The sequence below is a fragment of the Mycobacterium neumannii genome (genome assembly GCF_048452905.1).
Classification (GTDB): domain Bacteria; phylum Actinomycetota; class Actinomycetes; order Mycobacteriales; family Mycobacteriaceae; genus Mycobacterium; species Mycobacterium neumannii_B.
Genome location: NZ_JBCGVF010000003.1, coordinates 618,917 through 675,018, shown reverse-complemented (window position 1 = coordinate 675,018; position 56,102 = coordinate 618,917). Strand labels below are relative to the sequence as shown.

The 56,102-nt window shown below is 65.9% G+C and carries 60 protein-coding genes, 1 other RNA gene and 1 pseudogene (1 of these 62 cut by a window edge); 26 read left to right on the top strand and 36 right to left on the bottom strand.

The window, feature by feature from the left end; translation table 11 throughout:
* The 8 genes from nuoE to AAHH99_RS09500 all read right to left on the bottom strand — a co-directional run.
* Positions 1-824, bottom strand: partial view of an NADH-quinone oxidoreductase subunit NuoE gene (nuoE, locus tag AAHH99_RS09535; RefSeq protein ID WP_418768432.1) — the 5' portion only. The gene continues 40 nt to the left of window position 1, outside the view; 824 of the gene's 864 nt are visible here — the first part of the coding sequence; it begins with the start codon at positions 822-824; its stop codon lies off the left edge, out of view.
* Positions 821-2,182 carry an NADH dehydrogenase (quinone) subunit D gene (gene nuoD, locus AAHH99_RS09530; protein ID WP_418768431.1) on the bottom strand — a complete coding sequence of 454 codons (1,362 nt, stop codon included), beginning with the start codon at positions 2,180-2,182 and terminating at the stop codon, positions 821-823. Before nuoD ends, nuoE begins: the two co-directional genes overlap by 4 nt.
* The gene (locus tag AAHH99_RS09525) at positions 2,182-2,898 is read right to left on the bottom strand and encodes an NADH-quinone oxidoreductase subunit C (protein WP_418768430.1); all 717 of its coding nucleotides are present in this window, start codon (positions 2,896-2,898) and stop codon (positions 2,182-2,184) included. The genes nuoD and AAHH99_RS09525 overlap by 1 nt, the downstream gene beginning before the upstream one ends.
* The gene (locus AAHH99_RS09520) at positions 2,895-3,449 is read right to left on the bottom strand and encodes a NuoB/complex I 20 kDa subunit family protein (protein ID WP_015305533.1); all 555 of its coding nucleotides are present in this window, start codon (positions 3,447-3,449) and stop codon (positions 2,895-2,897) included. The genes AAHH99_RS09525 and AAHH99_RS09520 overlap by 4 nt, the downstream gene beginning before the upstream one ends.
* On the bottom strand, positions 3,440-3,814 hold the full coding sequence (locus tag AAHH99_RS09515; protein WP_064402946.1) for an NADH-quinone oxidoreductase subunit A: 375 nt from the start codon (positions 3,812-3,814) through the stop codon (positions 3,440-3,442). Before AAHH99_RS09515 ends, AAHH99_RS09520 begins: the two co-directional genes overlap by 10 nt.
* Before the next feature lie 166 nt (positions 3,815-3,980).
* Positions 3,981-4,382, bottom strand: coding sequence for a response regulator transcription factor (locus tag AAHH99_RS09510; protein ID WP_064394377.1), 402 nt, complete (start codon positions 4,380-4,382; stop codon positions 3,981-3,983).
* A gap of 15 nt (positions 4,383-4,397) precedes the next feature.
* Positions 4,398-4,931: a YceI family protein gene (locus tag AAHH99_RS09505; RefSeq protein ID WP_418768429.1), complete on the bottom strand. Its 534-nt coding sequence runs from the start codon at positions 4,929-4,931 to the stop codon at positions 4,398-4,400.
* A 58-nt stretch (positions 4,932-4,989) separates the two neighbouring features.
* The gene (locus tag AAHH99_RS09500; protein WP_418768428.1) at positions 4,990-5,382 is read right to left on the bottom strand and encodes a nuclear transport factor 2 family protein; all 393 of its coding nucleotides are present in this window, start codon (positions 5,380-5,382) and stop codon (positions 4,990-4,992) included.
* A 48-nt stretch (positions 5,383-5,430) separates the two neighbouring features.
* On the opposite strand from AAHH99_RS09500, the gene AAHH99_RS09495 reads away from it, so the two are divergent.
* Positions 5,431-6,057, top strand: a complete 627-nt coding sequence (locus AAHH99_RS09495) for a class I SAM-dependent methyltransferase (RefSeq protein WP_418768427.1) — start codon at positions 5,431-5,433, stop codon at positions 6,055-6,057.
* A gap of 55 nt (positions 6,058-6,112) precedes the next feature.
* Here AAHH99_RS09495 and AAHH99_RS09490 read toward each other — a convergent pair whose 3' ends face one another.
* The 11 genes from AAHH99_RS09490 to AAHH99_RS09440 all read right to left on the bottom strand — a co-directional run bounded on the left by AAHH99_RS09490 (position 6,113) and on the right by AAHH99_RS09440 (position 16,065).
* Positions 6,113-6,466, bottom strand: coding sequence for a DUF6285 domain-containing protein (locus tag AAHH99_RS09490; RefSeq protein WP_418768426.1), 354 nt, complete (start codon positions 6,464-6,466; stop codon positions 6,113-6,115).
* Positions 6,463-7,434: a phosphotransferase family protein gene (locus AAHH99_RS09485; protein ID WP_418768425.1), complete on the bottom strand. Its 972-nt coding sequence runs from the start codon at positions 7,432-7,434 to the stop codon at positions 6,463-6,465. The genes AAHH99_RS09490 and AAHH99_RS09485 overlap by 4 nt, the downstream gene beginning before the upstream one ends.
* A complete protein-coding gene (locus tag AAHH99_RS09480; RefSeq protein WP_418768424.1) occupies positions 7,431-8,669 on the bottom strand; it encodes an acyl-CoA dehydrogenase family protein in 1,239 nt (412 codons plus the stop codon). Before AAHH99_RS09480 ends, AAHH99_RS09485 begins: the two co-directional genes overlap by 4 nt.
* Before the next feature lie 20 nt (positions 8,670-8,689).
* On the bottom strand, positions 8,690-9,310 hold the full coding sequence (locus tag AAHH99_RS09475) for a TetR/AcrR family transcriptional regulator (protein ID WP_418768423.1): 621 nt from the start codon (positions 9,308-9,310) through the stop codon (positions 8,690-8,692).
* Positions 9,311-9,316: 6 nt separating this feature from the next.
* On the bottom strand, positions 9,317-10,225 hold the full coding sequence (locus AAHH99_RS09470; protein WP_418768422.1) for a hydroxymethylglutaryl-CoA lyase: 909 nt from the start codon (positions 10,223-10,225) through the stop codon (positions 9,317-9,319).
* Positions 10,222-11,427, bottom strand: a complete 1,206-nt coding sequence (locus AAHH99_RS09465; protein WP_418768421.1) for a CaiB/BaiF CoA transferase family protein — start codon at positions 11,425-11,427, stop codon at positions 10,222-10,224. The genes AAHH99_RS09470 and AAHH99_RS09465 overlap by 4 nt, the downstream gene beginning before the upstream one ends.
* On the bottom strand, positions 11,424-12,617 hold the full coding sequence (locus AAHH99_RS09460; protein WP_418768420.1) for an alpha/beta hydrolase family protein: 1,194 nt from the start codon (positions 12,615-12,617) through the stop codon (positions 11,424-11,426). The genes AAHH99_RS09465 and AAHH99_RS09460 overlap by 4 nt, the downstream gene beginning before the upstream one ends.
* Positions 12,614-13,720 carry a homogentisate 1,2-dioxygenase gene (locus AAHH99_RS09455; RefSeq protein ID WP_418768419.1) on the bottom strand — a complete coding sequence of 369 codons (1,107 nt, stop codon included), beginning with the start codon at positions 13,718-13,720 and terminating at the stop codon, positions 12,614-12,616. Before AAHH99_RS09455 ends, AAHH99_RS09460 begins: the two co-directional genes overlap by 4 nt.
* Positions 13,721-13,809: 89 nt before the next feature.
* Positions 13,810-14,199: a nitroreductase/quinone reductase family protein gene (locus AAHH99_RS09450; RefSeq protein ID WP_418768418.1), complete on the bottom strand. Its 390-nt coding sequence runs from the start codon at positions 14,197-14,199 to the stop codon at positions 13,810-13,812.
* 12 nt (positions 14,200-14,211) lie between these two features.
* Positions 14,212-15,375 (bottom strand): acyl-CoA dehydrogenase, encoded by a 1,164-nt coding sequence (locus AAHH99_RS09445; RefSeq protein WP_418768417.1) that lies wholly within the window; start codon positions 15,373-15,375, stop codon positions 14,212-14,214.
* A 132-nt stretch (positions 15,376-15,507) separates the two neighbouring features.
* Complete coding sequence (locus tag AAHH99_RS09440) at positions 15,508-16,065, bottom strand: TetR/AcrR family transcriptional regulator (RefSeq protein ID WP_418768416.1); 558 nt, start codon at positions 16,063-16,065, stop codon at positions 15,508-15,510.
* Between the two features lie 309 nt (positions 16,066-16,374).
* Here AAHH99_RS09440 and AAHH99_RS09435 point away from each other — a divergent pair, with 309 nt between their 5' ends.
* Both AAHH99_RS09435 and AAHH99_RS09430 read left to right on the top strand, forming a co-directional pair.
* Positions 16,375-17,352: an esterase family protein gene (locus AAHH99_RS09435; RefSeq protein ID WP_418768415.1), complete on the top strand. Its 978-nt coding sequence runs from the start codon at positions 16,375-16,377 to the stop codon at positions 17,350-17,352.
* Between the two features lie 90 nt (positions 17,353-17,442).
* Positions 17,443-18,441, top strand: coding sequence for an acryloyl-CoA reductase (locus AAHH99_RS09430; protein ID WP_418768414.1), 999 nt, complete (start codon positions 17,443-17,445; stop codon positions 18,439-18,441).
* Positions 18,442-18,539: 98 nt separating this feature from the next.
* Here AAHH99_RS09430 and AAHH99_RS09425 read toward each other — a convergent pair whose 3' ends face one another.
* The 3 genes from AAHH99_RS09425 to hisN all read right to left on the bottom strand — a co-directional run bounded on the left by AAHH99_RS09425 (position 18,540) and on the right by hisN (position 22,072).
* The gene (locus AAHH99_RS09425; RefSeq protein ID WP_418768413.1) at positions 18,540-19,754 is read right to left on the bottom strand and encodes an acyl-CoA dehydrogenase family protein; all 1,215 of its coding nucleotides are present in this window, start codon (positions 19,752-19,754) and stop codon (positions 18,540-18,542) included.
* A 30-nt stretch (positions 19,755-19,784) separates the two neighbouring features.
* Positions 19,785-21,176, bottom strand: a complete 1,392-nt coding sequence (locus AAHH99_RS09420) for an acyl-CoA dehydrogenase family protein (protein ID WP_418768412.1) — start codon at positions 21,174-21,176, stop codon at positions 19,785-19,787.
* A gap of 110 nt (positions 21,177-21,286) precedes the next feature.
* Entirely contained in the window at positions 21,287-22,072 is a 786-nt protein-coding gene (gene hisN, locus AAHH99_RS09415; RefSeq protein ID WP_418768411.1) for a histidinol-phosphatase, read from the bottom strand.
* 35 nt (positions 22,073-22,107) lie between these two features.
* On the opposite strand from hisN, the gene AAHH99_RS09410 reads away from it, so the two are divergent.
* Positions 22,108-22,464 (top strand): hypothetical protein, encoded by a 357-nt coding sequence (locus AAHH99_RS09410; protein ID WP_418768410.1) that lies wholly within the window; start codon positions 22,108-22,110, stop codon positions 22,462-22,464.
* Positions 22,465-22,496: 32 nt separating this feature from the next.
* On the opposite strand, the gene AAHH99_RS09405 is transcribed toward AAHH99_RS09410, so the two are convergent.
* A complete protein-coding gene (locus AAHH99_RS09405; RefSeq protein WP_418768409.1) occupies positions 22,497-23,861 on the bottom strand; it encodes an FAD-dependent oxidoreductase in 1,365 nt (454 codons plus the stop codon).
* A 163-nt stretch (positions 23,862-24,024) separates the two neighbouring features.
* Here AAHH99_RS09405 and prfB point away from each other — a divergent pair, with 163 nt between their 5' ends.
* From prfB to AAHH99_RS09345, 12 genes are all read left to right on the top strand, one after another.
* On the top strand, positions 24,025-25,131 hold the full coding sequence (gene prfB / locus AAHH99_RS09400; protein WP_418768408.1) for a peptide chain release factor 2: 1,107 nt from the start codon (positions 24,025-24,027) through the stop codon (positions 25,129-25,131).
* A complete protein-coding gene (locus tag AAHH99_RS09395; RefSeq protein WP_418768407.1) occupies positions 25,124-26,101 on the top strand; it encodes a mechanosensitive ion channel family protein in 978 nt (325 codons plus the stop codon). The genes prfB and AAHH99_RS09395 overlap by 8 nt, the downstream gene beginning before the upstream one ends.
* Complete coding sequence (locus tag AAHH99_RS09390; protein WP_418768406.1) at positions 26,098-26,502, top strand: hypothetical protein; 405 nt, start codon at positions 26,098-26,100, stop codon at positions 26,500-26,502. Before AAHH99_RS09395 ends, AAHH99_RS09390 begins: the two co-directional genes overlap by 4 nt.
* A 36-nt stretch (positions 26,503-26,538) precedes the next feature.
* Complete coding sequence (gene ftsE / locus AAHH99_RS09385; protein ID WP_418769573.1) at positions 26,539-27,228, top strand: cell division ATP-binding protein FtsE; 690 nt, start codon at positions 26,539-26,541, stop codon at positions 27,226-27,228.
* The gene (gene ftsX / locus AAHH99_RS09380) at positions 27,228-28,124 is read left to right on the top strand and encodes a permease-like cell division protein FtsX (protein ID WP_418768405.1); all 897 of its coding nucleotides are present in this window, start codon (positions 27,228-27,230) and stop codon (positions 28,122-28,124) included. The genes ftsE and ftsX overlap by 1 nt, the downstream gene beginning before the upstream one ends.
* A 2-nt stretch (positions 28,125-28,126) precedes the next feature.
* Positions 28,127-28,633: an SsrA-binding protein SmpB gene (gene smpB, locus AAHH99_RS09375; RefSeq protein ID WP_064394403.1), complete on the top strand. Its 507-nt coding sequence runs from the start codon at positions 28,127-28,129 to the stop codon at positions 28,631-28,633.
* Positions 28,630-29,475, top strand: coding sequence for an EamA family transporter (locus AAHH99_RS09370; protein ID WP_418769572.1), 846 nt, complete (start codon positions 28,630-28,632; stop codon positions 29,473-29,475). Before smpB ends, AAHH99_RS09370 begins: the two co-directional genes overlap by 4 nt.
* A 118-nt stretch (positions 29,476-29,593) precedes the next feature.
* On the top strand, positions 29,594-31,858 hold the full coding sequence (locus AAHH99_RS09365) for a putative bifunctional diguanylate cyclase/phosphodiesterase (RefSeq protein WP_418768404.1): 2,265 nt from the start codon (positions 29,594-29,596) through the stop codon (positions 31,856-31,858).
* 34 nt (positions 31,859-31,892) lie between these two features.
* Positions 31,893-32,738, top strand: a complete 846-nt coding sequence (locus tag AAHH99_RS09360) for a maleylpyruvate isomerase family mycothiol-dependent enzyme (RefSeq protein ID WP_418768403.1) — start codon at positions 31,893-31,895, stop codon at positions 32,736-32,738.
* 112 nt (positions 32,739-32,850) lie between these two features.
* Positions 32,851-33,220, top strand: a transfer-messenger RNA (tmRNA) gene (gene ssrA / locus AAHH99_RS09355).
* Positions 33,221-33,393: 173 nt separating this feature from the next.
* Complete coding sequence (locus AAHH99_RS09350) at positions 33,394-34,032, top strand: TetR/AcrR family transcriptional regulator (RefSeq protein ID WP_418768402.1); 639 nt, start codon at positions 33,394-33,396, stop codon at positions 34,030-34,032.
* A gap of 8 nt (positions 34,033-34,040) precedes the next feature.
* A complete protein-coding gene (locus AAHH99_RS09345; protein ID WP_418768401.1) occupies positions 34,041-35,237 on the top strand; it encodes a cytochrome P450 in 1,197 nt (398 codons plus the stop codon).
* Between the two features lie 23 nt (positions 35,238-35,260).
* Here the strand turns inward: AAHH99_RS09345 and AAHH99_RS09340 are convergent, their stop codons facing one another.
* The 6 genes from AAHH99_RS09340 to AAHH99_RS09315 form a co-directional block, all read right to left on the bottom strand.
* Positions 35,261-36,085: a hypothetical protein gene (locus tag AAHH99_RS09340; protein WP_418769571.1), complete on the bottom strand. Its 825-nt coding sequence runs from the start codon at positions 36,083-36,085 to the stop codon at positions 35,261-35,263.
* Complete coding sequence (locus tag AAHH99_RS09335; protein WP_418768400.1) at positions 36,079-36,684, bottom strand: TetR/AcrR family transcriptional regulator; 606 nt, start codon at positions 36,682-36,684, stop codon at positions 36,079-36,081. Before AAHH99_RS09335 ends, AAHH99_RS09340 begins: the two co-directional genes overlap by 7 nt.
* Positions 36,685-36,765: 81 nt before the next feature.
* Positions 36,766-37,623 carry a mycofactocin-coupled SDR family oxidoreductase gene (locus tag AAHH99_RS09330; protein ID WP_067387167.1) on the bottom strand — a complete coding sequence of 286 codons (858 nt, stop codon included), beginning with the start codon at positions 37,621-37,623 and terminating at the stop codon, positions 36,766-36,768.
* Positions 37,624-37,789: 166 nt separating this feature from the next.
* Positions 37,790-39,070: a DUF427 domain-containing protein gene (locus AAHH99_RS09325; protein ID WP_418768399.1), complete on the bottom strand. Its 1,281-nt coding sequence runs from the start codon at positions 39,068-39,070 to the stop codon at positions 37,790-37,792.
* Positions 39,067-39,825 carry an SDR family oxidoreductase gene (locus AAHH99_RS09320; RefSeq protein WP_064412608.1) on the bottom strand — a complete coding sequence of 253 codons (759 nt, stop codon included), beginning with the start codon at positions 39,823-39,825 and terminating at the stop codon, positions 39,067-39,069. Before AAHH99_RS09320 ends, AAHH99_RS09325 begins: the two co-directional genes overlap by 4 nt.
* A gap of 86 nt (positions 39,826-39,911) precedes the next feature.
* Entirely contained in the window at positions 39,912-40,523 is a 612-nt protein-coding gene (locus AAHH99_RS09315; RefSeq protein WP_064412609.1) for a TetR/AcrR family transcriptional regulator, read from the bottom strand.
* Between the two features lie 194 nt (positions 40,524-40,717).
* On the opposite strand from AAHH99_RS09315, the gene AAHH99_RS09310 reads away from it, so the two are divergent.
* Positions 40,718-41,527 (top strand): SDR family NAD(P)-dependent oxidoreductase, encoded by an 810-nt coding sequence (locus tag AAHH99_RS09310; protein WP_418768398.1) that lies wholly within the window; start codon positions 40,718-40,720, stop codon positions 41,525-41,527.
* Here the strand turns inward: AAHH99_RS09310 and AAHH99_RS09305 are convergent.
* The 7 genes from AAHH99_RS09305 to AAHH99_RS09275 all read right to left on the bottom strand — a co-directional run bounded on the left by AAHH99_RS09305 (position 41,524) and on the right by AAHH99_RS09275 (position 47,994).
* A complete protein-coding gene (locus tag AAHH99_RS09305; protein WP_418768397.1) occupies positions 41,524-42,651 on the bottom strand; it encodes an acyl-CoA dehydrogenase family protein in 1,128 nt (375 codons plus the stop codon). The two genes, AAHH99_RS09310 and AAHH99_RS09305, sit on opposite strands and share 4 nt — an antisense overlap.
* Before the next feature lies 1 nt (position 42,652).
* Positions 42,653-43,303, bottom strand: coding sequence for a nuclear transport factor 2 family protein (locus AAHH99_RS09300; protein ID WP_418768396.1), 651 nt, complete (start codon positions 43,301-43,303; stop codon positions 42,653-42,655).
* Positions 43,300-44,949, bottom strand: coding sequence for a class I adenylate-forming enzyme family protein (locus tag AAHH99_RS09295; protein ID WP_418768395.1), 1,650 nt, complete (start codon positions 44,947-44,949; stop codon positions 43,300-43,302). Before AAHH99_RS09295 ends, AAHH99_RS09300 begins: the two co-directional genes overlap by 4 nt.
* Positions 44,946-45,713, bottom strand: a complete 768-nt coding sequence (locus AAHH99_RS09290) for an enoyl-CoA hydratase-related protein (protein WP_418768394.1) — start codon at positions 45,711-45,713, stop codon at positions 44,946-44,948. The genes AAHH99_RS09295 and AAHH99_RS09290 overlap by 4 nt, the downstream gene beginning before the upstream one ends.
* Positions 45,714-45,786: 73 nt before the next feature.
* Complete coding sequence (locus AAHH99_RS09285) at positions 45,787-46,536, bottom strand: SDR family NAD(P)-dependent oxidoreductase (RefSeq protein WP_418768393.1); 750 nt, start codon at positions 46,534-46,536, stop codon at positions 45,787-45,789.
* Positions 46,526-47,149, bottom strand: a complete 624-nt coding sequence (locus AAHH99_RS09280) for a TetR/AcrR family transcriptional regulator (protein ID WP_418768392.1) — start codon at positions 47,147-47,149, stop codon at positions 46,526-46,528. The genes AAHH99_RS09285 and AAHH99_RS09280 overlap by 11 nt, the downstream gene beginning before the upstream one ends.
* 2 nt (positions 47,150-47,151) lie before the next feature.
* Positions 47,152-47,994 (bottom strand): MaoC/PaaZ C-terminal domain-containing protein, encoded by an 843-nt coding sequence (locus tag AAHH99_RS09275; RefSeq protein WP_418768391.1) that lies wholly within the window; start codon positions 47,992-47,994, stop codon positions 47,152-47,154.
* Positions 47,995-48,088: 94 nt separating this feature from the next.
* Between AAHH99_RS09275 and AAHH99_RS09270 the strand changes: the two genes are divergently transcribed.
* The 9 genes and pseudogenes from AAHH99_RS09270 to AAHH99_RS09230 form a co-directional block, all read left to right on the top strand.
* Entirely contained in the window at positions 48,089-49,162 is a 1,074-nt protein-coding gene (locus tag AAHH99_RS09270; RefSeq protein WP_418768390.1) for an LLM class flavin-dependent oxidoreductase, read from the top strand.
* Complete coding sequence (locus AAHH99_RS09265) at positions 49,159-50,652, top strand: class I adenylate-forming enzyme family protein (protein WP_418768389.1); 1,494 nt, start codon at positions 49,159-49,161, stop codon at positions 50,650-50,652. The genes AAHH99_RS09270 and AAHH99_RS09265 overlap by 4 nt, the downstream gene beginning before the upstream one ends.
* Positions 50,649-51,818 (top strand): acetyl-CoA acetyltransferase, encoded by a 1,170-nt coding sequence (locus AAHH99_RS09260; RefSeq protein WP_418768388.1) that lies wholly within the window; start codon positions 50,649-50,651, stop codon positions 51,816-51,818. The genes AAHH99_RS09265 and AAHH99_RS09260 overlap by 4 nt, the downstream gene beginning before the upstream one ends.
* The gene (locus AAHH99_RS09255) at positions 51,815-52,213 is read left to right on the top strand and encodes a Zn-ribbon domain-containing OB-fold protein (RefSeq protein ID WP_418768387.1); all 399 of its coding nucleotides are present in this window, start codon (positions 51,815-51,817) and stop codon (positions 52,211-52,213) included. Before AAHH99_RS09260 ends, AAHH99_RS09255 begins: the two co-directional genes overlap by 4 nt.
* Positions 52,206-52,607 carry a nuclear transport factor 2 family protein gene (locus AAHH99_RS09250; RefSeq protein WP_418768386.1) on the top strand — a complete coding sequence of 134 codons (402 nt, stop codon included), beginning with the start codon at positions 52,206-52,208 and terminating at the stop codon, positions 52,605-52,607. Before AAHH99_RS09255 ends, AAHH99_RS09250 begins: the two co-directional genes overlap by 8 nt.
* Before the next feature lie 58 nt (positions 52,608-52,665).
* Positions 52,666-54,687: an alpha-ketoacid dehydrogenase subunit alpha/beta gene (locus tag AAHH99_RS09245; protein WP_418768385.1), complete on the top strand. Its 2,022-nt coding sequence runs from the start codon at positions 52,666-52,668 to the stop codon at positions 54,685-54,687.
* A gap of 11 nt (positions 54,688-54,698) precedes the next feature.
* Positions 54,699-54,911, top strand: a complete 213-nt coding sequence (locus AAHH99_RS09240) for a lipoyl domain-containing protein (RefSeq protein WP_276019572.1) — start codon at positions 54,699-54,701, stop codon at positions 54,909-54,911.
* Positions 54,908-55,762 (top strand): enoyl-CoA hydratase/isomerase family protein, encoded by an 855-nt coding sequence (locus AAHH99_RS09235; protein ID WP_418768384.1) that lies wholly within the window; start codon positions 54,908-54,910, stop codon positions 55,760-55,762. Before AAHH99_RS09240 ends, AAHH99_RS09235 begins: the two co-directional genes overlap by 4 nt.
* Before the next feature lie 6 nt (positions 55,763-55,768).
* Positions 55,769-56,102 (top strand): annotated as a pseudogene (locus tag AAHH99_RS09230) (NAD(P)H-dependent flavin oxidoreductase); the annotation flags it as partial.

The window sequence follows — 56,102 nt, the reverse complement described above, 5'->3', positions numbered from 1 at the left end:
GTGTTCGACTTCGGGGGGACGGTCGCCGACGGGCCGGGCGCGGACGCATTCTTGGTGGCCTCGACACCCGCCGTTTCGTCGTCGAGCGTCTCGGTGGAAGCGGCCGGGGCGTCGGCGTCGGGTGCCTGCATGCCGCGTTCACGCGCCACCCGCAGCCCCGCTAAAGTGGCATCGCCGACGTTGTTGCCACCCGAGCGTGGGTCGGGCAGACCCGCGAGTGTGCGCGCGGTCTCCCGGAACGTGCACAGCGTCGTTCCCCGCGTGGGTTCGGGAGGTTCACCCTCGCGCAGCGCGTCGACGAGGTCGCGCGCCGACGACGTCGTCTGGTTGTCGAAGAACTCCCAGTTGACCATCACCACCGGCGCGTAATCACACGCCGCGTTGCACTCGATGTGTTCGAGGGTGACGCGTCCGTCCGGCGTCGTCTCACCGGCATGGACGCCCAGATGTTCCTGCAGCGCTTCGAGAATCGCGTCGCCACCCATCACCGCGCACAGGGTGTTGGTGCACACGCCGACGAGGTACTCGCCGGTCGGCGTCCGCCGGTACATCGAGTAGAAGGTCGCCACCGCGGTGACCTCGGCGTCGGTCAGCCCCAACTGCTTGGCGCAGAACGTGATACCGGCGGGGGTCAGGCATCCGTCCTCCGACTGCACGAGGTGCAGCAACGGCAGCAGCGCCGAACGCGACTGGGGGTAGCGCGAGATGATCATCTCGGCGTCGGCGGTGAGCCGGGCCACGACGTCGTCTGAATATGACACCGGCCCGTTGATCGGCGGGCCGGGTTCCTCGGGTCGCTGACCGAGCTCGAGGAATACGCTCACCTGTCCACGCCTCCCATCACCGGGTCGATCGACGCCACCGCGGTGATCAGATCGGCGACCATGCCGCCTTCACACATCGCGGCGACGGCCTGCAGGTTGTTGAACGACGGGTCCCGGTAGTGCACCCGGTAGGGGCGGGTGCCGCCGTCTGAGACCATGTGCACGCCGAGTTCGCCTCGCGGAGACTCGACCGCGACATAGACCTGCCCTGGGGGCACCCGGATTCCCTCGGTGACGAGCTTGAAGTGGTGGATCAGCCCCTCCATCGAATGACCCATGATCCTGGCGATGTGCTCGGGCGAGTTACCCAGCCCGTCCGGGCCGACCTTCAGATCGGCCGGCCAACCCAGCTTCTTGTCCTCGATCATCACGGGCCCGGGCCGGAGTCGGTCCAGACACTGCTCGACGATCTTCAGCGACTCGTGCATCTCCTTGACCCGGATCAGATACCGGCCGTAGGAGTCACAGCCCTCGTCGGTGATCACGTCGAAGTCGTATGTCTCGTAACCGCAATACGGTTGGGTCTTGCGCAGGTCGTGCGGCAGCCCGGTGGAACGCAGACAAGGCCCGGTGATCCCGAGTGCCATGCACCCGGTCAGATCGAGATAACCGACGCCGACCGTGCGGCCCTTCCAGATGTAGTTCTCGTTGAGCAGGTCCTCGAGGTCCTTGAGCCGCTTGGGCATCAGGTCGAGCACCTCGCGGATCTGCGGCACTGCCTCGTCGGGAAGGTCCACCGCGACCCCGCCCGGACGAACGTACGCGCTGTTCATCCGCAGGCCCGTCACCGTCTCGAACACCGACAGGATCTGCTCGCGCTCACGGAATCCGTAGAACATCGCGCTCATCGCGCCCAGTTCCATCCCGCCGGTCGCCAGCGCGACAAGATGCGAGGAGATCCGGTTGAGCTCCATCATCATCACGCGGATGACGCTGGCGCGCTCGGGGATCGCGTCGGTGACGCCCAGCAGTTTCTCGACGCCCAGACAGTAGGCCGTCTCATTGAAGAACGGCGACAGATAGTCCATCCGCGTGACGAACGTGACGCCCTGCGTCCAGTTCCGGAACTCGAGGTTCTTCTCGATTCCGGTGTGCAGGTAGCCGATTCCGCAGCGGGCGGAGATGACCGTCTCACCCTCGATCTCGAGGACCAGCCGAAGCACACCGTGGGTGGAGGGGTGCTGCGGACCCATGTTCACGACGATGCGTTCGCCTGCGTGGGCCGCGGCCGCATCCTTGGCGGCCTGGACCACTTGGTCCCAATCCTGGCCGCCGACAACGATTACCGTCTCGTTGTTGTCCGACGCGGCCGAGGACGAAGCGCCGCCCTGCGTGGGCGGGACGTGCGAAATGCTCATCAGCTGTAGGCCCTCCGTTGATCGGGCGGAGGAATCTCGGCGCCGTGATACTCCACCGGGATGCCGCCCAACGGGTAGTCCTTGCGCTGCGGGTGCCCCACCCAGTCGTCCGGCATCTCGATCCGGGTCAGGGCGGGATGCCCGTCGAAGATGATGCCGAAGAAGTCGTAGGTCTCGCGTTCGTGCCAGTCGGTGGTGGGATAGACCTCGAACAGCGACGGGATGTGCGGGTCATCGTCGGGTGCGGCGACCTCGATCAGGATCCGCCGGTTGTGGGTGATGGACATCAGCGGATACACCGCGTGCAGTTCGCGCCCGACTTTGTCGGGGTAGTGCACCCCACTGACCCCGAGGCACAACTCGAAACGCAACTGCGGATCGTCTCGCAGTGCACGGGCCACGATAGGCAGCTGATCACGCTGCACCTCGAGGATCAGCTCGTCGCGGTAGACCACGACCCGCTCGATCGATGCCGCGTAACCGTCCTCGCCGAGCACCTCGGCGAGCCGATCGACGACCTCGTCGAAATAGCGGCCGTAGGGACGTGGTGAGCTGCCGGGCAGCGCGACGGGTCGCACCAGGCGCCCGTAGCCGGAGGTGTCGCCCGACCCCTTGGCCCCGAACATTCCGCGGCGGACACTGATGATCTTCGGTGCGCCCGCTTCGGCGCCGTTGCCGTTCGTCGCGTTCTGCTCTTCACCCGGGCCGCTGGTCATCGCAGCAGCCCCTTGAGCTCGATGGTCGGCGTGACGGCCAGCGCGGCCTGCTCGGCCTCGCGGATCGCCTCTTCGCGGTGCACACCGAGCGGCATCTCCTGAATCTTGTCGTGCAGCTTCAGGATCGCGTGCAGCAGCATCTCGGGGCGCGGCGGGCAACCGGGCAGGTAGATGTCCACCGGGACGACGTGATCGACACCCTGGACGATCGCGTAGTTGTTGAACATCCCGCCCGACGAGGCGCACACCCCCATCGCCAAAACCCACTTCGGCTCGGCCATCTGGTCGTAGATCTGCCGCAGCACCGGCGCCATCTTCTGGCTGACCCGCCCCGCGACGATCATCAGGTCGGCCTGGCGGGGCGTCGCCGAGAACCGCTCCATGCCGAACCGGGAGATGTCGAATCGCGGGCCTGCCGTGGCCATCATCTCGATCGCGCAGCACGCCAGCCCGAACGTCGCAGGCCACAGCGAGCCCTTGCGGATGTAGCCCGCCACCTTCTCGACCGTGGACAGCAGGATCCCGCCCGGCAGCTTCTCTTCTAGTCCCATGCCAGACCTCCCCGTCGCCACACGTAGGCGTAGGCCACGAACACCGTCGCCATGAACAGCAGCATCTCTACCAGCGCAAACAGTCCGAGATTGTCGAAAGCAACTGCCCACGGGTACAGGAAGACGATCTCGATGTCGAAGATGATGAACAACATCGCGGTCAGGTAGTACTTGATCGGAAACCGCTGGCCGGTCGGCTGACCGGACGCACCCCCGTGCGGCACCGGCTCGATGCCGCATTCGTAGGCCTCGAGCTTGGCCCTGTTGTAGCGACGGGGGCCGACCAGCAGAGCAATGGCAACCGAGCCGACCGCGAACGCCGCCGCAATAGCGCCAAGCACCAGGATTGGCGTGTACAAATCCATACCGAGCAAACGCTCCCTCGTGGGCTGTTCGATGTGAGCTTACCCACACCCTAGCGCCCTTTGGGATGCGCGCCACACCTTTTGGTTAGTATCGCTATTGGCAACACGTGGCTATGTCGTCGTGCCTCGAATAGGCAAGTGCGACACGGGTTTACGTGTTTTCTGACTATTGCACCAGGGTGCGCAGCAGCGAGGCCACGGCGTCGCCGAGCCGGATCGGATCGATCGGGTGGGGGACCGCGGCTTCCGCGCGCGACCAGCGGGCCAGCCACGCGTCATCGGGACGACCGGTGAGCACCAGGATCGGCGGGCAATCCTCGATCTCGTCCTTGAGTTGCTTGGCGATTCCCATTCCGCCAACGGGGGTAGCCTCTCCGTCGAGGATCACCAGATCGAACCCGCCTTCATCCATCTGGCGAATGACCATGGGGCCGGTCGCCACCTCGACGTAGGTCAGCTCTGGCAACTCCGGATGCACCCGTTTACCGAGCGCGAGTTGTACCTCTTCGCGGGTCCTGGGGTTGTCGCTGTAGACGAGGACCCGCAACGGACGCGATGACTCGGCCATGCCGTGATCGTACGGCTAGCGGGTGTGCCGGAACACCAAGTCGCCAGAGATCGTCGACTTGTCACCGATCATGCCGACCAGGTTGCCGTCGACCCCGAAGTCCCGCCGGCTGACGGTGGCCTCGGTGACCAGCCGCATCCCGCCGTCGCCGACCGGTGTGACCTTGGTCCGCAGCGTCAGGGGTTTGGTAGTGCCCTTGATAGTCAGTTCGGCACGCAGGTCGATGGTGTCGCCGTCGATCGCGTCGGCTCCCGTGATGATCACGCTGATCTCTGGGTGGCTCTCTGCGCCAAAGAAATCGGCGGAGTGCAGATGTTCGTCGCGCTTGCGGATACCGGTGCGCAGCGACGCGGCGTTGATCTCGATGTGCCCGGAAACCGTTTGCGGAGCCGACAATTGGCCGTCACCGCTGAACTCGGTGAATCGGCCCTTGACGGGTACGAGGCCCCACATCGACTTGCTGCGCACCGCGATCGTGGATTGAGCCGGGTCCAGCGTCCACGTTCCCGTCGAGGCGGGGTCGCTGAAAAGCTCGCTCAGGCTTACCATGTCGTCTCCTAGCTCGGTTTGTCGGATGGGCTTGTGGCCGGGCGGTCGGCCCGACGGGTCACGTGGTGGGATCGAGCAATGGCGCGATGTCCGATGGATCGAAGTACTCGTCGATCCGGCCGATCCGCCCGTCGGCGCTCAGCTTGATGATGATGCCGACGCGCATCGCGATGACGCCACCGTTGTGTCCGGTGGCGTGCAGGATGTGCTGCTGGACCAGCCCTCCGTCGAACAGCTGACGATCGATGACCTCGTATCGGCGTTGTGAGGTGGTGTCGATGAACCAGTGCAGGACTCGAAGCGCCCGGTCCTTGTCACGGTCGCGGTCGGCGACCTTCCAGACCACGATGTCGTCGTGCCACAGTCGCGAAATGGCGTCACGGTCACCGGCCTCGATCGCTGCGAACAAGCGATCCGCCACGTCGGTGACAACGTCGTGGGCAACGGTCACGTGATCCTCCTTGACCTCAACACCGATTGAGGTTGAACACTGGCGGGCATGGATGTGACACCTACTCTCTCGCTATTCGACGACGCCTACAAGAGCGGGACCGCGCCATGGGTGATCGGCGAGCCGCAGCCGGCGATCGTCGACCTGGAACGCGCGGGCCTGATCCGGGGCACGGTGCTCGACGTCGGCTGTGGCGCCGGTGAGCACACGATCCTGCTCGCCGGCCTCGGCTACGACGTGCTCGGCGTCGACTACGCGCCCTCGGCGGTCGAGCACGCCCGCAGAAACGCCGAGGCCAAGGGCGTCGACGCGCGCTTCGAGGTCGCCGATGCGATGGATCTCGGGGAGGCGGCCTACGACACCATCGTCGACAGCGCGCTGTTCCACATCTTCGACCAGTCCGACCGCGCCAGATACGTGCGCAGCCTGCACGCGGCGTGCCGGTCGGGCGGGCTGGTCCACGTGCTCGCGCTCTCCGACCGCGGCCGCGGATTCGGCCCCGAGGTCAGCGAATCCGACATCCGCGACGCGTTCGGCGACGGGTGGGTCCTCGAGTCCCTGGCGGAGACCACCTACCGCGGCATCGTTCAGTCCGCCCAGGCCGACGCGATCGGATCGGCGGCCGGAACTCTCGTCGACGAACCGGCGTGGCTGGCCCGAATCCGCCGCCCCTGATGTGATTTGTGCACGATCGGGAGCGCTCACCGCTCCTCGATGTGCACAAATCGCGTCAGTAGCCGGGGTGGTTGACGTCCAGGCGGTGCCGGACGATCGTCCGCAGCACCGGCAACAGCTCTGCGGCGAGGTCGTCGAGCTCGCCCGAGCGGATCGCCGCGGCCAGTTCCGGTTCGTCGTGGTAACCGATCTCGCGCAGGGCGTCGATGACCTCGCCGGACGACGTGTCGAGCAGTTCGCGTTCGACGATGCGCAACACATTGGCCGCGACGCGGGCGTGGAAGTTGACTTGGCCGGCGTCGGCCACCCCGCTGTCGGGGCCGGTGACGTTGCGGACGTCGTTCTCGAGGAAGCCGGCGACGGCTGCGACGAGTTCAGCCGCCGTCGGGCGACCGTAGAGCCAGGTCATCGCGGTCCCCCTCCTTCGAGCAGATCCAAAACGTCCCATTCGGTTTCGCTGACGCGCCGTCCGATCGCGGCCAGCTCGACTGACTCCGTCTGTCCCGACAGATGACGTTCGGCCTGGTACCGGCAGATGACGCCCCACCGCAGCGTCGCGACGGTCAACCACCACCGGAACGCCTCGCGGTCGAGCGTCAAGCTCGCGGCGGATTCGTAGGCGGCCAGGAAATCCTCGACGCTGCCCAACCCGCCGGCGCCGTGATGCTCCGGCGCGCCGAAACGCCATGCCCGGATGCAGAACCAGGCCAGGTCTTCGTAGACCTCGCCGATGTGCACGAGCTCCCAGTCCAGCACCGCGGCAAGACCGTTGTCGTCGACGATCAGGTTGCCCATCCGGAAGTCGCCGTGCACCAGCACGTGCGGGGACGGAGGCGGCCGGTTGGCCTCAAGCCAGCGGAAGGCCCACTCGAACGTCGCTGTGGTGTCGCCCATTTCGTCGAGCCGGACCCGCCACTCCGACAGTTGGTCCGACGGTGGCACGTCGATGCCCTGATGGTCCGCACGGTGAACGGCGGCCAGCGCCTCGGCGCACTGGTGCAGCAACCGTTCACGACCGGAGTCGTCCAACGAGCGATAGATCCTGCGCACGATCGTCTCGCCACCGATGGCGTCGCAGATCAGGTACGGATTGCCCAGTGCGGCAGGGGAGTTGTCGGCGGCGAGGATGTGGGGCACCGGCGCCCCCGCGGCGGCCGCTCGCTGCTGGACGGCGGCTTCCAGTTCCATGCTCGCGTGGACGTCGTCGGGCGGGCCCGTACGCAGGATCAGGGCACGACGGGTGTCGGTGACCGCATCGAACGCCCACGTCGTGCGACTCGCGCCGCCGGTCAGCGCGTGCAGATTCTCGACGGCGACGCCCTCGCCGAGCACCGGCCCGAGGACGTCGGTGAGGCCTTCGGCGAGTTCGCGGCTCAACGCTTGCCGAACCCGAACAGTCGCTGCGCCACCCGCCGGATCTGAATCTCCTCGGCTCCTTCGGTGATCCGGTAGCGCCGGTGATGCCGGTAGATGTGTTCGAACGGTTCGTGTCTGCTGTAGCCGACGCCGCCGAACACCTGCATCGCACGGTCGGCGGCTTCACAGACCAACCGGTTGGCGCGGTAGTTGGCCATCGACACCTTGTCCGAAACCTCCATGTGGTGGTTGCGGTCCAACTCGGTTGCCGCGTAATACACCAGCAGGCGCACCATCTGGGCCTCGGTCTGCAATTCCACCAGCGGCCACTGCACGGCCTGGTTCACCGCCAGCGGCTTGCCGAAGACCTTGCGGTCGTTCGCGTACTGCACGGCGCGGTCGATGCAGTACTGCGCGGCGCCGAGGCTGCTGGCGGCCTGGCGAATCCTGTTCTCGTGCAGGAACGTCTGACCCACCTCCAGGCCTCGGTCGATCTCACCGAGCACCGCGTCGGCGGGCACCCGGACGTCCTTCAGCTCGACCTCACCATGGTCGGTCGGCATGTTGAACGACCACCAGTAGTACGGCACGGTGAATCCGGGGGCGTCGGTGGGCACCAGGAATGCGGTGATGCCGCGGGCCTGGCCGGCTTCGCCGGAGGTGCGGGCGAACACCAGATCGTGGGTGGCGCGGTGCACGCCGGTGTTGAATCGTTTGGCGCCGTTGATGACCCACTCGTCACCGTCACGCACCGCGGTGGTCTCCATCCAGGTGGCGTCCGAACCGTGGGCGGGTTCGGTGAGGCCGAAGGCCATCGACCGGTTCCCGGTGATCAACGCCTCGGTCCATTCGGCCTTCTGCGCGTCGGTGCCGAACCGGTCCATCATGATGACCTGCGGGAAGTTGCCGACGATCGACGACTCGTTCTGCAGGTCGTTGTGCAGCCCGAGACCCTTGTGCGCGAGATGTTCACGGATGACGGCCATGTCGATGTTGCTGCCGTCGCGGCCACCGAACCGGGACGGCAGCCCATAGCGCAACCATCCCGCCGCGTCCGCGCGCCTGCGCATCTCGTCGAGCAGGTCCTCCCATTCCCGGCGGGGGATCCCGTCGTTGTCCCAGTCCGTACGGGCATGTTCGCGACGCTTGTCGAAGTACTGGATGTTCTCGCGTTCCAGCGGCTTGATCTCCGCCTCGATGAAGGCGTCCATCTCGGCGAGGAGTGAAGGCAGATGGTCGGGCAGGGCGAAATCCACGTTGATTTCCTTTCCGGGGTTCAAAAACCGTACAGCGTCTTCTTCCAGATCCTCGACAGCGTGGCGATCGCATCCTCGTCGGTCAGCTCGATGCAGAGGCCCGATGTTCCGACGAAGACGGTGGTGAAGTTCTCGAACAGCAGCGCGATGGCCGCCGCGGTGTGCTCGGGGTTGAGCTCGGCACTGTAGCCCTGCTCCTGCGCGCGCCGCACCGACGCGGCGACCACGTCCATCCCCAACCGACGAAACTCGTTCTGCACTGCGGCGAACCGCGGTTGGGTCGTGGCCAGTTGGGCGACGGCGATCATGATCCCGATGTTCTGTTTGAACATGTTCCAGTAGCCGGTGACCACGGTGCGGAAGAACGCGTCGTCATCCGGCGATTCGGGTAGGTCGAGTGCTCCGCCGGACGGCGCCACCACTTCGCGTAGGAACGACTGCGCGAGCACCGCCAACAGGTCTTCCTTGTCCGCGAAATAGCGGTAGAAGGATGCGGGTGACTTACCGGCCGCCGAAGTGATGTCACCGAGCGTCGTACCGTGGAAACCGCGTTCTGCGAACAGTTTCCGCGCGGCCTTCTCGATGGCCTCGCGGGTCTGGCGGCCCTTGGCGCTCAGTGCCGGCGACGGTCCGGTGGGCACGTCTGCTCAGTTCAGGATTCGGTCGCCGGCGCGCAACAGCGAACTCGGAAGATCGTGTCCGACCAGGCGCTGCGCCACGCCGGCCGCCTCGATCGCGGCATCCAGGTCCACGTCGACCCCGATCCCGCTGTCGCGCAACAGGTATACCAGGTCTTCGGTGGCGATGTTGCCGCTCGCACCGGGCGCGAACGGGCAGCCGCCCAGCCCGCCCACCGACGCGTCCAGCCGGGTGATGCCTGCCGCGACCGCCGCGTAGGCGCTGGCCAACCCGGCGCCGCGGGTGTTGTGGAAGTGGGCGCCCAGCGGGATCTCACCGACCAGCGGGCGCAGCGCCTCGATCGTCTCGGTCACCCGCCGGGGGGTGGCGGTGCCGATGGTGTCCGCGATCGCCAACCGGTCGACCTCGCTCGACAACGCGGTCGTCATCACATCGACGACGCGCTGATGGGGCGTCGGGCCGTCGAACGGGCAGTCCCACGTGGTGGCGACGATGACCTCGACGCTGGCCCCGCTGTCGTGCGCGATCGCGATGATCTCCGGAATCAACGCCGTCGCCTCTGCGGAGGTGCGGCCCACATTGGCCTGGCTGTGACCGTCGGCGGCCGACACCACGTACTCGATCGACGACAACCCCGCAGCGATCGCGCGTTTGGCCCCGTTCGGGCTGGCCACCAGCGCGGAGAACTCGATGCCGTGTGAGTCGCGGTACTCCTGCAGATGCGTGGCGAGGTCGGCGGCGTCGGCAAGCGCGGGCACCTTCGACGGCGAGACGAACGCCGTCGCCTCCATCTCGCGGACCCCGGTGGCGGCGACGGCGGCCAGCAGTTCGAGCTTGGCCGACAACGGAATCGGGTCCTCGATCTGCAGACCGTCACGCAGCGAAACATCCCGTATCTGCACGTGTTCCTGGTTCACAGCACTCCCTCTGCCCTCAACGCGTCGAGTTCGGCGGAGTTCCTGCCGAGCAGGCCGCAGTAGACCTCGTCGTTGTGTTGACCGGGTGCGGCGGGCCCGGCGTAGCGGACGGTCCCGGGCGTCTCCGAGAGCACCGGCACGACGCCGGGACCCAGGACGGACCGTCCGATCCGCTCGTCCCAGTGCTCGACCAACATCTCTCGGGCCCGAAGTTGCGGGTCTTCGACGACTTCGGCGACGGTGTTGATCGGCCCGGCGATCACGCCTGCGGCACTGAGGGTTTCGATGATGTCATCGGGTTGGCGTTCGGCGGCCCAATCACCGATGATCTTGTCCAGTTCGTCCTGGTTACGGCCGCGCGCAACGTGATTGGCGAACCGGTCGTCGGTGGCAAGTTCGGGGCGACCCATCGCCTCACACAGCCGTCGGAAAACGGTGTCCTGGTTGGCCGCGATCACCACCCAGCTGCCGTCGGCGCTGCGGTAGATGTTCGACGGGGCGATGCCCTCCAGTCGCGTCCCCGACGGGCCGCGCACCACACCACCGACGTCGTAGTCGGGGATGGTGGATTCCTGGACCGCCAGGCACGCCTCGGTGAGCGCCGCGTCGACGACCTGGCCGTCGCCGGTCACCGAGCGGCGGTACAGCGCCGCCAATGCGCCCTGCGCGGCGAACATGCCTGCGAGGCTGTCACCCAGCGACAGCGCCAGCCGAGGCGGCGGGCCGCCGGGAAAGCCGTTCATGTGCCGCAGGCCACTGGCCGCCTCGGCGACCGAGGCATAGCCGGCCTTGTGCGCCTCGGGTCCGGTCTGCCCGTAACCGGACACGCGGACCAGGATGATGCCCCGATTGCGTTCGCGCAGCACGTCGTAGCCCAGGTTCCACTTCTCCAGCGTGCCCGGCCGGAAGTTCTCGACGATGATGTCGGAGCGCTCCACGAGGTCGAGGAACAGGCCGCGGCCAGTTTCGGTCCGCAGGTTCAGCGTGACGGCTTTCTTGTTGCGCGCGTGCACGGTCCAGAAGAAGTGATGCCCGTCGAGCTCGGCCTGGCCCCACGTGCGCAGCGGATCCGGGGCGCCCGGCGGCTCGATCTTGATCACTTCGGCGCCCATGTCGCCGAGCAGGCGTCCTGCGAACGGCCCCGAGATCAGCGTGCCGACCTCGATGACGCGGATGCCGTCCAGCGGACCCGTCACGCTCATAGCGAGAAGCCGTGCCTGTGCAGCCAGTCGGTGACGACGCCGACGGCTTCGCGCAGCTTGTCGCGCTGGTCAGCGCCGGCGTAATAGTGGTTCGCGCCCGGAATCTCGTGCATCTCCTTGTCATGATGCCCGATCGCCTCGTACAGCCTGCGCGTGTGGCTCGGTGTGCATGCGTCGTCGGCGAGGTTGCCGATCACCAGGGTCGGCACCGCAATGTCCTGGCCGCAGGCCACGGCATCGCCGTTGGCGTCGTCGTAGCTCCACTGCGACAGCCAGCTGCGCAGTGTGCAGAACCTCGCGAGCCCGACGGGGCTGTTGTTCACCACCTGAGGGTCACCCAGGTAACAGGTTCCGGGGGTGCGTTCGTTCGGGTCGACGGCTGGGTCGAGCCAGCGGGGGTCGGCCATCGTGCCGTGCACGACGAACGCGAACTCGTCCTCGGGCCGCCCGGCGGCCTTCAGCTCGTCCAGTTTGTCCTTGACCCACTTGGTGATTCGGCGGTTGCGGTCGATCTGCGCCTTGCGGTAGCGATCGAGGAACTCTTGCGAGTAGGGCGGCTGGTTCGGATTGCCCGGGTTGTACAGATCCAGTTCCGGGTCGCGATTGGTGGGATCGGACTCGTCGAGGATCGACGCGTCGAGCCACTCGGTCAGGGTGCCGTGGCGGCTGATGTGGGCGGCCAGCAGCATCAACCCGTCGGCGGGGATGAGGCCGAGCTTGGTCAGATCCGGCCCGTCACCGGACGGGCTTGCGGTGATCGTGGGGTGCTGGGCCTGCTGCTGGTAGAACGCCGACAGGGAGCCACCGCCGCTCCATCCGGCCAGCACCACCTTTGAATAGCCCAAGCGGTTCTTGGCGTCCTTGATGCATTCGCCGAGGTCCTCGACGACCTTCTCCATCAGCAGCGCAGAGTCGGTGCCACGAAATCGGCTGTTGCAGTAGATGACATGGTGTCCCGCCCGTGCGAGCCCGTTCATCATCGGCAGGTAGGCGCCGCCGCCGATCGGATGCATGAACACCAGCACGGTATCGGAGGGTTTGTCCTTGGGCCGCAGCAGGTGGCTTTCGAGCACCACCAGTTCGGCCACTCCGCCGTAGACATCGCGCACACCCGAAGTGTTCTGGTAGGCAACGAGATAGGGAATGCGGTCGTATTCGTAGCGCACCGGCGCCTCGGTCGTCTGGGTCATGCGTGCTGGCCCAAATCATTGGCGAGAACCTCTGCCGACGGCGTCAGCCGCCTGGTCGTGTCGACGGAGATGACGTACCAACCGACGCGGTCCTGTTCGTCGAACTTGCGCCGCGCACGCTCACGGGCCTTCTCCGGTGCGCCGTGGTGCACACCCTGCGGGGCGTGGCTGACCAACCCGGGCGGCATCGGGATACCGAAGAGGTCGCCGCCGTGGAAGAAGGAGACCTCGTCGAAGTCGACGTTGCGGTGGTACCACGGCGGACGCTCGGTGCCGGGGACGCTCTCGGCGGGCCGGGGCAGGAAGTTCATCACCGCCACACCCGTCGCCTCCATGAACAGGTGCACGGTCGGCGGCAGGTGCACGCTCTCGCTGGCGATCACGTTGTAATCGGCGATGTTGAAGGTGAACGGGAAGTTGTCGCCGCGCCATCCTTCGACGTCGATCGGGTTGTGTTGGTAGAACAGCGATGTCGGCCCACCCTCGTGGACGAGGCGGACTTCGTATTCTCCGTCGATCTGTGGGCCGTCGCCGTCGTCGATCGGCTGCGGCTCGGGCACCGTCGTCTGTGACGGGTCGAACGGGAAGTGCCTGCCGAGCGGCCCGGGCGGTGGGATGCGGAACTCGGCGGTGGCCTCGATCATCAGCAGCGTCGTTTCCTCGTCGGGAACCTGGCGCCACGTCGTCGCCTTCGGCACGTAGACCCAGTCGCCCTCTCGGTAGCGCAGGGGTCCGAACTCCGTCTCGAGCCGACCAGAACCCCGGTGCACGAACGACAGCAGGTCGCCGTCGACGTGCCGCACGTAGAACGGCATCTCCTCGCTGCGCCGGCTCAGCGAGATCCGGCAGTCGGGGTTGCTGAACAACAGCAGCGGCGTGCCCGCGGCATCGGTGGCGTCGCTGGGCTTGAGCTCGCTGGTCATCACATCGACCGGCCGCAGCGGTCCCGACGCCCGGTATGCGGTGGGGTCGTGGCGGCGGTAGATGTTGGCGGTGCGGCCGACGAATCCGCCACGGCCGAGTTCGTCGTCCTTGAGGCCGTCGAGGTCGGCGTGCAGACGCTTGGGAGTGCGGCCTTTGCGCAGGTGGACAAACGATTCCATGATTCGCTCCATCGACGATGACGGCGAGGCGGGGGGAGCCGCCCGCGACCAAGAACTAAAACTGACTTTAGTTTTACTTACGCCGCGAGTCAATCCTCGAGATCGACCCGAATAGTAAGCAGATTCGTGCCGAAGGTCCGTACGCCGAAGCTGTTGAACTGCGGCAGCGAGCGCAACCGCTCACGGGCATCATCATCGGCCACGATATGTGCGGTTCCCTTGTGCCACTTGCCGTTCAAGCGAACGCGCACGGCGGGATCAGCCTGGATGTTCTTGACGTATTGCGAGCTCTCGCCGAACTCGGAGACGAACCAGAACTCGTTGCCCACGCGCCGCCCGCCCAGCGGAGTGCGACGAGGTTGGCCGCTCTTGCGACCCGTCGTCTCCAGCAACGTCTGGAACGGCAGGAGCCGCATCATCGGGTTCATGACGTTCTTCTGGAACATCTTGGTGACTTGGTCGCGCAAGTCCTCGGCCATGGGTCCCTCCGATCACACCATCGCGGTTCGTGACACTTTCATTCCCAATCTCAGGGCTCCTGCGAGCTCTCGGCTCGTGTCGTAGTCGAAGACCACGTGCCCGGCCACCACGTCGACGTCGCGCTTGATCCGTTGCAGCGGGTTGTCGACGAAATGCGCGCTGGCACCCGACGCCTCGAGCAACAGCCCGATCACGTGTCGTGACTCGTGGACGATGTGCGCCGCGGCCATGCGGGCCGCCCCGCGCACCGGTCTGGGTACCGCATCACCGGCGGCGACGATGGCCTCGATCTCTGCGATGGTGTCGGCCAGAAGGCCGCGCAGCGCCCGCAGGCGCACCTCCGCCTCTCCGAGGCGGGCCTGCGCGATCGGCTTGTCCTTCTGCATGACGCCCTCGTAGGCCAGCACCCGTTCCGACAACCTCTCGGCGTAGATCTCGGCGACACGTTCGGCGCCGCCCAGCGCCGGCATCGCCGCCAACAGCGCCAGGGCGGGCACCATCGGCCAGCGGTAGGTGTCGGCGTCGTGCAGCGCCGCGCCGGGCGCGGTACCGGTGTAGATGTCGACGACGCGGACCAGACGGTGTTCCGGGACGAACGCGTCGCTGATCACGACGTCGTTGGAGCCGGTGGCGCGCATCCCGTCGGTGTGCCACACGTCCTCGATCACGACGTCTTCGATGGGCAGCAGCGCAAGCGCCGGGAAGATCGCGTCGTCGGGGCCACACAGCGCCCCGACCATGATCCAGTTGCCGTGCATCACGCCGGTGGCCCACGACCAGCGCCCGCTTAGCCGTATGCCGCCGTCGGTGGGCAGCCCTCGACCCGTCGGCGCCAGGGGAGCGGGCGCGAGAAACGGACGGGCCGCGAACGCCTCTTCCTGGGCCTGCTCGTCGAACAACGCCAGGATCCAGTTGTGCAGGACATAGAAGCCGATGGTCCACGCGCTCGACGCGCAGCCGTGTGCCATTCGCCGGACCGGATCGAAGATCGCCGGCAGCGGTGCCTGCATGCCGCCGTATCGCGCGGGCACCAGCAGATCGGTGAGCCCCGATGCGGTCAGTTCGTCGACCGTCGCCTCCGGCAACTGGCGCAGCCGCTCGGCCTCCGGTGCCCGCTCGGCGAGCCGACCGACGAAATCGGCGTCGACAAGGGGGAGAGCCGGAGCGGTCGTCATGGCCCGAACGCTACCATACTTTTTTGTATGGAACGTCCCGTCGTAGAGCAGCCGAGCGGGCATGTCTGCACCCGAAACGCCGCCGAAACCCGACGTCATCTGCACGCTCGTCGCGCACCGAGCGTGCGCGAACTACCGCGTGAGCATGATGTCGAGAAACCGTTCCCGCCGCGCCGCAGCCTTGCTACTGGCTTTAGCGCCGGACAGATGCAGGAAGCCGATCCCCGCCGCGAAGGTGGCGTTCGCACGCAGATCGGCCTCCTCGGGGTCGAAGCCGTCCTCGATGAACGCCTGGCGCACCGCCTCGAGAACCCGCCGATCCGACGCCCGTACCCCCGCGGCGACCTCTTCGTCGGTTCGCGCCCACTCCCGCATCGCCCGTTCCAGCGTCCGATGCCGGGCGTCCACCAGCGCACTCATCATTAGCGAGAGCCGCTCGCGCGGCGGCAGGTCGCTCAGCGCCGCAAAATGGCGCCGATCGTCGTCGCGCACCTCGCCCCACGCCCGGACAAGCGCGGATCGATAGCCGGCCATATCGGGGAAATGCCAGTAGAAGCTGCCTTTGGTGGCGCCGACGCGCTCGCACAGCGCGTCCAGCTTGAGCGCCTTGATGCCCAGCTCGGCGAGAATCTCGTATCCGGCCTGAATCCAGTCGTCGACCGACAGTCGCGGCGTGCGGGCCGGTGCCATGACGGCAGCCTACGGGTGCCGCGATCGGCCCACCGATGCCCGGTCGAAGCCGTTTCCGACCGTCGTGTCAGTGGTAATTTGCTCGCAAAATCCGGCGCGCCACACGGCCCTGGGTTTCTCCTGCGCTGATCATCATGTTTTACTGCACACGCGACAACTGAAATTTCTCGGTCCGCTCGACGGCCCCGGGCTCAGTCGAGCGGGCATGACAACGCAGTGCACACATTGCTGCGGTGTCGATGGCGATCGCTCGATCGCAGACGGAACGGCCTCCAAAGTGGCAAACCGGAAGATGGATGGACTTGCAGTATGAGCTTGATTGACAAGATTCGCGGCCCATGGGCGCGGCGCTTCGCGGTGGCGGCCATCGCGGCGGCCCTGCTACCGGGATTCGTGAGCCTGGCCGGCCAGTCAGCCACCGCTGGGGCGTTCTCCCGGCCCGGCCTGCCCGTTGAGTACCTGATGGTGCCGTCGCCGTCGATGGGACGCGACATCAAGGTGCAGTTCCAGAAGGGCACCGGCTCCAAGGCGGTGTACCTGCTCGACGGACTGCGTGCTCGCGACGACTACAACGGCTGGGACCTGGAGACCCAGGCATTCGAGTGGTTCTACGAGACGCCGCTGTCGCTGGTCCTGCCGGTCGGCGGCCAGTCGAGCTTCTACTCCGACTGGTATGCGCCGGCGTGCGGTAAGGCCGGATGCCAGACCTACAAGTGGGAGACGTTCCTGACCAGCGAGCTGCCGCAATGGCTGTCCGCCAACAGGGGCGTGTCGACGACGGGCAACGCTGCGGTCGGCCTCTCGATGTCGGGTAACTCCGCGCTGATCCTGTCGGTGTACCACCCCGACCAGTTCATCTATGCCGGAGCACTGTCGGCGTTCCTCAACCCGTCCGAGGGCCAGTGGCCGTTCCTGATCAACATGGCCATGGGTGATGCGGGCGGTTTCGACGCCAACGACATGTGGGGCCGCACCGAGGACCCCAACAGCGCGTGGAAGCGCAACGACCCGATGGTGCAGATCCCACAGATCGTCGCCAACGGCACACGGATCTGGATCTACTGCGGTAACGGCACGCCCAACGAGCTCGGTGGCGCCAACCTGCCCGCCGAGTTCCTCGAGGGCCTGACCATCCGCACGAACATCACGTTCCGTGACAACTACATCGCCGCGGGCGGCACCAACGGTGTGTTCAACTTCCCGCCGTACGGCACGCACAGCTGGGAGTACTGGGGTGCTCAGTTGCAGGAGATGAAGCCTGACCTGATCTCGCATCTCGGTTCGTAAGACAACTCAGGAGTCCCCGGACGCGACACGCGTCCGGGGACTCTTGCGTTCCCCGGCTTTGCGCATGGGCCCAGGTGAACAATGGGCGTCATGAGCGCAGTCAACGCCTTGGTCGCACATCAGGACGCCGAAGGAGGAATCGCCCTCCGACACGAAATCGTCGACGACACTTTCCTGCCTGAGGGTGACGTCACGGTCTCCGTCGAGTACTCGGGGATCAACTACAAGGACGCCCTGGCCGTGACGCCCAAAGGCGGTGTGGCCCGGTCGTATCCGCTCATCCCGGGCATCGACGCGGCCGGCACGGTCACGGCGTCGTCATCATCGCAGTTTGCCGTCGGTGACCGGGTCGTCGCCCATGGGTACGACATCGGCACCGGCAGGCACGGCGGCTACGCCGACACCGCCCGGTTACCGGCCGACTACCTGGTCAAGCTCGACGGGTTGACGACGGGAGAGGCCGCCGCTATCGGCACAGCCGGCTTCACCGCGGCCATGAGCGTCAACGCAATTCGCGACCACGGTGTGCGACCGCAGGACGGGCCGGTACTGGTCACCGGTGCGACCGGAGGCGTCGGAAGCATCAGCGTCGACCTGCTGGCGGGTCTGGGCTATGAGGTGATCGCATCCACCGGGAAGGCCGAGGCGCACGACTATCTCATGGGCCTGGGCGCCTACCAGGTGATCGGACGCCTGCCCGAGCAGGGGGAGAAGGTCCGTCCGCTGGGTAAGTCGAAATGGGCCGGCGTCGTCGACAGCGTCGGGGGCGACACCCTCGCATACGCGCTGAGCACCCTCAATTACGCGGGTGTGGCGGCAATCTCGGGGTTGGCCAGGTCCGCCGACCTTCCCACGACCGTGATGCCGTTCATTCTGCGCGGCGTCACCCTGGCGGGCATCGACTCCGTACAGCTCGCGATCGGGCCGCGGCGCGAGATCTGGAAGCAGATCGAGGGCGAGCTCAAGCCGAAGCATCTCAACGAAATCACCAAGGACGTCCCGGTGCTCGAGGCGCCGCACACCTTGCGCACGATCATCGGCGGCGGCGTCACCGGCCGCACCCGTGTGGTCGTGCACGACGGGTTCTAGGGGGTTCGGCTGCCAGCGCTGCCACCAAATGTGAATCCCGCGACGCCTTTTCGGCGGCTTCCGTCGCCAGGTTCACAAACGACGGGTTCGAGAGGACGCTACTTAAGTTCGGCCGACGACAAGCCGAGCAGCCGGCGCGCCACCACCAACAGCTGAATCTGCTGGGTGCCCTCGAAGATGTCGAGGATCTTGCTGTCGCGGGCCCACTTCTCCAGCAGGGCGACCTCCGAGTACCCGACCGTGCCGGCCAGTTCGACCGCCTTCAGCGTGATGTCGCTGGCCACCCGGCCGGCCTTCGCCTTGCCCATCGACGCTTCCTTCGAGTTCGGAATGTCGTTGTCGGCCTGCCACGCCGAGCGGACCATCAGCAGATACGCCGCCTCCCAATCGGATTCCATTCGCAGGAATTCCGCCGCAGGTGCGCTCTGCGCGTGCGACGGTTTGTCGTAGGAGATCTCGATGCCGGCCTCGGTGAGGATCTTGCGCAGCTCCTCGAGGGCGGCGCGGGCAATGCCGACGGCCATCGCGGCGACCACGGGCCGAGTGTTGTCGAAGGTCTCCATGACCCCGGCAAAGCCCTTCTCCACGTGAATCTCCGGGCTACCCAACAAGTTGTCCTTGGGGATCCGGGCATTGTCGAACCGGATCACCGCGGTGTCGGAGGCCTTGATGCCGAGCTTGTCCTCGAGTCGCTCGACTGTCACCCCGGGATGTTCACGCGGAACGATGAACGACTTGATCGCCGCGCGGCCCAGCGACTTGTCGAGCGTCGCCCACACCACGATGTGGGTGGCGCGGGATCCGGCCGTGACAAAAATCTTCTCGCCGTTGATCACGTACTCGTCGCCGTCCAGCCTCGCCGTCGTCGACACCGCCGCTGAATCGGAGCCGAAGTCCGGTTCGGTGATCGCCATCGCGGCCCACACGTCCTTGCCCAACCGCTCCAGCTGTTCGGGCGTGGCCACGCTGGAGATCGCCGCGTTACCGAGCCCTTGGCGCGGCACCGACAGCATCAAAGCCACGTCGCCCCAACTGATCTCCATCACGTTGAGCACGGCCGACATGTTCGCGCCGTTGTGGTTGGCGTCCCTGGGCTCGTCGCCGCCCGCGAACGCCTCGGCGCCTGCGAACGCGAACGCCTTCGCGTCCTGGATGCCCTCGAACAGGGTGGCCAGGGTGTCCAGCTCCACCGGGTACTCGTGCTCGCGCAGATCCCACTTGCGAGAGATCGGACGCAGCATCTCCGCTGCCCCCTGATGGGCCTTCTCGATGACCGCCTCGAGCTTGCGCGGCAGCTCCAAATTGATTGCCATGATTCGACTTCCGCTCTAAGGGATAACGGCTTAAATAACTACAACACCCTCGGCGACGCCGATGGCGCGCAGATCGCGATACCACCGCTCGACGGGATGTTCCTTGGTGTAGCCGTGGCCGCCGAGCAGCTGCACACCGTCCAGGCCGATCTGCATGCCCTTGTCGGCGCCCAGCCGTTTGGCCAGCGCGGCCTCGCGGGCGAACGGCAGACCCTGATCGGCTCGCGACGCGCCGCGCCACGTGATCAAGCGCAGACCGTCGAACTCGATCGCGATGTTGGCGCACATGAACGCGACCGCCTGGCGGTGCGCGATCGGTTCACCGAACGCCTTCCGTTCCTTGACATACGGGACGACGTAGTCGAGCACCGCGTGGGCGGTGCCGACGGCGAGCGCCGCCCAGCCGAGCCGCGACAGCGCGAGCGCCTCCGAGTAGTCCTCGTCAGTTGCGCCGTCCTCGCCGAGGCGCGCCGACAGCGGCACCCTGACCCCGTCGAGTGCGACCTGGCCGATCGCGGCTCCGCGGATACCCATACCCGGGTCGGGCGTTATGCTCAAACCCTTCGACGACGACTCGACGATGAATAGCGCGGGCTTGCCGTTGAGTTGCGCTCCGACGATGAACAGTTCGGCATTGGCGGCGGCCGGCACAAGCGACTTGACGCCGTCGAGGCGATACCCGCTCGGGGTGCGGACCGCGGTGGTCTTCAACGCGGTGGGATCGAACAGCGCTCGCGGTTCGGCGATCGCCACGCAGGACTGCGGAACATTCTCGCCCGCAAACTCTTTCAGATAGATGGCCTGCTGATCGGCGCTGCCCCAGTGCGTGAGCGCCGACGCGACACCCGCGGGCGCCAGGATGGGCAACGCGAGGCCCATGTCGCCGTACGCCAGTGCCTCGGCGACCAACACATTGGTGACGGCTGCGCGGTGCGCGGCGATGCCCTCGAAGTCCTCGGGAACGTTGATCGCGGTGATGCCGAGTTCGGATGCCTTCGCCACGAGGTCGACGGGGTAGTCGGCGGACTCGTCGGCCTCGCGCGCCGCGGGACGGATGACCTCCTCGGCGAACTCACTGACCGTCTCGACGATCATCTGCTGTTCGTCGTCGGGGGTGAGGTCGAAGTAATCCGAACCGCTCTTCTTCAGTCGCGTCGGTCCGCTCTGGTTACCCGACACCCGCTTGAACTGCCTGCTGGCCGCGCCCGCGAACGAGAACACCTGCTTGACGCCGTACTTCAATCCTCGGTTGAGCGGATCGCGCAGGTTGTAGCGGTCCAGGAACTCCTGGCCGACCAGGGGAGTGACCAGCGCCAGACCGAGATCGGTCGCCGACCGCTTGTGCTTCTTCAGGCCGACTGCGCTTTCTTTGTCGCTTCGCTTCGACTTGGATCCGTTTTTCGACGGCAGGGCTCTACTCATTTCGACTGCCTCGCTTCGATTTGTTACGTCCGAACTCGTCGAACTGACTCCAGAGTAAGGTATCGGAACTGACTCATCGGTAAGTTGTTGTCGAACTCACAGCTCAGTTGTCACAAGCGGCGCAGCACCGCGTCGTGCAGCAGTCCGTTGGTCGCGACCGCGCTGCCGCCGTGCGGCCCCGCCGCACCTGCGAGGTTGGTGAAGCGGCCGCCGGCTTCGCGCACCAGCACGTCGAGCGGCGCCAGGTCCCACGTCGAGACTTCGGGCTCCAGCGCGATGTCGACGGCCCCCTCCGCGACCAGGCAGTAGTTGTAGAAGTCGCCGTAGCCGCGCACCCGCCACACCGCGTCGGTCAGCGCGACGAATCGGTCGCGGATACCGCGGTCGGCCCACCCCGACAGGCTGGAGAACGCCAGGCTCGCCGAGCCGAGGTCCTGAACCTTCGACACGCTCAGCCGTCGCTCCGGCTGCCCGGACACCTGCGCGTACGCACCCCGTCCGGACACCGCCCACCACCGTCGGTGCAGCGCGGGGGCGCTCACCACGCCGAGGACGGGTACGCCGTCGCGCAGCAACGCGATCAGCGTCGCCCACACCGGTACCCCGCGGACGAAGTTCTTGGTGCCGTCGATCGGGTCGACCACCCACTGCCTGCCCACGAACTCCTTCGTGCCGCCGAACTCCTCGCCGAACACCGAATCGGCCGGGCGCTGCTCGCCGAGTCGTTCCCGGATCATCGATTCGACTTCGAGGTCGGCATCGGTGGCCGGCGTCAGGTCGGGTTTGGTCTCGACGACGAGGTCGACCGCGCCGAAGCGGGCCATGGTCCGAGCATCGGCTTCGTCGGCAAGGGTAAGCGCCAGCGTCAGATCGTCGGCCTCGGAAGTTGCGCTCACCTCGGGATCCATGACTGTCGTCCTACCATGTCGGGATGTGGGAATTCGCGGTGATACTGCTGCTGGTCGGTGCGCTGGTGCTGCTGGCCCGACCGATGCTGATGCGCCGTCGCGGCACACCGACTGACTGGCCGTCGGGTCAACTGCTGGTCACCGGGGTCAGCCCGCGGCCAGCCGAGGTCACCGGGCCGCAGTACGTGACGATCACCGGCGTCATCAACGGCCCCACGGTCAACGAGCATGTCGTCTACCAACGGCTCGAGGTCGACGTCGACGACTGGCCGACGATGGGCCAACTGTTTCCCGTCGTCTACTCGCCGAAGAACCCGGACAACTGGCGATTCGCGCCGCAGGCCCCGCCACCCGAGGCGCCGCCACCGCCCTACTCCTGAGGTTTCAAGCGTGGTGTACGACGAGCCGATGCTCAGCCGTGCCCGATCCTCAACATCGCGGCCACGGTGGTCAGCTTCACGCGCGGGCGCCCGTGCGGTTCACCTGCTGACCGCTCGTACTCGTCGATCAGCCGCCAGTGGTCGTCAGTGATCACCTTCGGCTGCCGTTCGACCAGCCATTCGGCCAGCCGCCGCGAATGGTCCTCGGCGAAGTCGGCGAGTTGCGCAGCCGACAGGTCGGCGATCAGCGTATCCACGGTCTCCTGCGAATCGCTCTTGTTGCTGCCGATGACGCCCGTCGGGCCACGCTTGATCCAGCCGACGACGTATTCGTTGCGGCTGCCTTCGACGCGCCCGTGGTTGTGCGGGATCGTGCCGCTGCGCTCGTCGAACGGCAGGCCGGGCGTCGGAACACCGCGATAGCCGACGGCGCGCACCACGAGCTGGGCCGGCACCTCCTCGCGTTCACCGGTGTCCTTGGCCACGATGCGGCCGTTCTCCTCGACAAGCTCGTTGCGGCCGAGCACGATCGATTCGACGCGACCGTCTCCCTTGATCTCGATCGGGGAGGTGCGGAAACGGAAGATGATGCGACGCTTGGCGTTCTTCGGCGTCTGTTCCCCATAGCCGCGCAGCACCTTGATGTTGTTGCGCACGGTCTTGCCCGCCGCTTCGAGGTCGTCGTCGGTGATGTCGGCGAAGTCGGCGGGATCGATGATGACGTCGACGTCGCCGAGCCCCTCGAGGTGCCCGAGCTCGCGCAACTCCAACGTGGTGAACGGCGCCTGCAACGGCCCCCGTCTCCCGATGACGAGGACCTCCTCCACCCCACGGTCGTGCAGTGACTTCAACGCGTGGTCGGCAATGTCCGTCGCGGCCAGCACGTCGGGATCGGTGACGAGAATTCGCGCCACGTCCAAAGCGACGTTGCCGTTGCCGATCACGACGGCGCGACCGCTGGAGATGTCGGGTGCGATCTCCTCGAAATGCGGGTGGGCGTTGTACCAGCCCACGAAATCGACGGCGGCGACGCTGCCGGGCAGGTCCTCACCGGGAATCCCCAGCGCCCGGTCGGATTGGGCGCCGACGGCGTAGATCACCGCGTCGTACTGTTCGGACAACTCGGCGGGGTGCACGTGCTCGCCGACCGCGACGTTGCCGAAGAAGCGGAATCGCGGATCCAACGCGGTCTTCTCGAACTGGGCGCTGATCGACTTGATCTTCGGATGGTCGGGGGCCACGCCCGAGCGCACCAGACCCCACGGGGTCGGCAACATCTCGAGCATGTCGACGCGCACGTCGGAGTCGTCCTGGGAATCGGCGAACTTGAGTAACGACGCCGCGGCAAAGTAACCCGAAGGCCCTGAGCCGACGATCGCCACGTGATAGGGGCGCATGGACACCTTTTGTCGAAGCTTCCTTCTCGCTGCCCGGCCTCGCGCAAGGGGCTGTCGCGTCGGGGCCGGCTGGTTACGCATCCGATGCTAGAACGCGGACGGGCCTCGTTGCCGCCAGTCGCGAGAACCGGCGCGTGTCGGCTCACGGGTAACCTGAACTCCCGTGGATCCTGACCGTCAAGCCGACCTCGCTGCCCTCGACTCGACCCTGACCACGGTGGAGCGGGTACTCGACGTCGAAGGCCTGCGCGGTCGCATCGAGAAGCTCGAGCACGAGGCCTCCGACCCGAACCTGTGGGACGACCAGACGCGCGCTCAAAAGGTCACCAGTGAGCTGTCGCACACGCAGGGCGAGCTGCGGCGCGTCGAGGAACTCCGGCAGCGCCTCGACGACCTGCCGGTGATGTACGAACTGGCCACCGAAGACGGCAGCGAGGAAGAACTCGCGGAAGCCGACGCCGAGCGGGCCAAGCTGCGCGAGGACATCGAGGCGATGGAGGTTCGCACGCTGCTGTCCGGCGAGTACGACGAGCGCGAGGCCGTCGTCACGATCCGCTCGGGCGCTGGCGGGGTGGACGCCGCGGACTGGGCCGAGATGTTGATGCGCATGTACATCCGCTGGGCCGAACAGCACGACTATCCCGTGGAAGTCTTTGACATCTCGTACGCCGAAGAGGCGGGGATCAAGAGCGCGACGTTCGCGGTGCACGCGCCGTTCGCCTACGGCACCCTGTCGGTCGAGCAGGGCACCCACCGCCTGGTGCGCATCAGCCCGTTCGACAACCAGAGTCGCAGGCAGACGTCGTTCGCCGACGTCGAAGTGCTGCCGGTGGTGGAGACCACCGACCACATCGACATCCCGGAAAGCGATGTGCGCGTCGACGTCTACCGCTCCAGTGGCCCCGGTGGCCAGTCGGTCAACACCACCGACTCGGCGGTCCGGCTGACCCACATCCCGACAGGCATCGTGGTGACCTGTCAGAACGAGAAGTCGCAGTTGCAGAATAAGGTTTCCGCGATGCGGGTCTTGCAAGCAAAGTTGTTGGAACGCAAGCGTTTAGAAGAGCGCGCCGAGATGGATGCCCTCAAGGGCGACGGCGGCAGCTCGTGGGGCAACCAGATGCGGTCCTACGTGCTACACCCCTACCAGATGGTCAAGGATCTTCGCACCGAGTACGAGGTCGGCAACCCCGCCGCGGTACTGGACGGCGACCTCGACGGGTTCCTCGAGGCGGGCATTCGCTGGCGCAAGAGTCAAGATGATGAATGACAGTCTGATCGCTTTGTCCCTGGGGGAGCGCTGGGAAGGTTTCTGGAAGGGCAACATCGGCAACTGGATCCTCGACCGCGGTGTGACGATCGCGCTGCTGTTGATCGGCGGACTGCTCGCAGCGCGGTTCATCAACTGGGCGGCACAGCGGATCGTGAGCCGCATCGACGCCGAATACCTGGAAAGCGATCAGCTGGTGCGTTCCGAGAGCGCCAAGCACCGGCAGGCCGTCGCCTCGGTGATCTCGTGGGTCACGGTCGCCTTGTTGTTCATCATCGTGGCGGTGCAGATCACCGACACGCTCGCGATCCCGATCGGGTCGCTGGTCGCGCCCGCCGCGGTGCTGGGCGCCGCGCTGGGCTTCGGTGCGCAGAAAGTGGTCCAGGACCTGCTGGCCGGCTTCTTCATCATCACCGAAAAGCAGTACGGCTTCGGCGATCTGGTGCAGCTCAGCATGGTCGGTGCACCCGAGGAGTCGCTCGGAACGGTCGAAGAGGTGACGTTGCGGGTGACCAAACTGCGCACCGCCGAAGGTGAGATGTACACCATTCCCAACGGCAACATCGTTCGATCGCTCAACCTGTCGAAGGACTGGGCGCGCGCCGTCATCGACATTCCCGTGCCGACGGGGTCGGACCTCAACGAGGTCAACGAGCTGCTGCACACCGTCGCGCGCAACGCGACAGACGATCCGCAACTCAGCGCACTCATGCTCGACGCGCCCCAACTGATGGGTGTCGAGAGCATCGGGCTCGAGACGGTGAACCTGCGGATGGTCGCGCGCACACTTCCCGGTAAGCAGTTCGAAGTCGGCCGGCGCATCCGCGTGTTGGTGATCGCCGAGCTACGCCGCGCCGGGATCGTGTCACCGACCGACAGTGTGACACCGATGGTGGGCGCCATCGTCCACCCGGCGACAGACGGCGGCGCCGGGAATCAGACGCAGGGCTCGGCGGAGCAGAAGAAGTGAGGAACTGGCTGAGCGCCCGTTTCGGCCGGATGCGGTTGTCGACGGTGGTGCTCATCGCGGCGTTCGTGGCGCTGTTCTGGGTGAACCAGACGTTCGAGCCCAAGCCCCCCGAGCCGCCCCTGCCCGCTCCGGCAGTGGTCCCGCCGGGGTTTGTGCCGGACCCGAACTACACCTGGGTGCCGCGTACCAACGTGCGTCGGACCACCCCGACCATCACGACCACCACGGCGACTCCGCCGACGACCACGACGACGAGCCCGACCGAGACCACGCCGACCAGCCCGACGACGCCGACGACGCCGGTGATCGGGCCCGAGGAGGCACCCACAACGACGGATACGCCGCTGGTGCCCCCGGTTCCGCAATTGCTGCCACCACCGACGACGACTCCGCCCAGCTAGGGCGGCACTGTTTCACCGCTACACTGGCGACCCGTGATGATCACCCTCAACAACGTGACCAAGCAGTACAAGACGTCAGCGCGGCCCGCGCTCGACAACGTCTCGGTCAAGATCGACAAGGGTGAGTTCGTCTTCCTCATCGGCCCGTCGGGTTCGGGCAAGTCGACGTTCATGCGACTGCTCCTGGCCGAGGAGACTCCGACCCACGGCGACATCCAGGTGTCGAAGTTCCACGTCAACAAGCTGCCGGGGCGCCACATCCCCAGCCTGCGCCAGGTGATCGGCTGCGTGTTCCAGGACTTCCGGTTGCTGCAGCAGAAGACCGTCTTCGAGAACGTCGCATTCGCCCTCGAGGTCATCGGCAAACGCGCCGAGACCATCAACCGGGTGGTGCCCGACGTGCTGGAAATGGTCGGCCTGTCGGGCAAGGCCAACCGGTTGCCCGCCGAACTGTCCGGTGGCGAACAGCAGCGCGTCGCGATCGCCCGCGCATTCGTCAACCGGCCGCTGGTGCTGCTCGCCGACGAGCCCACCGGCAACCTGGACCCGGAGACCAGCAAGGACATCATGGATCTGCTCGAGCGGATCAACCGCACCGGGACCACGGTGTTGATGGCCACCCACGACCACCACATCGTCGACTCCATGCGCCAGCGGGTCGTCGAACTCGAACTCGGCCGGCTGATTCGCGACGAGCAGCGCGGCGTCTACGGAATGGATCGCTAGTGCGCTTCGGCTTCCTGATCAACGAGGTCCTCACCGGATTTCGTCGCAACGTCACCATGACCGTGGCGATGATCCTGACAACCGCCATCTCGATCGGCCTGTTCGGCGGCGGCCTTCTCGTCGTCCGGCTGGCCGATCAGTCCCGCAACATCTACCTGGACCGCGTCGAAAGCCAGGTCTTCTTGACCAACGACGTCTCGGCCAACGACCCGTCGTGTGACGCCGATCCGTGCAAGGCGCTGCGCCAGCAGATCGAGGACCGCGACGACGTGCGCTCGGTGCGGTTCCTCAACCGCGACGAAGCCTACGAGGACGCGATCACGAAGTTCCCGCAATACAAGGACGTCGCGGGCCGTGACGCGTTTCCGGCATCGTTCATCGTCAAGCTCGATGACCCCGAGCAGCACAAGGAATTCGACGAGGCGATGGTCGGGCAGCCCGGCGTACTCAACGTGCTCAACCAGAAGGAGCTGATCGACCGACTGTTTGCGGTCCTCGACGGCATCAGCAACGCCGCGTTCGCGGTCGCGTTGGTTCAGGCGGTCGGCGCGGTCCTGTTGATAGCCAACATGGTCCAAGTCGCGGCGTACACCAGACGCACCGAGATCGGAATCATGCGCCTGGTCGGGGCCAGCCGCTGGTACACCCAGTTGCCATTCCTCGTGGAGGCGATGCTTGCGGCCTTGATCGGTGTGGTCATCGCGATCGTCGGGTTGATAGTGGTGCGGGCGCTGTTCTTGGAGAACGCGTTGAACCAGTTCTATCAAGCGAATCTGATCGCCAAGGTCGACTACGCCGACGTGTTGTACTTCAGCGCTCCGCTGATGCTGTTCTTGGGGTTGGCGATGTCGGGTATCACCGCTTACGTGACACTGCGGCTTTACATACGAAGGTAGCCATGGCAAAACAGGGCGCCAAGAAAGCCGACCCGTCCCGGTCCAGTAACAACAAGGTCGTCGCGACCAATCGCAAAGCACGACACAACTATTCGATCCTGGAGACGTTCGAGGCGGGTATCCAGCTCGTCGGCACGGAGGTGAAGAGCCTGCGCGATGGACAGGCGTCGCTGGCCGACGCCTTCGCCACCGTCGACGACGGCGAGGTGTGGCTGCGCAACCTGCACATCCCCGAGTATCACCACGGCAGCTGGACCAATCACGTGCCGCGGCGCAACCGGAAACTGTTGTTGCACCGCAAACAGATCGATCAATTGATCGGCCGCATCCGCGACGGCAACCTCACGCTCGTGCCGTTGTCCCTGTACTTCACCGACGGGAAGGTGAAGGTGGAACTGGCGCTCGCCCGCGGTAAGGAGGCCCGCGACAAGCGGCAGGACCTGGCGCGTCGTGACGCGCAGCGCGAGATCACCCGCGAGCTGGGGCGCCGCGCCAAGGGCATGACCTGATCGGAGTCGCGCTCGCGCTGGCGTCGGCGCTGGGCTATGGCATCAGCGACTTCGTCGGCGGGCTGGCCTCGCGCCGCGTCGCCGCGTTGCGCGTGGTGCTGGTCTCCTATCCGATCGCGTTGGTGGTGCTTGCGGTACTGGCGGTTCCGATCGGCGGGGACGTCTCGCAGGGCGCAGTGGTCTGGGGCCTGTTGTGCGGGGTCGCGCAGGCGTTCGGCGTGTGGTGGTTCTACGCCGCCTTGGGTTCGGGTCCGATCTCGGTGGTCTCCCCGCTGACCGCGATCCTGGTGGCCGGCATCCCGGTGGGTGTCGGGCTGGCGCTGGGGGAGCGGCCCGGGCTGATCGCCGGCGTGGGCGTGGTGCTGGCGTTGGTGGCAGTGGTGCTGGTCAGCCGGGAGGCGTCCGACGAGGACGTCACGGAGCACAGGTTCACCCCGACGGTGGCGTGGTTGACGGTCGGCTCGGGCGTGGCGTTCGGGTTGAATTTCGTGCTGATCGATCAGGCTCCGGTGGACGCAAAGTTGTGGCCGCTGGTGTTCGCCCGCGCATCGGCGACGGCGCTGGTGATCCTCGTCGCGCTGCTGGGCCGTAACCTGCGACCGCCGTCGGGCACACCGCTGAGGTTGGCGGTGCTCGCGGCATTCATCGACGTCGGCGCGAACATCGCGATGCTGCTGGCGCTTCAGGCGGCGCTGCTGTCGCTGGCGGGCGTGCTGATGTCGCTGTACCCGGCAGCGACGGTGTTGCTCGCGATCGTGGTGCTGCGCGAGCGGGTGACACGCTGGCAGGCGCTCGGCATGGTGTTGGCGCTGGCTGCGGTGGCCATGATCGCCGCAGGCTGAAAGACGCGCGTATTTGGGCCGAGCCGACATAAGCACTTCGTTGAATAAGGCATCATGACGTCGGAAAGGCGGGGAAGGCGTGTTGCTCAGGGGTCATCGTTGGCGTTACGGCGTCGTCGTGGCCCTGCTTCTCTTAGTCGCGGTGAATGCGCTGGCGCCGTGGGGATACGAGCGCGCCGAGGCGGGGATGATCGCGGTGCAGGCGATCCTCGGTGCCGTGATCGTTGTCCGCGGCTTCGTGGTTGCTCGGAAGGTCGACGGCACAGCTCGATGGTGGCGGGTCCTTATCGCAGCCTCGTGCTTGAGCTGGCTCATCGGTGAGCTGCTGTGGTGGACGGGCGGAGGCTCCGACGACGGTCGAGTGGCCGGTGGGAGGGAGACCGTGGCGTATCTACTCCCCGCGGTGCTCATCTTCTCGGCAGTGGTCGTGTTGGGGCGGGTGGGCCTCGGGCGCACCAACACCCCCGACCCGGTGCACCAGTACTCGCTCGTCGCCTCCGTGCTCGACGCGATCGTGGCGGCCATCTCGTTTTCGCTGCTGTCCTACATGGCCGGATATGGTGCACTGGCCGCAGCGGCGTTCCCTCGGTCGGACAATCCGCCCATCCTGGTCACGTATTCGCTGCTCCAGTTGTGCGCGGTGGTGGCGGGGGTCTTCTTCGCCAGTCTCTATCGGCCAGGCCGGCCATATCGAGCGGACTGCCTGCTGTTGACCGGCGGTGTCATGTTGCTCGCGTCCGCCGACCGGATGGTGGCCTACTTCCGGACCGTCGGCGTGCAGAACGGTGACTTGTGGGGCGGCGGCGCGTTCATCATCGGGCTAATACTCGTGATCTACGCGCTCGCCACACCGACGCCGCAGTCAGAAGCCGCAGCGCAAAGCAGCGATCGGGTTATGGACTGGGTGCAGTTGATCTTGCCGTTCGCCGGATTCGCTGGAATCGCAATGCTTTACGGCTACCACGTGATGATCGGCGAAGAGCTCGACGGGGTGCTGGTCGTCGGAGCGGTGGTGATGGTGCTGCTCGTCGCCACGCGCCAGGTCTTCGCGATGCGCGCGCAGCACCGGTTGACGCTGCGGCTGTTCGACGCCCAGCACCGGCTCGCGCACCAGGTCCATCACGACGCGTTGACAGGGCTGCCGAACAGGCTGCTGTTCGGCAAGGAACTCGAAACCGCCGCAACCAGAGGCGGTTTCGTGCTGATCTTCGTCGACCTCGACGACTTCAAGGTCGTCAACGACCGGTTCGGCCACGCGGGCGGTGACGAGCTGCTGCGTGCCGTGGGCGAACGCCTCCGTCGATGCGTGCGAGATACGGACACCCTGGCACGCATCGGCGGTGACGAGTTCGCGATTCTGATCAACAGCGACGTGGCCGCGCCTGAAGTCGTCGCCGACCGCGTTCGGGCGGCGCTTCGGGAGCCGTTCGCGGTGCACGGCTCGAGCGTGCGGGTCCGCGCGAGTATGGGCCTGGTGCGGCCGCATGCCGGTGACGACAGCCAGACCCCGGACGACCTGCTGCGTAAGGCCGACCACTCGATGTATGAGGGCAAACGCCTAGGAAAGGACATCGCCGTCGTCTACCCGTCGATGATCGGCCGGGCAGTGGACTTTCCCACCGCGTTACGTCACGCCGACGGCGATCCGCCGGCCGGGTTCAGCCTCGTCTATCAACCCATCGTTCGGCTACCGGAGGAGGCTCCGGTCGCCATCGAGGCGCTGGCGAGGTGGACCGCACCCGACGGCACGCAGATACCGCCCGAGACGTTCGTGGCCGCCGCCGAGGCCGCGGGGCTCGGCGATGCCTTCGACGCGATGGTGCTCGACCAGAGTTGCCGGGAAGTCACCGCGGCCGGTTCGGGTATCGATTTGCAGGTCAACATCGGGGCGGGACGCTTGCGCGACGGCGGATTCCGCGACGTGGTGGCCGGGACGCTGGCGCGCTACGGCATGGAACCCAGCCGGCTGACGTTGGAGATCACCGAGACCGTGCCGGTCGTCGATCTCGACGAGGCGGCCGCTCAAATACGGCGGCTCAGGGCTATTGGCGTCAAGGTGGCCCTGGACGATTTCGGTGCCGGGTACAACTCGCTGACCTATCTGCACGCGTTACCCATCCAGATCGTCAAACTGGACCGCAGCCTGTTGGCCGGACCCGAACCCGCTCAGGCCGCCACGCTGTACCGATCCGTGATCGCGGTGTGCGATCCGTTGGGCCTGGAAGTGATCGCCGAGGGCATCGAGACGGTCGAGCAGGCCGAGATGGTGTTCCTCGCGGGCTGCTCGCTGGCTCAGGGGTATCTGTTCGGGTCGCCCACCGCGATCACCGATCTGCCGCCGAACCTCATGCCGCCGACACACCGTAGCGTCGCGGGTTCCTAGCACGGTCGTCGGTGACGAGCGGTACGGTCGGGCGGTGAGCAGCCCCTCGCGTCCGGTCACCAAGCTCGACAAGACTGCGGTCCTCGATGCCTTGTTCGCCGAATGGCACACGATCGGTGACCTGTTGGCGGGCCTGGGCGAATCCGACTGGGGAACCGCGACGTCGCTGCCCGGGTGGACGGTGCACGACGTGACGGCGCACATGGTCGGCACGGAGTCGATGTTGGCGGGCATGGACATGCCGCAGCCGGATGTGGACGTGTCGCTGTTCGAGCACGTGCGCAACGACATCGGTGTGCTCAACGAGCGGTGGGTGCTCGAGTTGCGGACGATCAGCGGTGCAGAGTTGAGGGACCGTTTCCAGGCCATCACCGCCGAGCGTCGTGCGGCGCTGACCGCGATGGGTGACGACGAGTGGAACCAGGTGACCGCGACGCCGGCCGGCCCGGACAGCTACGGCCGGTTCATGCGGGTCCGGATTTTCGATTGCTGGATGCACGAGCACGACATCCGCGATGCGCTGGGGCGGCCGACGTCCGACCCGACCGGCGCGCCCGCGGTGTTAGCGCTCGACGAGATGGCGGCCAGTATGGGCTTTGTGGTCGGCAAGCTGGGAGGGGCGCCCGGCGGGTCTCGGGTGTCGATCGTGCTGACGGGACCGCTGGGCAGGACGATCAACGTCGCGGTCGAGGGCCGCGGCAAGGTCGTCGAGGACTTCGGCGACGAGGAACCGACGGCGACGATCACGCTCGATGCGCTGCTGTTCGCGCGGCTGACCGGTGGGCGGGTCGCGTTGGCCCAGCATGCCGGCGACATCGCCTTCGGCGGCGACGAGGAGGTCGGCAAGCGTGTCGTCGATCACCTCAACTACGTGATCTGACCAGCGTTAACGGGTGACCGCGGGCATAAATACGTGGTGTCGGGTGTTGTAGGTCGCGTAAGATGAAATGTCCTGCCGTAGATCGGCGGGCGCGTTGTTAGACAACTACACAGGGGCTGAACGGTTTCGACTTCGAGTGTCGAATCAAGGGAAGCGTGCCGGTGCAGGCAAGAGACCACCGTTAAGCGTCGTTGCAACCAATTAAGCGCCGATTCCAATCAGCGCGACTACGCTCTCGCTGCCTAAGCGACAGCTAGTCTGTCAGCCCGGGAGAGCCCTCGACCCGGTGTCTGGCATCAGCTAGAGGGATAAACCGGTGAGTTCGGTCGCGGGACTCATCGGGACATCAAACAGCGACTGGGATCGTCATCCTGACTTGTTCGCGTGATCAGGAGATCCGAGTAGAGGCATAGCGAACTGCGCACGGAGAAGCCTTGAGGGAACGCCGTAGGACCCGGGTTCGATTCCCGGCAGCTCCACTTCGAGAATGGAAGGGCCAGAGCGTATTTCGCTCTGGCCTCTTTCGTTGCGGCCGCATTTTGCCGCCACACCCCCAAGAAACGCGCCCAGATCGCCGGCGTCGACGTGTCGTAGAAGCCAGTTCCATAATTACGGAACGCTTGATTTCCGGAACCATCTGGTTCAGTATCTAGTGATGGCAATCACCGCCGCGTCGGCGCACGTGCGGGCCGTTCGCCGAGCGCCTCGGCGCGGACGCCCGCGCGACGACCGGTTGGACGCCGTGATCGTCGAGGCCACGATCGCCGAGGTCGGAGCCAAGGGGTGGGCAGGCGCAACAGTCGAGGGAATCGCAGCACGTGCAGGAGTCGGTCGAGGCTCGATCTACCGCCGGTGGGCCAGCAAGCAGGAGCTCTTCCAACACGCCGCAGCAGCGGTCACGCGCCCTTCCGAAGACGTGGACACCGGCTCGTTCGCCGACGATCTTCTCACCGCCGCGCTGCGGATGGCGGACACTCTGACCCAACCGGAGATCGCGGCACTCCTTCCCCCTCTTCTCGCGGAGGCCGCGAACGACGGCGCCATTCGTGAGACATTGAAGTCCTTTGTCGCACAATCGCGTCGGCAGGCGATCGGCGCGGTCGAACGAGCACGTCAGCGCGGGGAAATCCTGAGGTCGACAGACGCTGAGATGCTCGTCGACATGCTCGCAGGTGCGCTCGTCTACCGAAGGCTGCTTCTCGGCGCGACCACAGACGCGGCGGACATACGCGCGCTGGTCCGCCAAGTCGTCCGGAGCTGCTCAGCACGCACCAGCACCGAGGAGGATGCATGACCCGGACATTGGACGTCGACCTCACCGATCCGCTGCTGTACACGAACGGATTTCCGCACGACGTCTTCACCGAGTTGCGCCGTCACGGGCCGGTCCACCTTCACCCCGCAGCGGAGGGACGCCCAGGCATACCTCCGATCCCGTTCTGGTCAATCGTCACGCACCCAGAGATCCAACAAGCCAATCGCGACTGGAAGACGTTCGCGGCCACCGACGGCCCGCTCCTGGGACCCGATCCGTTGATGCCGACCGGGCGCACCCTGCTCAGCTCGGATCCGCCCGAACAGACCGAGATGCGCAAGATCATCTCGGCGGAATTCACGCCGCGCATGATCGGCAGACTCGAGCAGCGCATAGGCGAGCGCGCTGCCCAGATACTTAATGCAGTGGCAGATGGCACGTGCGACTTCGTGCATGATGTCGCGTATCAGGTGCCGATGCACTTGGTCGCAGACATCGTCGGCATCCCAGAATCCGATCGCTCATGGGTGTTCGAGCGCACCGATCATCTCCTCAAGTCGGGTAATCCGTACAGCGAGTACTCCGCAGACGATCGTGCCGGGTACCTGACGGAATTATTTGACTACGCGCAGCGCATCACCAAGGACAAGCGTGCGAACCCGGCGGACGATGTGTGGACCAAGCTGGCCGCCCGGCTCGACGGGTTCGAGTTGGAGATGTTCTTTCTCATCCTGTCCTTCGCGGGGAGCGAGACGACCCGCAACGCGCTGTCATTGGGACTCATCGCACTATTTCAAAACCCAGATCAGATGTTGGAGTTGCGATCGAATCAGAGTCTGCTCGGCACTGCCGCCGACGAAGTTCTACGTTGGTCGAGCCCGGTGCTGATCTTCGGCCGGACCGCAACCACAGACGTCACCATCGGTGGCCAGAATGTGAAGGCGGGCGACCGCGTGGTGTTCTGGCACCCGTCGGGGAACAGAGACGAAACCGTTTTCGACGATCCCTTCCGGTTCGACATTCACCGATCTCCCAACCCGCACTTGGCCTTTGGCGGGGGAGGCGTGCACTATTGCATGGGCGCGAACCTCGCCCATAAGGAGATCGAGGTGGTGCTCTGGTCTCTGGCGGCCGGCTACGACATCGAGTTGGCAGGTCCGCCGGTGTGGACCGGGGCGGGACCGGTCCACAATGTTGGAATCGGGATCGACTCGCTCCCAGTGAAAATCACGGCACGCGATTGATACCGGTCGCCTCAGCGGCCGCGTTACGGGTGTGCAGCGAGGAACGTTCTGTGCGGCAGGCCGGCCGAGAGCGCCTCGACGTCGAACGGCCGGTCCAGCAGGGCGTGCAATTGCTCGCGGTCGACGAGCTGACTGATCTCAGCGGTCTGGTGGGCGAAGAGCCGGCCCAGGTAGGGATAGAGCCGACGCATGATCGCTCGTTCGGCGGCGGTGCAGGTGGCGGCGCAGTAACCGACGTGCCCGATTTCGTCGGTCAGGATCTCGCGGTACAGGGAGTCAATGCGTGCCGCTACGGCCGGTTCGTCGGCGAACAGTTCGACTCCCACGCGCCGCAATTGATCGAACATCACGCACCCGGCCATCTCACCGGCGCCGACGGCCGCTACCCCCAGTCGCTCGGGCGTGAACACGTTGAGCTTGACGAACTGTCGCATCACAAGCGGAGGCGGCGCCACCTGGAATTGCAGTCCGAAGATGTCGAGAACATACGCGAGAAGCCTGGTGTGGTAGTGCTCCTCGAGTTCGATGTACACGCGCTCGAGCGGCCGGTCCTTCCCGCTGTTGATCCCGTAGGCCTCGCCGAGGCTGACCCCGAAACGCTCGGTCTGATTGAGCTTCGCGGTGGCCAGGACGAAGAGCATCTCCTGGCTGAGGCCGCGTTCCGGCCGACGCCGTTTGAGGTTGGCGTTGAACACATCCGGGTCGATGTGGCGGTTCGACCGAACGGGATTGTTTTCGATGTCGGCGAAGTACTCCTCGCGGTTGGAGAGGCGCCGGTTGAGGGCGTCGGCTTCGCCGTCCCGCTCGATGAGGTAATCCATATATCCGTCGATACCTGTCCTCACAATGCCTCCATTCCGGTCACCATCGTCTTCACGTATTGGTCCAGCAGCTTTCTGCGGGTGCCGGCGGACGCCGCGAGGGTCGTCAGAAGGGCGAACATCCCGTTGAGAAAGATGACGGTCATATCCCGCGGTTGCGCGGATGCTGACAACGCACCCTCATGTTGTGCGCGTGTCAGGACCCCGAGGACATAGTCGGCGAGTGGGTGCTCATCGAGCTGCGCTTCAGCGGGTCGCGTCGAGGAGAACACGAGTCCCAACATCTCGCGAAAGATCGTTTCGCCGAGCCGTCGCTCCGCAACCAAAACCTCGGCGACCGCGTCGGAAAGGGCTGACTCCAGACTCGGTGGAGACGAACGCTTTTCGAGCTCTGCGACGATTCTGGCTTCTTCGCTGTGCTGCAGTTCGGCGAGGACGTGCTCCTTGGTCGGAAAGTGGAAGTAGAACGTCCCCCGCGCGACACCGACTGCGCGCGCGATCGCGCTCACATCAGCGCCTCCCAGCCCCGTCCGACCGATCTCGGCGACCGCGGCGTCGAACAACCGTGCTCGTGTTTCGAGTCGCCGCGCTTCACGCGTACTGACTGCAGCTGCGACGGGCGGCATGGCGATACGATATTCCTGTCACTGACGATCGTCAATGACAGGTGTCAACCAATTTGTACTCGGTTCGCCGATTGGCCCGCGTCAGATACCCAGCTTGAGGCTGGCGCCGGCATCGACAAACAATTGCTGCCCCGTCACATAACGCGATTCGTCCGAGGCGAGGTAGACCACGGCATGCGAGATGTCTTCGGGCTCGACATAGGGGATGGGCATCGCCTGCAGAACGGGAAAGACGAGTTCGGCATCCTCGCGCGACGGGTCCGTCAGATCCGGTCGGAACGTCCGGTACATCGGCAGGTTGTGCAGCATGTCGGTGTTCACGTTGGTCGGGTGGACCGTGTTGATCCGAACCCCGTGTGGCGCCATCGTGAGTGCGAGCGCTTTCGTGTATTCGCGGATCATCTTCTTGGCCATGCCGTACCCCGCACCGCCGGGTCCCTGCGGTCCACCGCCGGTGGCGAGATCCTTCTGCTCGACCAGGCCCGCGATCGATCCGGTGACGATCACGGACCCGCCCGGCCCGAGATGCTCGAGCCCGAGGTGAACCGTATTGACCACGCCCACGAAGTCCACGTCGAACGCGTCGATGAAGCCGCGGTACGGAATGTGGCTGCCCTGTGGGCAGATTCCGGCATTGGCGACGACGATGTGCAAGCCACCGAGTTCGGCGACGGCGTCGTCGAGCACCTTCTTCAGGGTAGGTCGGTCGCGGACATCCACCGCTGCCGTGACGACGCGCCGCCCCGCCTTTTCGACCAGCGTCGCTGTCTCGTCGAGGTCGGCCGGGGTGGCCAACGGATACTCGTTGGAGGGGATGTCTGCGCATATGTCCAGGGCGATGATGTCGGCGCCCTCATCGGCCATGTGTACGGCGTGGCTGCGCCCCTGGCCCCGCGCTGCGCCGGTGATCACTGCCACCTTGCCTGTGAGACGGTTCATTCAGCTCTCCCATGCGCTAGGACGTCGGTCCACCACGCTGGATGATAGAACACAAACTGTAAATCTGTCATACAGCCGACAGGCCTCGCCGTCGAACGGGCGTCAGGGCGCACACCGATGAGAAGGTCGGTACAGCAGTTTTTTTCGCGACCATCGGCACCCAACCTCACATAACGGTCCGTTCGTCGTGGCCCATGGCTTCCGGCCGGGTATGGAATTCACGGACCATCGCCTGGATCGTGTAGGACGCCACCAACCGCCCGCCCTCCGTGAACACGTGGCCGTCACCTTGGACCAGTCCGCGTCCGGCCCAGAACGCGCGGTTGGTATACAGCAGCCAGTCTGTGACGTCCGCATCTTCGTGGAATGCGATTGTGGCCTTCATGATCCCGGTGGACAAGGTGCGATGTGCAAGGACCTCGCCAAACCCTGTGTGCGGCAACATGCCCGCGGCGATCGTCCAATGAGTGCTGGACTGAGCCAACAAGGCGGAATGAAGGTAGGGCCGGTCGGGTGCGTCCCGGAACCGAACCCACGCATTGATCTCCGGCGGTCCCACCCGATCGGGGTTCGAGTCGTACGCGCCGTCTACCACCCGGATCTCGCGACCGGGCATACCGAAGCCTTCGAACGGCTCGGCGTCCGAAGGCTTCGGGACGTCCGGCATCGCCATCGCGTGACCGATGACGTCGCCGGACCCCGAATCGCTAAGCAGAATGGCTGCGCCGCGAAGGGTGTCGTGCTGCGTGGCACGAACTTCGGCGGTCGAGAACGTGCGGCCCTTACGCAGCAGGTCAACGGACAGCTCGACCGGCGCGGTGAAGGAAGCTGCCTTGAGGAAGACCATCGATGCTGATGTGACCCGTTGCTCGGGAAGGGTTTTGGACACCGCGACGATGGCTTCGGCAAGCAGCTGTCCGCCTTCGACGACGTCGCGCTGCGTCGGGCCGTGCGCAGGGCCGACGAAGTGGTTGTCACCGCGCGGTTCCACGTCGATGAGCCGCACCAGCTCGGCGGCATCGCCCCACAGCGGGAATCTCGTGGACACCAACGCCCCGTCGGGCCAGGGCTCCAGGACGACGATGCGCAACCGGTCGTCGTAAAACGAGACGTGGTCGGCGATTCCCGCAACTTCGGGCAGCGGCGTCGGGTAGGCCCACGCGACGTTGTCGATCGATTCGCCAGCGGCCGACAGGCTCCAGTAGGTGGCGCGGCCCTTGAATGGACAAACGGTCGTGTGCGCGCTGGGCTCGAGCAGTTCCCAGCGCACGTCCGCCTCCGGGAAGTACAGCCGGTCGACGTGATCGCTTTCGGTGACCACAAGGCACTTTTCGCTCTCGGCGACGAGCAGGTTCCCGAGCCACACCTGCCCGGTGAAGGGGCTGCGCTCGATGCCGATCCGGTAGTCGGGGTGCGCCGGCCAAGCCGACTCGACTTGTTCGGTCATGAGCGCATCGGCCCCGTCGGTGATTTGAGAACGAGGGACTCCAGGCCGACATCGGGATTGTCGATGGCGCTGGCGAAAGTGCCTGCGAGAACGTCTGCGACAGCGTCGGGCGTCATTCGGCTCTCTTGGACGAGTCCGCGCGCGAGCCATTCGGTGAGCGCTGTGCCGAGCAGGTCGGGGTCGAACTGTGAGGTGAAGTCCGTCGGGACGGTGCCGCTGATCTCCACGCAGCTGAACCGGTATCCCGGCTTCTCCAGACGCCACGAGACCAGGCAGCGCTCCATCGCCGCCTTGCTCGAGGAGTAGGCGCCGAGCGCCGTGTGCGGATGGCGCACCGAATCCGACGACAGCGCAGCGACGATCGCCGTCGGGTCGAGTATAGGAAGATGGGCTCGGATGAGTTCGTGTACGCCGATCACGTTGGTTTCAAACACATCTCGCCAGTCCTCTGCGCCGGTGTCGGAAAACATCTTCAGAGGTGCGTATCCCGACGAGATCAGCAGGATGTCGACTTTGCCCAGCGCCTCACCTGCCACCTCGGCGAGTCGTGCGCAATCGGCAGGGTTGCGCACGTCGACCGCCACCGTCACTCCACGGCCCGCCTCCGCAACCACCTCATCGAGCTTGTCGACGCGGCGCGCGGCGAGGACCACCTCGGCGCCGTCTTTGCCCGCCCGTACGGCGAAGGAGCGCCCGATGCCGGCGGATGCGCCCACCACGACCACCCTCTTGCCGGCTAGCGACAGCTCACCCATGCCACCTCTGCTTTCATGCTCCCGAAGCCTACGGCCCGAAATAGAACATTATTACAGAGTATGTATCACTGTTCGCGATTGAAGGATCAGCGCAGGCCGTTGACGGCGAACTTCTCGACGTAACGACGCACAGTGGTGGGCTTGGACATGTCGAAGGTCTGAGCTTTGTTCACCGTCGAGAATGAGTAGATGATCCTGGCAAGCCATTCACTGGCGGCTTTGACGTCGATGTTCGCCCCGACCTCGCCACGCTCCTGGGCCTCCCGCACGTAGGGTACGAGAAACTCGGTCGTGCGCCGTACAGCCGAATCGCCGTCGGCGATCATGTGCCGCATCAATTCGGCGTCGTCAGCCATCAGGCGGTTCCGCGTCCGATGATCGAGCAGGATTCTGGCGTGGGTTTCTGCCATGGCGCCAAGCTTCTCGGCCAGCGTGGACTTCTTCGCCATCGCTGCCGCGACTTCCTGGTAGAACTTCTGGGCGCCGTACTCGATGGCCGCCTCGATGAGAATCGTGCGGTCCTCGAAGTAGCGGTACACCGTGCCCCGCGACACGTTCGCAACCCGGGCGACATCCTGCACGCTCGTGCGTTGGATCCCCAGTTGCGAGAAGCACAAGTTCGCCGCTTCGAGGATCTGGTCTCGGCGGTCGGACTCCTGCTGCTCGTCGAGCTCGGCCGTGGCCCGCTCAGTCGCCATGTCGCTCCCTCGTCGCTGGGATCAAGCAGTTTTGAACCCTTCTATGCTACGTGACAGCTCGTGTTCAGGCGTTCCGGCGCACCGTCCCGGTGGCAGGCGGAGACGCTCGGCGGATGCTGATCATAGTGACACATCACGTTCAATTGTTACACTCCGTGGGCGCGGGTGTCGCGAGATGACGAGGGAGGTTTGTCGTGGACCTCGGGTTGAGGGGCCGCAACTTCGTCATCGTCGGAGGAACGACCGGCATGGGGTTTGCCGCTGCCGAACAACTTGCCCACGACGGTGCCAACGTGGCGCTACTGGCGCGCGACGGTGAGCGTGCCGTCGAGAAGGCGTCTCTGTTGTCCAGCCGACATGGCGTCCGTGCGGTAGGGATCAGCGTCGACGCCGCGGTCCCCGGCGACGGTGTTGCGCACGCCGTCGATGAAGCCGCCGACAGGCTCGGCGATCTGCGGGGATTGGCAGTGACGGCGGGCCCGATGAAGCAGCAGGGGCCGTTCCTCGAGCACACCGACGAATCGTGGGACTGGTACTACCAGATGATCTTGATGGCGACTGTGCGCTCCTGCCGCGCGATCATTCCGCACCTGCAACGCACCGGCGGTGGCACGGTGGTGACGACGGCCGCGTATTCGGTGCGCGCACCGAAAGTCCTGATACCGCCGTACAACGCGCTCAAGGCCGCCGTCCTGACAATGTCGAAGATTCTCGCGAAAACGCATGGGCCCGATAACATCCGGGTGAACACCGTCTGTCCTGGATTGTTCGACACCGAGGTGAACGACTTCATCCGCGCCCAGCGGGCAGCGGAGTACAACGTGCCGGAGGAAGACGCGATCTACACCCACCTGTCCAGCAATCCCGCCTGGAACATGCGGGTGGCCCTCGACCGCGGAGGCCGCCCGAATGAGGCGGGGGAGTTGATCGCTTTCCTATTGAGCGATCGGGCGGCGTACATGACCGGCGCAGCGATCAACATCGACGGCGGGACCGACTTCTAGATCCCGACCCGGTCGGCGAGCAGGCCGCGATGGTAGGCGGGATCGCCCAGAAGATGCTCCGACGATTTCGCCCGCTTGAAGTACATGTGGGCGGGGTGCTCCCAGGTGAAGCCGATTCCGCCGTGGATCTGAATGTTCGCCGCGGCCGCTTTGGTGTAGACGTCCGAGCAGTAGGCCTTGGCCAGCGAGGCGGCGGCGGGAAGTTCGTCCAGTCGCTGCGCAGCGGTGTGCACCGCGTATTGCGCCGCGCCTCGAGCGCACTCGATCTCGAGCATCAAATCGGCACACTTGTGCCGGACCGCCTGGAAAGACCCGATCGGCCTGCCGAATTGACGGCGCGTCTTCGCGTAGTCGACGGCGATTTCCAGGCACCGCTGTGCGCCCCCGACCTGTTCGGCCGCAAGACAGGCGGCCGCGATGTCGAGCGCCTGCGACAACGCCGGCCAGGCCTGCCCCTCAGAGCCGATCAACTCGGCCGGGGCGTCGTCGAAGTCGATACGGGCCTGGCGCCGCGTCGCGTCAAGCGTCGAGAGCATCCGGCGCGACAGTCCCTCGGTGTCATCCACCGCGAACAGTGAGACACCGGAGTCCGTCCGGGCTACGACCAGCAGCAGGTCGGCAATATGACCGTCCAAGACGAACGTCTTGCTGCCATCGATGAACCACCGTGTTCCGCGGCGACGCGCGCTGGTGTGGATCGTCTCCGCACTCCACCGGCCAGACTGCTCGGTCAGGGCCAGCGCGGCGATGGTCTCGCCCATCGCGATGCGTGGAAGGTATCGAGACTGGGCGCCCTCGTCGTCGCAGCACATCAAGGCGCTACCCGCCATCACGACGGAGCCGAAGAACGGGCCGGGCAACAGGGCGCGCCCCGACTCCTCGACGACCACGCCCAATTCGGCGTAGCCATAACCGCTTCCACCGAACTCCTCACCAATGGCCAACCCGTGGAGCCCGAGTTGGTCGGCCATCTGGCGCCACACCTCGCGGTCGTAGCCTTCGGGAGTCTCCATGACGCGGCGAACTTTGTGCTCGGGTGACTTCAGCTCGAAGAATGCGCGGACTGTCCGGCGCAACTCTTTCTGCTCGCCGGTCGCCGCGAAACCATCTGTGATGCCGGACAACTCAACGGCTCCCTGCTTCGCGTCCGGTCGGGTCGACACGAGGATCGGGGCTGTCGCGGCGAAGGGCGCGCAGCCACGCCCCGACAGGTGCGGGCGCGCGAACCGGCGTACCGCGGCGACCGGGATCGGCGTCCCAGAAGGCCCGCCACGATGGGAACGCGTCGTGCAGGTTTCCGTCGTGCCGGGGTCGGCCCGGCCACCGCATCTTCTGCGCGCCCACCGGTGGGTCGGTGATATCGGACTCGTACCAGAACAGGGGTGTGCGCCTGAGGAAGTACCAGTGACCTTCCCGGCGCTCGTAGCTGTCCAAATAAGCGAGCATCTCGATCACCCACACCGACTCCGTCTCGAGGTCGTTGCGGGAGTAGACGAGTCCGGAGGCGGTGAGGGTGTCATGGATGTCGATGACGTGTCCGAGCACCCCGTGCGCACTGCCCAGCAGGTTGTGGCGGAGTTCGGTGTCATACCAGTCGCGCAATGCGGCACGGCCGTGCAGTTTTCCGGGCACTTTCACGTCAGCGACGAAGAGATTGACCAGCGCGTCGAGGTCCCGCATGTCCAATGCGACCGCGTATTTCGCCGCGAGTTGGCGGATTTCATCGAGTGCTTCGAGGCGTTCGATTCGCGCCTCGAGATCGGTCAGGGACGTCACGAGAGTTCTCCGGCCGCCATCAACGCCGTCAATCGCGCCTTGTCGATCTTGTTCGTGGTGGTGTAAGGGAGGAGGCTCGGATCGTCAAGGATCACCCAGTTCTTCGGCACCTTGTATGCCGCAAGCCGTTTTCGGCATTCGGTCACCAGATCGGCCGCCGACGCCGTGTACCCCTCGTTGAGCACTACCGCGGCACCGACGATCGCGCCCTTGTCGGCGTCGGGAACTCCGATGACGTAGGCGATGCGCACCGCGTCGATTCGCCCCAGTGCGGCCTCGACCTCCATGGGCGCGACGTTGGTGCCCGAGGTCTTGATCATCTCGTCGAGGCGGCCCGCGAAATACAAGTGACCCTCGTCGTCACGGTAGCCGGCGTCCTTGGTGTGCAGCCAGCCGTCGCGGTCGACCACCTCGTGCCACTGCTTGCCCACCATTCCGCGCATCATCGCCGTACCACGCACACAGATTTCGCCGGTGACGCCGTTGGGTACCTCCTTACCGGCATCGTCGACGATCTTGTGCTCAAAGCCCGGCGCGGCGACGCCCAGCGAGCCCCGTTTGGATTCGGGCAGTTGCTCGTGCGGCGGCCACCAGGTGTGAGAACTGCAGGTCTCGGTCATCCCGAGTTGTGCCACGCGCAGCGACGGGTCCGTGGTGCGTCGTCCGGGTGCCAGCAGCACCTGTTGGTAGCCCTCACGCAGGGTGGACAGGTCGGTCGACGCGAAGTCGCGATGATTGCTCAGCGCCGGACCGATATGCGGGAATCCCGTTGTATAGGTTGCCTTTTCACTTTCCAGAAGACGCAATACCATCCCCGCGTCGAACTTGTGCTCCGTGAGAATCGTGGCGCCCACCTGCATGGGGCCGAGAAATCCGAAGACCAGTCCGGCGACCCAGAAGAACACCATGGGCACGTAGATGCGGTCGCTGGCGTCCCAGTCGTGGGCGGTGGCGATGAATCGGGAATGGGTGATCGCCGTGCCGTGGGTGTGGATTATGCCCTTCGGATTCGACGTGCTGCCTGACGTGTAGATGACGAGCAGGTCGTCGGCGGCCCGCACCGTCGCCTCGCATGTTTCGCGGAAGCTCGGTGGGACGGGGTCGGGCCATCCGGCCGGCCAGCTGCGAGTTGTCTCACCGAGGGGAAAGACGTTGCGCAACTGGGGGAGTCGCTCGGTGCGCAGTTGTCCGTTGACCACCTGCCACTCGCCGGTAGCGGTCTCGATCCGGTCGAGCACATCTCGTCCGAGCAGCGTCTCCACCGCGAGCAGGGTGTGGATGTCGGCGTCGCGTAGCACCCAGTGCAACTCGGCGTGCTGGAAGAAGGTGTTGATCGGTACCGCGACGGCCCCGATGCGGGTGATCGCCAGGAAAGCCGTGACGAAATCGGTGCCGTTGGGTGCCAGTACGCCGACGCGGACGCCCTTGGTGACGCCGCTGGCGAGCAGTCGGGCCGCCATGTCGGCCGAACGGGTCTGCGCCTCGGCGTAGGTGATCCGTTCCACGGCGCCGTCGGCGGTGGCGGTCACCACGAGATCGTTGGAGCCGTAGGCACCGACGACGGCCGACAGCATGGCCGGTAGTACCGCGTCGTAAGGGAGCGGTTCGTATCGGAACACCGGTGTCGTCAGTGGCATCGACGTCATTCGACCACCCAGCGGGGTTCCCGCTTCTCGGCGAACGCGGCCATCCCCTCGTGATAGTCGGGGTGAGTCATCTGGTGCTGCAGGACGTAGCGGTAGGCCACGTCGTTAGCGGCGTGCAGGCCGACGTCCAGGCTGGCCCACATCGCCTTGACAGACGCCTGTACGGTCGCCGGCGACAGCTTGGCGATCGACAAGGCGATCTCGCGGGCACGTTTCTGGAGTCGCTGCGCCGGCACCACCTCGTTGATCAGGCCGATCTCATGCCCCCGCTGCGCGGTGATGCGGCCGTCTCTGCTCATCAGTCCGAGTTGCATCACCATCGACAACGGCATGCGCCGCAGCAGCACCGCCGGCTCGAGCGCGAACACGTTGCCGACCTGTAGATGGGTGTCGATCAGTTCGGCATGCTCGGCGGCGATGATGAGGTCGGCATCGGCTACCTGATGCAACGCCCCACCGACCGCCATACCGTTGAGCGCGCAGATCACGGGCTTCCACACGTTGTGGTGCAGCCGGGATCCAGGGACCTTGTTGCGAATTCCGCCTTCGGCGGTGGCGCGGATGTCCTGTCCGGCGCAGAACGCCCGGTCGCCTGCACCGGTGATGATCGCCACCCGGATGTCGGAGTCATCGCGTACCCGACCCCAAGCCCAACCGAGTTCCGTGCGTGCCAGATCGTCGGTGGCATTCAGCCGCTCGGGACGGTTGATGGTGATCGTCGCGACGTGGTCGCTGACGTCGAACAGAATCCTCTTCAGATCCATCGAATCCCCTGGGCTCGAACCGCATGCGGTGATGAACAGACTATCAGTGCATGTTCCATCGTTCTGTGAGTTACTACGGCATCCACTGGCCACCCGAGACCGAGATGAGCTGTCCGGTGAGGTGTTTGGCCGCCGGTGAGCACAGAAACGCGACCGTGCGCGCGACGTCCTGCGGTTCGCCGAGACGTCCCATCAGTGTCGATCCGCGCATATCGTCGAGCTCGTCGTCGGTCTTTCGCGACAGCAGCCACGGCGTTTCCGTGGTTCCCACCACCACCGTGTTCACCCTGACGCCGAACGGTCCCAACTGCACCGCCATCAGGCGGCTGAGACCCTCCACACCCGCTTTCGCGGCCGCGTACGCCGGCGGGCCGGTCCGGACGCCGTGCGCCGACACCGAGCTGATGTTGACGATCGTCCCGGACTTCTCCTGAACCATCTGGCGCGCGACCACCTGCCCCATCACGAACGCGCCCTTGAGGTTGACGGCGACGATGCGGTCCCAGTCCTCGTCGGTCTGGTCCAGGAAACTGCCGGGCAGAGTCATTCCGGCGTTGTTGACCAACGCCCGGACCGCTCCGTGAGCGGCGGCCAACTCGCCCATCGCCCGCTCTACCCCCTGCCGATCGGTGATCGACAGCAGCAGAGGGATTAGTTGGCCGTCCCGCGCGGCGTCTGAGGCTTGTGCGCGCGCGATCGCCTTTTCATTCACGTCGATGACGGCCGTGCGGTAGCCGGCGTCGAGCAACGTCTGCGCGATTGCTGCCCCGATGCCGCGCGCTCCTCCGGTGACCACCGCGACCGGTCGCGTCTCATCCGACACGGCGACTCCGAATGTTCCTTGCCTCACGCTCGATCCGGTCGATGGTCGGACGCACCAGGCGAACGGCATCTGCCATCATCGCGACCAGATCGCCCAGCCCGCCGTCGGCGACCCAGAGATCGATCGCGGCCCGATTTGCGCCGTTGATCACCGTGGCCGCCAGGCGCGGCCGCACATCGACCGCGGCATCGGCGTCCAGCCGCCGCGCGACTTCCGCCGTCATCTGGTCGATCCAATCGTCGTTGATGCGCAGCATCGTGGCGCGCAGGCCGGGCAGATCGCGGTACATCCTGGCCCGGGCCAAGAAGATGTCTGGGTTTTCGGTGATGGCCGCGGCGACCGCTTCCGACGTCTGGGCGAGTGCGTCACCCAGAGAACCCTTGTCCACGGCGCGAAATCGACGCGTGGCTTCCGCGAGGCGTTCGGCATACCCGTGAAAGAGGATGTCTTCCTTCGCGGCGAAATGGTGGAAGAACGTTCTCGGCGATACGGCTGCCAGCTCGGCGATCTGTTCGACAGTGGTCTGCTCGTAGCCGTTGGTGGTGAACAGTTCGATGGCGGCTGAGATGAGCGCATCGCGGTTTCGGCGGCCCCGGGCGCGGCGTTGGTCCATGGTCAGCATCCTGTCAACGTCGCGGTGCCCGAACTGAGGGAAACGACATCGCCCTGCAGGGTCTGGAACCGAACCGGACCGGCGCCGTCGCGCCAGATCTCGGTGCGCAGTTCGGACGCGAGCTTCACCGGTTTGGCGAAGCGGCAGCTAATCGAGGTGAGCGACGCCGGATCACCATTGCCGGCAACGTTGATCAGCGCCCTGGCCGCGAAGCCCAGTGTGCACAAACCGTGCAGGAACACATCGTCGAAGCCGAATCTGCGGGCAGCGGCGGGGTCGATGTGCAGCGGGTTGCGGTCTCCGCTCAGCCGGTAGATCGCCGCCTGCTCGGGTCGAACCTCGTCGGCATGGACCCCGTCGGGAGCGCGGTGCGGCGCCGGGGCGGTCGAGGCCGGACGCGTCCCGCCGAAGCCGCCCTCGCCGAGCACCATCGTCTGCGAGGAGGCGTGAAAAAGGGGACCGTCGGCGTCAGTGCCCGTCGATGTCACCTCGATGACCGCGTGCTTGCCGGTATCCCACAGCGCGGTCACCTCGGCATCGACGGAAACCTCGCCGCTGGCGGCCACGGAACGCTCGAGGCTCAAGGACTGCGCCGCATGCACGATCGGAGACGCGCCGAGGTCGAGTATCGCGCGCAGATCCTTGACCGCCCACCAGTTGGCGACCAGCGCATAGGTCGGCAACACGGCGGGGCCGACGTGTTCGTCGAGCAGATGGCGCTCTGCAGGCGGGCGTGCTCCGACACCCAGGGCGTAGAGGATGGCATCGGTGGGCGTCCAGCGATGTGTCGTCGGGGGCAGCCGGGTGCCGACCGCGGCGGGAGAGAGGGTCGCACGTGCGGTCACGCGGCCTCCAGTGATAGAACGGATTGACGATATTTGTTCAATCGTGCAATATAGTCGCAGTAACTGCAACTATATTCTCGGCGGAGGCAGCGGCGTGCGGTTCGGCGTATTCATCCTCGGTGACAAACCCAATCACCTCAGTCATGCGGAGGTATTCGCCAACGTGCTCGAGGAGGCGCGCTGGGCCGAGGAATTCGGCTACGACGAGGTATGGCTGGCCGAACACCACTTCTCGCCGTATGGGGCCCTGGCGGACCTTCCGCTGGTTGCGGCGGCGATCGCCGCGCAGACCGATCGGATCCGCATCGGCACGGCCTGCATGGTCGCGCCCTTCCACGACCCCATCCATCTCGCGGAACGAATCGCCATGGCGGACAACCTCAGCGGGGGTCGATTCGATGCCGGCTTCGGGCGGGGCTACCAGGCCCACGAGTTCAAGGGGTTCGGCATCCCGATGGATGAGGCCACCGCTCGATACCAGGAATGCGTCGAGATCGTCAACCGGTTGCTCACCGAGGAGAACGTCACTTACGACGGAAAGTACTGGCAACTGCAGGATGTCACCATCCATCCCCGCCCGGTGCAACAGCCGATTCCGGTGTGGGGGACGGTGATGAAGACGCCGTCGAGTTTCGAATGGTTGGCGGACAAGGGCTTCGGCGCCATCATCGGCAACCCGTACCAGGTCGACCCGGACCTGCAGGGTGCGTTGGACATCTATCTTCAGACACAGGAGAAGAAGGGGCTCGCCGCGGCCACCGGCAACGTCTGGGCCCTGCTGAACGCGTTCTGTCACGAAGACGACGGGTTCGCGCGGACATACCCGCGCGAGAGCGTCGAGTTGTCCATCGTGACGCACCGCAAGTATTCGAGCCCCTTCGAGCGCGGCGGGGACATCCCGGCCGATTACAAGGCGTACGCCGACTGGTTCGACAAGCACGACAAGCAGAGTTACGAGCAGGTGCTCAACTCCCATCTGACCCTGATGGGCGATCCGGACCGGATCATCGAGAAGATGCGCACCGTCGTCGACATGGGCTGGCGCAACATCATGTTGCGAATGTCGCGGGGCGGTGCGATGGACCGCGCAAAGGTCCGCGACTCCATGAAGCTGTTCGCCGAAGAGGTGATTCCGGCGGCGACCGAACTCGCGGCAGCGTCGGCTTGAGTCGGCAGATCGAAGCCCGTATCCGTGCCGTGTTGGCACTGGATCCGACCGCGCCGGCCATCGAGTACGAAGGCAGCTGGACCGACTGGAAAACGATCGGTGATATCGCGTCCGCAGTGGAAAACCGTTTGAAGGCAGCGGGGCTGGGCAGCGGTGCACCGGTCGGCCTGCTCCTTCGCAACCACCCGGCCATGGTGGCGGCGCTACTGGGAGTCCTGCTTGTCGACGGTTGCGTCGTCACGATCAACGCCAGCAGCGGGGACACCCGGCTCGCCGCCGACATCGAGCAGCTCTGGTTGCCCGCGGTGATCGCACTCGGTGCGGACTGGCGTCGACCCGCGATCACGGCGGCGGCCTCGGGCGCGCTCGGTCTGGAAGTCGGCACCGACCCGGTTGCGTTGCGGACGGTCGACGGGCTCGACGAGCCTGGTCCGGGTCCGTTCCGCCGGCGGCAGGCCGGTGTCGCAGTCGAGATGCTCACCAGCGGCACCACCGGACCGCCAAAGCGAATCCCTCTGTCCTATACAGCGTTTGAGCATACTATCGACGCCGCGGGCGCTCACTACGGCAGCGGCGAACCGGGACACCTTCGGCTGCGTTCCGGGGTCGCCATCGTCAGTTCCCCGTTGGTCCACATGTCCGGGCTGTTCCGCACTCTGCTCAACGTCTGTGAGGGGCGCAGGATCGCGCTGCTCGAGCGGTTTCGCGTGGAGGCATTTGTCGATCTCGTCGTGAGACACCGGCCAAAGGCGGTGAGCCTGGTGCCATCTGCGCTGGCGATGGTGCTCGACGCAGGAGTGCCGGCGGACGTCTTCTCCAGTGTGCAGGTCGTCACCGCCGGCACGGCGCCGCTTCCGGCGGACCTGCAGGAAGCGTTCGAGGAACGCTACGACGTCGCCGTGCTGCCCTCCTACGGGGCCACCGAGTTCGCCGGCGGCGTCGCCGGCTGGAACCTGGCGTTGCACCGCGAGTGGGCGAAGACCAAGCGGGGCAGCGTCGGCCGCCCGCAGGGCGGTCGCGAGGTCCGGATCGTCTCGACCGACGATGGTCGTGAGGTGCCGGCCGGAGTCCAAGGGCGCATCGAGGTGCGGACTCGCGGTGGTAAATGGGTGCGGACCACGGACCTTGGCCGCCTTGACGAGGACGGTTTCCTATTCGTGGACGGCCGCGCCGACGACGTGATCATCCGCGGCGGATTCAAGGTTGCCCCCGCCGATGTTGTCGACGCCCTGCGCAGCCACCCCGCCGTGCGTGACGCGGGAGTCACCGGTATCACCGACAGTCGACTGGGTGCTGTGCCGGTTGGCGCGGTGGAACTCGCCGACGGCGCCCACGTCGAGCCCGAGGAGCTGATGGATTTCGTTCGTCAGCGGCTCACCCGATATCAGGTGCCTGCGCGGCTGCTGGTCGTCGATGAGCTGCCCCGGACTCCATCGCTGAAGGTGAGCCAGCCCGCACTGCGCGAACTCTTCGAACAGGAGCCGACGTGAACGACAACCTTCGCGGCGCCGCCGCCATCGTCGGCGTGGCCGATGAGGTGTCGCCGTCCGGCGTCATCGACATGCCGCTACGTGAGCTCGAGGCCCGCGTCATCACCGCGGCACTCGCGGATGCGGGCCTGTCGCTCTCCGATGTCGACGGTCTGTGCACGTGCACCGGCGGCACTCTCATGCACTCGGTCGAACTGGCCGAATACCTCGGCATCACACCGAGATTCACCGACGCCACCCAGACCGGGGGCGCGAGCTACGGACTGTACGTCGAACACGCGGCGGCCGCGATCGCCGCCGGCCTCGCCGAAACCGTCGTCATCGTTTACGCGTCGACCCCACGTGCGGCCCGCAAGCGCGGCGACAAGGGCCTCGGGGTGTTCGCCACCTCCGAACGGCTGGAATGGGAGACCCCGTTCGGCGTCATGCTTCCGCTCAGTGCGTACGCGCTTGCCGCCAACCGGCACATGGCGGTGTACGGCACCACCGCCGAACAGCTCGCGCAGATCGCGGTCGACACCCGCCGGTGGGCGGCACGCAATCCGCGCGCCAATCAACGCGATCCGATCACCGTCGACGACGTCCTGAATTCCGGCTACATCACCGAACCCATCCACAAGCTGGAATGTTGCTTGGTCACCGACGGCGCCGCCGCGATCGTTCTCACCAGCGCCGCACGGGCCCGCGACCTCGGCGACCCGGCCTACGTGCTCGGCGCGACGTCGGCGGCATCGCACGCCATGATCACGCAGATGCCCGACCTGACCGTGACTCCGGGTGCGGTGTCGGGACCCGCGGCGTTCGCCGCCGCCGGACTGAGTCCCGGCGACATCGACGTCGTGCAGTTGTACGACTCGTTCACGATCACCGTATTGCTGGCCTTGGAGGATCTCGGGTTCTGCAAGAAGGGCGAGGGCGGACCGTTCGTCGCCGACGGTGTGCTCGCACCCGGCGGTGCCCTTCCCGGCCAAACCACCGGGGGAGGGCTTGCGTACACGCATCCGGGCGCGTTCGGCGCCTTCCTGCTTGTCGAAGCCGTCCGCCAGGTGCGGGGGGAATGCGGTGAGCGACAGGTTCCCGGCGCGCAAACCGCGTTGGCACACGGCACCGGCGGTGTGCTGTCGGCGACCTCCACCGTCATCATCGGAACAGAGGCAGTGCTATGAGTGAAGGGTTCCCGGTGCCGCAGCCCAGTGCGGTGTCGGCGCCGTTCTGGGCGGCGACGGAAAAGCACCGGTTGGTCATGCAGCGTTGCGACGCCTGCCGACGGCTGGTGTGGTACCCGCGCCACGTGTGTCCGCACTGCGGAGGCCTCGCGCTGCAGTGGGAGCAACTGAGCGGGCAGGGCGTGGTCCACGCGGTCAGCGTGCACCACCGCGCTGCGCATCCGGCATTCGCCGACCGGGTGCCCTATTCGGTCGTCCTGGTGGACCTGGAGGAGGGGGCGCGCATCATGTCGAACGTGTTCGGGGCGTCCCCGGCGGTGGGTGACGAGGTGTCGCTCGCATGGTTACCGCTCGACGACGGGCGCAACCTCCCGACGTTCGAACCCGATGAGTGAGGACCGGCTGCGGAGCATCCGCGAGGAGATTGTGTTGCGCCATGTCGCAGGCGAGAACGCTCGCGATCTCGAGGCGATCATGGCCACCTTCGCTCACCCCCGGTACGAAATCGTGCCCAGTGCAACCGTTTACGATGGTGACGCGGCGGTCAGGACGATGATCCTGCGACAGTGGGACGAGTTGCCGTGGATGCATTACGCCGCTGAGGCGATCTATCACGGCCCCGACGGGCTGGTGGTGGAGACCAGAACGACCTGCGCGGGCACCGACATCGACATGCTCAGCGTCAACGTTTTCGGATTCGACGGCGAAGGACTGGTTCTCGAGCGGTGCTATTTCGATCGGATGCTGTTCGCCGATCAAGTGACGGGCGTCAAGAGACAGAACGACTGAACATATTTCGTCATGTTGTAGAATCGCCGCAGCCGAAGTGCGCGGGCAAGGAGATTCAATGGCCACCCAGTTGGACACCGAGGCGCAGGCATCGACCAACGATCGCGCGATCGAGTTGTACCGCCTGATGAGCAAGGTGCATCACGCCGATCAGCGGGTCCGAAAAGGCTTGTCTTCGGGTGAGATCGCGATGAGTTATTGGCCCGTCGACGGTCAGGAGGCGATGTCGGCCGGTGCCGCGCTGGCGCTGTCCGACACCGATCAACTCGTCAGCACGTACCGGGGCCTGGGCGACGTCGTCGCCAAGGGCATCGACCTGGCCGGTTATTTCGGCGAGATCCTCGGTCGCAGCACCGGGCTGTCTCGAGGTAAGGCCGGCGCGATGGGAATCTCTGATCCCGACCATGGCATCGCGTGGACCACGGGCATCGTGGGGGCGGGTCCGCTGTTCGCGAACGGCATCGCACTGGCCGCGTCGGTCCGCGGCACTGGGCAGGTGGTACTGGTCAGCTTCGGCGACGGGGCCACCAGCATCGGCTACGTACACGAGGCGATGAACATGGCGGCGCTGTGGTCGCTGCCGGTGGTGTTCTTCTGCCAGAACAACGCGTGGGCGGAGTGCACGGCGATGTCGCGGTACACCCGGACCGTTGACTTGTCCGACCGTGCGGGCGGGTACGGGATGCCCGGCGTGACGGTCGACGGCACCGACCCCCGGGCCGTCCACGACGCCGTGTCAGAGGCGGTCGGGCGCGCACGAACGGGCGGCGGCCCCACATTCGTCGAGGCGGTCGCCTACCGGTTGCAGGGCCACTATTTCGGTGACGGCATGGCCTACGCCGATCCCGACGAACTGGCTGCCAAACGTGCCGACCCGCCGTTCGATCGCTACCGGCGGCGACTGGTCGAGGAGGGGATCGCCACCGCCGACGATCTTGATCGGATCGACGCCGAGGTATCGGAAAAGGTCGAATCCGCCTTCGCCGCCGCCCGCGACGCCGATCCACTCGAGGCCGAGGAGCTCACGCGCGATGTGTTCGCGGACAACGGGTCTGAGTTGGCCGCTGGCACGGCGACGCGTGTGCCGCTGCCCGACGGGGAGACCGAGGACCTCGGGTTGGTGCAGGCCATCCATCGCACCCTCGACCGAGCGATGGCCGCTGACGAGTCGATCATCTTGCTGGGCGAGGACATCGGCGATCGCTCCGGCGGCGGCATGTTCAAGATCACCGCCGGGCTTTCGGCCAAGTACGGCGAGGTGCGGGTGCGTGACACTCCGATCGCGGAGTCGTCGATCATCGGGGCGGCGCTCGGTGCATCGCTGGCCGGATTGCGCCCCGTCGCCGAACTGATGTTCATGGACTTCCTCGGTGTGGCGATGGACCAAATCGCCAACCACGCGGCGAAGGTCCGCTACATGTCCGGCGGCCGTCGAGGCGCGCCGTTGGTGATCCGGACAATGGTGGGAACCGGTGCCGGCCCCCAGCATTCGCAAGCCGTCGAGGCCTGGGCGATGCACACCCCGGGGCTCAAGGTCGTCTGGCCCAGTACCGCAGCGGACGCCGCCGGTCTGCTCAATGCGTGCCTGCGGGAGGAGGACCCGTGCCTGTTCATCGAATCGATGAAGCTCTACTACGGCGGCGGCAAGGGACCGGTTCCGGTGGCCGACTACGTCATTCCGCTCGGACAGGCCGATGTCAAGCGCGCCGGTAGCGACGTCACCATCTGCACGTATGGCGTGATGGTGCACGCGGCCCTGGAGGCGGCGAAAACGCTCGAGGACGACGGCATCTCGGTCGAGGTCGTCGATCTGCGGACCCTGGTCCCGCTGGACCTCCACGCCGTTCTGGATTCGGTAGGAAAGACCAAACGCCTTGTCGTGGCCCACGAATCGGTCGGCTTCTGCGGGCCCGGCGCCGAGATCGCCGCCGCCGTCGGTACCGAATTGTTCGGCGAGCTCGCGGCGCCGATCCAGCGCGTGGCGGGTACCTATACCCCGGTTCCGCGGGCCGCGACCTTGGAGGCGGCCTGTCGGCCGAGCGCGGCCCAGCTCGTCGATGCCGTGAGGAGGGTCGTGTGACAGAGGTTCGGATGCCCAAACCGGGAGATGCGATCACCGAAGCCGAGGTGACAGAGTTGTACGTCGCCGATGGCGAGTCCGCGGTCGAAGGTGATCCTCTGTATGCCATCGCCACCGACAAGGCCGAAATGGACGTCGAGGCACCGGCGTCCGGCGTGGTGACGTGGAAGGTGGAAGTCGGGGGCACCTACGACGTCGGCGAACTCGTTGCCGTGATCTCATGACCGGATTACCGGACGCACTGACGGTCGACCTGGGGGCACCCGAGTTGATCGGCGAAATCGCCGGCGACACCCTCACCGTCACCATCAACCGTCCGGAGAAACGGAACGCGGTCACCGCCGATGGCTACCACGGGATCAAACGCGCCGCGATGATCGTCGCCGATGAACCAGACCTCCAGTTCCTGATCGTCACCGGAACCGGCGATGTCTTCTGCGCCGGTGGCGACATGAACTCGGTGAGCAATCCGGACCGGTCGTGGGACGCGTTCACCGAGGCGTACGACGCGACACCTTTCGAAGTACTCGGCAAGATTCCCAAGATCGTGGTGTGCGCCGTGAACGGCATCGCGATGGGCGGCGGCCTGGTGATGACGCTGTTCGCCGACCTCGTGATCGCGTCGGACCGGGCTCGCCTTCGGGTTCCCGATCTGACCCGTGGGGTCTACGAAGCTTTCGTCGCCGCCCGTATCCCGCAACGCATCGGAACATTGCGCGCCAACCACATGATCTACGGAAATGACTGGCTCGACGCCGCCGACGCCGAGCGTTACGGGCTGGTCGGCAAGATCGTGCCCCACGACAGCCTCGCCGCAGAAACACAGGCGCTACTGGACCGGGTCCGCAACACCGGTCCCGCGGCACGTGCGGCGATGAAGCGCGAAATGGCACGTGCTCTGCCCGCCGTCGACGTCAGTGGTTACTGGTCGTCGATCGGGACCTCTGAACAGATCGAGGCGTTCTCCGCCTTCCTCGAAAAGCGTTCGCCGCGTTGGTCGGTGAATTCGGATCGTGATGCGTTCGTGCAGACCCGCAGGCCGCAGTGGATGTCGTCTGACTCCGGAAAGGATTAGCTGCCGTTGATCACCACAAGATTCACCGAGGAGTTCGGTGTCGAGCACCCAATTGTTCAGGGTGGGATGCAGTGGGTTGGCCGCGCGGAACTCGTTGCGGCAGTGGCGAATGCGGGCGCGCTCGGCTTCATCACCGCGCTGACTCAGCCGACACCGGCCGACCTGGCCAAGGAGATCGCCAAGTGCCGCGATCTGACCGACAAGCCGTTCGGGGTCAACCTGACGATCCTGCCGACGATCAACCCGCCGCCATATGACGAGTACCGGCAGGTGATCGTCGACTCGGGCATCAAGATCGTCGAGACCGCGGGTTCGAACCCGGCGCCGCATCTGCCGATGT

Coding starts and splice junctions, on each gene's coding strand:
- ftsE (WP_418769573.1), top strand. CDS start 26,539: ATGATCACCCTCAACAACGTGACCAAGCAGTACAAGACGTCAGCGCGG.
- AAHH99_RS09245 (WP_418768385.1), top strand. CDS start 52,666: ATGGCCACCCAGTTGGACACCGAGGCGCAGGCATCGACCAACGATCGC.
- AAHH99_RS09445 (WP_418768417.1), bottom strand. CDS start 15,375: ATGACGACCGCTCCGGCTCTCCCCCTTGTCGACGCCGATTTCGTCGGT.
- AAHH99_RS09330 (WP_067387167.1), bottom strand. CDS start 37,623: ATGAACCGTCTCACAGGCAAGGTGGCAGTGATCACCGGCGCAGCGCGG.
- AAHH99_RS09405 (WP_418768409.1), bottom strand. CDS start 23,861: ATGCGCCCCTATCACGTGGCGATCGTCGGCTCAGGGCCTTCGGGTTAC.
- AAHH99_RS09250 (WP_418768386.1), top strand. CDS start 52,206: ATGAGTGAGGACCGGCTGCGGAGCATCCGCGAGGAGATTGTGTTGCGC.
- AAHH99_RS09410 (WP_418768410.1), top strand. CDS start 22,108: ATGTGGGAATTCGCGGTGATACTGCTGCTGGTCGGTGCGCTGGTGCTG.
- AAHH99_RS09460 (WP_418768420.1), bottom strand. CDS start 12,617: ATGACCCAGACGACCGAGGCGCCGGTGCGCTACGAATACGACCGCATT.
- AAHH99_RS09255 (WP_418768387.1), top strand. CDS start 51,815: ATGAGTGAAGGGTTCCCGGTGCCGCAGCCCAGTGCGGTGTCGGCGCCG.
- AAHH99_RS09420 (WP_418768412.1), bottom strand. CDS start 21,176: ATGAGTAGAGCCCTGCCGTCGAAAAACGGATCCAAGTCGAAGCGAAGC.
- AAHH99_RS09325 (WP_418768399.1), bottom strand. CDS start 39,070: ATGACCGAACAAGTCGAGTCGGCTTGGCCGGCGCACCCCGACTACCGG.
- AAHH99_RS09490 (WP_418768426.1), bottom strand. CDS start 6,466: ATGACCTGGCTCTACGGTCGCCCGACGGCGGCTGAACTCGTCGCAGCC.
- AAHH99_RS09350 (WP_418768402.1), top strand. CDS start 33,394: ATGGCAATCACCGCCGCGTCGGCGCACGTGCGGGCCGTTCGCCGAGCG.
- nuoD (WP_418768431.1), bottom strand. CDS start 2,182: ATGAGCATTTCGCACGTCCCGCCCACGCAGGGCGGCGCTTCGTCCTCG.
- AAHH99_RS09465 (WP_418768421.1), bottom strand. CDS start 11,427: ATGAGCGTGACGGGTCCGCTGGACGGCATCCGCGTCATCGAGGTCGGC.
- AAHH99_RS09495 (WP_418768427.1), top strand. CDS start 5,431: ATGGATGTGACACCTACTCTCTCGCTATTCGACGACGCCTACAAGAGC.
- AAHH99_RS09440 (WP_418768416.1), bottom strand. CDS start 16,065: ATGGCACCGGCCCGCACGCCGCGACTGTCGGTCGACGACTGGATTCAG.
- AAHH99_RS09505 (WP_418768429.1), bottom strand. CDS start 4,931: ATGGTAAGCCTGAGCGAGCTTTTCAGCGACCCCGCCTCGACGGGAACG.
- AAHH99_RS09335 (WP_418768400.1), bottom strand. CDS start 36,684: ATGCCGCCCGTCGCAGCTGCAGTCAGTACGCGTGAAGCGCGGCGACTC.
- AAHH99_RS09395 (WP_418768407.1), top strand. CDS start 25,124: ATGAATGACAGTCTGATCGCTTTGTCCCTGGGGGAGCGCTGGGAAGGT.
- smpB (WP_064394403.1), top strand. CDS start 28,127: ATGGCAAAACAGGGCGCCAAGAAAGCCGACCCGTCCCGGTCCAGTAAC.
- AAHH99_RS09320 (WP_064412608.1), bottom strand. CDS start 39,825: ATGGGTGAGCTGTCGCTAGCCGGCAAGAGGGTGGTCGTGGTGGGCGCA.
- AAHH99_RS09525 (WP_418768430.1), bottom strand. CDS start 2,898: ATGACCAGCGGCCCGGGTGAAGAGCAGAACGCGACGAACGGCAACGGC.
- AAHH99_RS09295 (WP_418768395.1), bottom strand. CDS start 44,949: ATGACGTCGATGCCACTGACGACACCGGTGTTCCGATACGAACCGCTC.
- AAHH99_RS09510 (WP_064394377.1), bottom strand. CDS start 4,382: ATGGCCGAGTCATCGCGTCCGTTGCGGGTCCTCGTCTACAGCGACAAC.
- AAHH99_RS09515 (WP_064402946.1), bottom strand. CDS start 3,814: ATGGATTTGTACACGCCAATCCTGGTGCTTGGCGCTATTGCGGCGGCG.
- AAHH99_RS09290 (WP_418768394.1), bottom strand. CDS start 45,713: ATGGATCTGAAGAGGATTCTGTTCGACGTCAGCGACCACGTCGCGACG.
- AAHH99_RS09235 (WP_418768384.1), top strand. CDS start 54,908: ATGACCGGATTACCGGACGCACTGACGGTCGACCTGGGGGCACCCGAG.
- AAHH99_RS09280 (WP_418768392.1), bottom strand. CDS start 47,149: ATGGACCAACGCCGCGCCCGGGGCCGCCGAAACCGCGATGCGCTCATC.
- AAHH99_RS09425 (WP_418768413.1), bottom strand. CDS start 19,754: ATGGCAATCAATTTGGAGCTGCCGCGCAAGCTCGAGGCGGTCATCGAG.
- AAHH99_RS09520 (WP_015305533.1), bottom strand. CDS start 3,449: ATGGGACTAGAAGAGAAGCTGCCGGGCGGGATCCTGCTGTCCACGGTC.
- AAHH99_RS09240 (WP_276019572.1), top strand. CDS start 54,699: ATGCCCAAACCGGGAGATGCGATCACCGAAGCCGAGGTGACAGAGTTG.
- AAHH99_RS09455 (WP_418768419.1), bottom strand. CDS start 13,720: ATGGAATCGTTTGTCCACCTGCGCAAAGGCCGCACTCCCAAGCGTCTG.
- AAHH99_RS09435 (WP_418768415.1), top strand. CDS start 16,375: ATGAGCTTGATTGACAAGATTCGCGGCCCATGGGCGCGGCGCTTCGCG.
- AAHH99_RS09450 (WP_418768418.1), bottom strand. CDS start 14,199: ATGGCCGAGGACTTGCGCGACCAAGTCACCAAGATGTTCCAGAAGAAC.
- AAHH99_RS09315 (WP_064412609.1), bottom strand. CDS start 40,523: ATGGCGACTGAGCGGGCCACGGCCGAGCTCGACGAGCAGCAGGAGTCC.
- AAHH99_RS09430 (WP_418768414.1), top strand. CDS start 17,443: ATGAGCGCAGTCAACGCCTTGGTCGCACATCAGGACGCCGAAGGAGGA.